The organism is Streptomyces prunicolor NBRC 13075 (genome assembly GCF_000367365.1).
Taxonomy (GTDB): Bacteria; Actinomycetota; Actinomycetes; order Streptomycetales; family Streptomycetaceae; genus Streptomyces; species Streptomyces prunicolor.
The window spans coordinates 115,344-173,014 of record NZ_BARF01000074.1 but is presented as its reverse complement, the minus strand read 5'-3'; the positions used below and the strand labels follow the sequence as shown (position 1 = coordinate 173,014).

Sequence of the window (57,671 nt, the reverse complement as noted above, 5' to 3'; positions counted from 1 at the left end):
CCGTGTACCGGGGCACCCCGCAGCTGCACACCGCGTACTCCCTGGAGTCCGTGGTGGACGAGGTGTGCTTCATCTTCGGGCCGATCATCTCCATCGGGCTGTCCACGGCGTGGTTCCCGGAGGCCGGTCCCCTGCTCGCCGCCTGCTTCCTGGCGGTGGGTGTCTTCTGGCTGACCGCCCAGCGCGCCACCGAGCCCGCGCCGCACCCACGCGCGCGTGGGGACGAGGGCGGTGGTTCGGCGCTGCGGGCGGCCGGTCTCCAGGTGCTGGTGGCCACCTTCGTGGCGACCGGGGCGATCTTCGGGGCGGTCGACGTGGTCACCGTCGCGTTCGCCGACGAGCAAGGTCACAAGGGCGGCGCCAGCGTGGTGCTCGCCCTGTACGCGGCGGGCTCCTGCGCGGCGGGAGTCGTGTTCGGGCTGCTGCACTTCCGGGGAGCCCCAGAACGTCGATGGCTGCTGGGCATATGCGCCATGGCCGTGAGTATGATCCCCCTCCTACTGGTCGGAAACTTGCCGCTTCTGGCCGTGGCGCTGTTCCTTGCGGGCCTGTCCATCGCACCCACGATGATCACGACGATGTCCCTCATAGAAGAGCACGTACCTCGCGCGAAACTCACCGAGGGCATGACCTGGGTGAGCACCGGCCTGGCGGTCGGGGTCGCGCTCGGCTCCTCCGTCGCCGGCTGGGTGATCGACGCAGCCGGCGCGCGTGCCGGGTACGGGGTTCCGGTCGTCGCCGGTGCCGTCGCGGTCGCGGTGGGTTTCCTCGGGTACCGCCGGCTCAGCAGACCGGCGCCGGGTCGGGGAGGCACCGTTGAGCACCACAACGAGCGCGAAGAACGGCACGTGGCGTAACTGGGGCGGCACGGTCGCGTCCCGTCCCGCGCGGGAGGTCACGCCCGCCTCCGTCGAGGAACTGGCCGCGGCCGTACGGAGGGCCGGTGAGGACGGTCTGACGGTGAAGGCCGTCGGCAGCGGGCACTCCTTCACGTCGATCGCCGCCACCGACGGTGTGCTGATCCGCCCTCAACTATTGACCGGCATCCGCAATATTGATCGCGATGCCTTGACGGTCACGGTCGAGGCGGGCACCCCGCTCAAGAGACTCAACATGGCTCTCGCGCGCGAGGGTCTGTCGCTGACGAACATGGGCGACATCATGGAGCAGACGGTGTCGGGCGCGACCAGTACCGGCACCCATGGCAGCGGCCGCGAGTCGGCCTCGATCTCGGCCCAGATCAGGGGACTTGAGCTGGTCCTGGCGGACGGTTCGGTGCTGACCTGCTCCGCGAAGGAGAATCCGGACGTCTTCGCGGCGGCCCGCATAGGCCTCGGCGCCCTGGGCGTCGTCACCGCGATCACCTTCGCCGTGGAGCCCGTCTTCCTGCTCACGGCCCGCGAGGAGCCGATGCCCTTCGACGAGGTCACCAGCCGCTTCGACGAACTCTGGACCGAGAACGAGCACTTCGAGTTCTACTGGTTCCCGCACACGGCGTCCACCAACACCAAACGCAACAACCGCAGCATGGGCCCGGAGCAGCCCGTGAAGCCGCTGGCGGGCTGGTTCGACGACGAGTTCGTGGCCAACGGCCTCTGGCAGGTGGTCAACATGGTCGGCCGCGCGACGCCCGCGACCATTCCGACCATCGCCCGGATCTCCACCAAGGCTTGGTCCGCGCGGACGTACACGGACATCCCCTACAAGGTCTTCACCTCGCCCCGCCGGGTGCGCTTCGTCGAGATGGAGTACGCCGTCCCGCGCACGGCCCTGGTGGACACACTGCGGGAACTCAAGGGGATGGTCGACCGTTCGGACTTCAGGATCAGCTACCCGGTCGAGGTCCGCACCGCCCCGGCCGACGACATCACCCTGTCCACCGCCTCCGGCCGGGACAGCGCCTACATCGCCGTGCACATGTTCCGGGGCACGCCCTACCAGGCGTACTTCACCGAGGCCGAGCGCATCTTCACCGCGCACGAGGGCCGCCCGCACTGGGGCAAGGTGAACACCCGGGACGCCGAGTACTTCGCCGGGGTCTACCCGCGCTTCGGCGAGTTCACGGCGCTGCGGGATCGGCTGGATCCTGAGCGTCGGTTCCAGAACGACTACTTGCGGAGGGTGCTGGGTCAGTAGCCGACGCGCTGGGCGTGGGGGTCGGCGTACCGCCGCCGTCCGAAGCGCTGGGTGCCGGCGTCGAACTGGGCGTCGTACCACCGCTGTTGGACTCTGTGCCGCCGTCGGTCGCACCGGATGACGTCTCCGGGGCGGCCGACGAGCCGTTCGAGGACGGGGACGGGGAATCGGCCGGACTCGGCTCGTGGTCACCGGACTTCGGGGACGAGGACGTGTCGTGGCCGGTGACGGCGGCGCTGACCGTGGTCCCCTTGCCGCCGCTGAAGCTGTCGCCGGACACCAGCTCGTAGACGGTGATGCCGGTCATGGTGACCCCGAAGACGAGGGCGGCGGCGAGGAGCGGACGCCTCCAACTGCCCACCCGCGCGCGGTAGACCGTGCCCTCCGTGAACTCCCCTGGACGAGCGGGGGTTTGCTCCGCCTCCTTGGACGTGACCGTCGCCTCCCGGAGCTGTGCGCCGGTCCGGCTGAAGAAGTGCTGGAAGACGGAGCCTCCGGAGGTGGCTATCGCGCTCACGACGCCGGCGCCGAGGATCGTGCCGTAGACCCCGAAGTAGGAGGCGAGTTTGGCGGCCACCACCGCCGCCACCGCACTGCCCGCGACTTGAGGGACGCTCAGATCGATCCGTTTCCTGCTGACATCGGGCCTTACACGCATTCCGGGACCTTGCCTCGCTTTCTCGCACTTTCTCGTACCTGATCAACCATCTGTACGACAAAGGGACGTACGGTCGAAACCAATAGTTCCGTTTCCGGCCATTGCGTGAAGTACGCCACTTTCAAGATCGCCCGAACCCCACTCCAGGCCACCAAGTCCCACCCCCCACAAGAAGTTGGGCGGCGTGCCAATCCACGCACGTGGTCCAAATGGAGTACTGTTGCGAGCCCTGGGTGCGGTCTCCTGCCAGGACGTCCGCGGCCTCAATGGACCGCCCAGAGGAGGCCAGTTGCACAGGGTGACGTAGTTGGTCACTTAGCGTTGCGAATAGGTAACCGTGCCATAACGGCGAGTTCGGGCCCGTGCCCGACACGCCGGGCAACTCGGCAAGGTTGTGGCAGGCTGCACCCGGGCAGGCCACACTCGACTAGCGGAAGCAGCGACGCACGTGACGTCGGCAGGCACCACCCGGGAGGTCCCCATGCCCGAACTGCGTGTCGTGGCCGTCTCTAACGACGGCACACGGCTGGTGCTGAAGGCTGCGGACAGCACGGAGTACACGCTTCCGATTGACGAGCGTCTGCGCGCCGCTGTACGCGGCGACCGTCCCCGCCTCGGCCAGATCGAGATCGAGGTGGAGAGCCATCTCCGCCCCCGAGACATTCAGGCACGTATACGTGCCGGCGCCTCCGCGGAGGAAGTCGCCCAACTAGCCGGTATCCCCGTCGACCGGGTGCGCCGCTTCGAGGGCCCTGTCCTCGCGGAGCGCGCCTTCATGGCCGAGCGGGCCCGGAAGACTCCGGTCCGCCGCCCCGGCGAGAACGCCGGACCCCAGCTCGGCGAGGCCGTCCAGGAACGTCTGACGCTGCGCGGCGCCGACAAGGAGACCGTCCAGTGGGACTCCTGGCGCCGCGACGACGGCACCTGGGAGGTCCTGCTGGTCTACCGGGTCGCGAGCGAACCGCACTCGGCGAGCTGGACGTACGACCCGCCCCGGCGGCTCGTCCAGGCCGTCGACGACGAGGCGCGCTCACTGATCGGTGAGTCCGACGACCTCTCCGTCACACCCGAGCCCAGCTTCCCGTTCGTGCCGCGGATCGCCCGGCTGCCCCGGGACCGGCCGCTGGACCGTGCCCTGGAGCGCCCGGAGCGTCCCGCGCTGCCGTCGCCCGAGCCGGCCGAGGAGAGCGAGCGCGACTCGCTGACGAGCCTCCTGGAGGCGGTACCGAGCTTCCGCGGCGACATGGTGGTCCCCGAGCGCCCCTCGGATCCCCCGGAGGAGCCCGCCGTGGAGCCGGAAGAGGAGGAGCCCCCGGCTCCTGCGGCCTCGGCCGGTTCGGCTTACGCGGATGTCCTGATGCCCCGCTCCGTAGGGGCCCATCGCGACCGGCTCATCGGCTCCACCGACCGCCAGGCCGAGGCGGACGGGGTCCGTCCGGGTCGTAGAGCGGCCGTTCCGAGCTGGGACGAGATCGTCTTCGGGACGCGAAGGAAGAAGCAGGAGTAGCAGGGCAGTTGCTCGTACGAGAGGGCCCGCGGCCGGTTCGGCCGCGGGCCCTCTCGTCATGCGGGCCTACTGGGGATCGGGACCCACGGCCACCGGCCGCTCCGGGTCCGAGGACCACTCCGACCAGGAGCCCACGTAGAGCGCGGCCGGAATCCCTGCCACCGCCAGGGCCAGCACCTCGTGGGCGCCCGAGACGCCGGAGCCGCAGTACACGCCGACGCCCGAACCCTCCGTAGCGCCAAGGGACTTGAAGCGGGCGGCCAATTCGCCCGCCGGGCGGAAGCGGCCGTCCGGGCCCACGTTCTCCGTGGTCGGTGCGGACAGGGCGCCCGGGATGTGGCCGCCCACGCGGTCGATCGGCTCCACCTCGCCCCGGTAACGCTCCCCCGCGCGGGCGTCGAACAGGACGCCGGTGCGGGCGAGGGCGGCGGCTCCGTCGGCGTCCAGGAGTTCCACGGCGCCCGATTTCGGGGTGAAGTCGCCCCCGGCCGGTGTCGGTGCGGTCGTCTCCAGAGACCCCTCCCAGGAGGGAAGGCCGCCGTCGAGGACGCGCACGTCCGGGTGACCCGTCCAGCGCAGCAGCCACCACGCGCGGGCCGCTGCCCAGCCCTGGCCGCCGTCGTACACGACGACCGGCCGGCCGGCCGACACTCCCGCGTGGCGCATCGCGGCGCCGAAGCGCTCGGTGTCGGGGAGGGGGTGACGGCCATGGGCACCCGGGGCCGAGGCCAGTTCCTGATCGAGGTCTACGTAGACGGCACTTGGGATGTGCCCGGCCGCGTACTCGGCGCGTCCGTCGAAGGGCGGCTCACCTGCGGCCTTCGCGACGCTGAGCTGCCAGCGGACGTCGAGCAGGACCGGCGGGTTCGTCCCGGCGATATCGCTCGCCAGTTCGGATGCGGAGATGATGGCGTTCATGGCCACCATCCTCGCGCAAGGGGTGGCCGTCACGTCCAGGTCCGACTACTCTGCTCGGCCGGACAGCCTCGATCACGAGGCGTACGGGAACGAGCACATGCTGTACAGCTGATGGACACCCCTCGGCAATCATCCGGAAACGGACGAGTGGCCGCAGATCGGTCATCCTCTCCACGTGAGCCGCCCGCCGACGGCGCGGCCGGGGCGCGGTGCGTCACGGGGGGTGCGAGCATCGGCACGGGGCGTGCACGCGGCTGCTGCGGCACGCGGATCCGCACTGCGGAAGCGATACGGCCACCGCGAGGGGCCTAGGAGAAGGTGACGATGACCGAGGCACGGGGGTCGGCCGGCCTGAACGGCGACACGCACACTCGGCGTACGCAGGGCGCGCCCTGCTGGGTGAGTCTGATGGTGCACGGGATGGCCACGACTCAGGAGTTCTACGGGGAGCTGTTCGGCTGGGAATTCCAACCCGGTCCCCAGCAGCTCGGCCCCTACGCGCGGGCCCTGCTCGACGGGCAGGAGGTGGCCGGCATCGGCCAGTTGCCGCCGGACCGGCATCTGCCCATCGCCTGGACGCCCTATCTCGCCTCGGACGACGTGGACCAGACGGCCGAGACGGTACGGATGTGCGGCGGCACGGTCGGGGTGGGCCCCCTGGACGCGGCCGAGGCCGGCCGGCTGGCGATCGGCTCCGATCCGTCGGGGGCGGTCTTCGGCATCTGGCAGGCCTCCGACCACCTCGGCACGATCCTCACCGGAGTCCCCGGCACACCCGCCTGGAACGAACTGGTGACCTCCGAGACCGCGAGCGTCGCCAAGTTCTACGAGGCCGTGTTCGGCTACGAGGAAGTGCCGGTGGCCGCCGCCGACTTCGACTACGTCACCCTGCACCTGGACGGCCATCCGGTCGCCGGCATCCACGGCGTCGGCACGGCCCTGCCCCGCGACCGGGGCCCGCACTGGATGACGTACTTCGAGGTCGCCGACGCGGACGAGGCCCTGCGCCGCGTCACGGACCTCGGCGGCCACACCCTCGAACCGCCCCACGACAGCCCCCACGGCCGCGTGGCCACGGTCACCGACCCCGAGGGCGCGATGTTCTCGGTGATCCAGGGACCGCGGTAGCCCCTCGGGTCGCCTCCGGTGTGGTGCGGGCGGATCAGCACCGGGAAGGCGGCCCTCGGGGGCATGACGTTCGAGGTGCCGACCACGTCGGCGAGTGGCAGATCCGCTAGGCCCACGTCATTTCGTCAGGACCGCCCGCTCTACTCCATCCGGACTATCGTTGTCCGGCATGTGGTCAGGAGAACCGCCGGGAGACGAACGGAACCTTCACAGTCAGGACCCTTATCAGCAGCCGATGCGGCCGCAGCCGTCCGGTGGTGGAAACAGGGCGAAGGCAGTCGCGGTCGTCGCGGCCACGGCCGTGGTCGCGGGTGTCGGTCTGAGCGGGTTTCTGCTCCTGGGCGCCAAGGACGACCGCGCGGACGGCGGCGGCGGAAACACCGCAGCACCGACAGTCGCATCGAAGAGCGCGACGGCCTCGGCGCCGGCCTCCCCCGAGCCGCACAGCAGCGGGACCGAGCGGCCGACCATCCCGGGCTGGAAGGTCGTCGTCAATCCCAAGTGGGGCACGGCCTTCGACGTACCGCCGGACTGGAAGATCGAGTCACCGAGTGCGCTGATCGGCTACGAGGACAGCTCGGTCGACTACGACGATCCGGCCAATTGGGGCAAGAGCATCGTCGTCATGAGCGCCCCGGCGATCTTCCGGGAGAACTGGTGCCTGTCCGACGGCGACAAGGACGGGCGTATGGACAACACCGGTCTGGCGATGGCGGGCACCAAGGGCTCCCAGGGCTCCAAGAGCACCGCGGAGGTCGCCGTGGGCCTGGCGGATCTGTGGGTGTACGGCGGTTACACGCAGCCGGACCGGAAGAACATCGTCCACGACAGGACGGCGCGGTCGTACACGACCAGGTCCGGCGTCAAGGGCAGCATCGCGTGGGCCCGGTCCAGGGACACGCCCCGGGAAGACAAGTGCGACAGCGACGGCAAGGCCATCACGTTCGGTTTCAAGAACTCCGCGGGCGGCTTCGTCGCGTGGAGCCTCGTCGGCGCCACCGGCGTCAAGGGCGAACTGCCGGACTCGACGATCATGAAGATCCTGAGCACGGTCCGCCTCCACGGGAAGCCGACGCAGTCCTGAACTGCCGCCGGACACCGATGAGTAGAGTGAAAAAGGCGACGACGGGGGCGGGCGTACATGGCGGGACAGGCGGACTCCGGCGGCGGGCCGCACATCACCAACACGGCCGTCGACTGCACGGCCGAGTACCTGATCCAGATCGGGGTCCTCGAAGGTGACCTCAATCTGATCCTCCGCGCACCGCCCGCGCCGCCCGACGACGACGCTCCGCTGGCCGCGGCCGAGCGGAGGCTCGCCCGCAGTCTGCTGCGCCGGTGGCGGGCCGAGGCCGATGCCTGGCACATGACCGATCCCGAACCGCTGCGCGTGCGCTGGACACCCAGCCGACAGGTGGCGTCCGCCGGGGAGTTCGTGCCCGCGGGCTCCGGGGCCGACACCATCGCCGGGACCTTCCTCCGGCTCCGGCCCCGGCGGCGGCTGGTCGTGCTCGGCACCGCCGGGTCCGGCAAGACCACGCTGTCTGTCCTGCTCACCCTGGAACTCCTCGCCCGCCGGCTGACCCAGGGCGAGGACGACGTGCCGATCCCGCTCGTGCTGTCGCTGGAGTCCTGGAACACCCGGCGGCAGTCGCTGGCCGAGTGGCTGGTGGACCGGCTGCGGCAGGACCACCCGGGTCTGCCGACCGTCGACGGCGTCCACCCCGCACTCCGGCTCGTGCAGGAGAGACGGGTACTGCCCGTCCTCGACGGCCTCGACGAACTGCCCGAGCACCGCCGCGCCGAGGTCCTCGACGCCCTCCACACCGGCCTCGGCGGTGCGGGGGACGTCGTGCTGGTCTCCCGTACGACGGAATACACCGACCTCGACCGGAAGGGCCAGGGGCTGCGGCACGCCACGGTGATCGAGTCGCTGCCGCTGCGCCCCGACGAGGTGGCGGAGTACCTGCAACGGGCCCGGCCCCGGTCCCGTGCCGCCGACTGGGCCCGTCTGCTGAAGACCCTCCGGACCGACCCCTCCGCCCCGGTCGCGCGGGCCCTGACCAATCCGCTGATGGTGTGGCTGGTGCGTCGCGCGTACGAGCGGCATCCCACCGATCCCGGTGAGTTGACGGACCGGCAGCGGTTTCCCGACCGGGGCGCCGTCGAGGCGCAGCTGCTCGACCGGATCGTGCCCGCCGCGTTTCCGGCGCTGCCGCCCGACCCCGGCCGACTGCACCCGCCCCGCACCTGGGACGCCGACCGGGCCGGTGCCTGGCTGTCGTACCTGGCGCTGCTGCTGAACCGTCGTGAGGAGTCGGAGCTCGCCTGGTGGCGGCTGTACACCGCACCGCTGCCCCGGCTGCTCGCGGTGCCGGCGCTGCTCGCGACCGGCATTCTGCTCTCCCTCGTCATCAAGGCGGGCCTGTCCGGCTACACGGAGAGCAACCCGCTGGGCGGCATGGCGCTGTCGGCCGACGTGACCGGCGGGGTCGTCTTCGCCGCCGTCGCGCGATCGGTGACCGCCTCCTGGTTCGGCCAGCGGCTCACCGAACCGCGCCGCAGCGCGAACCCACTGCTGTTCATCCAGGCGCTGCGCTCACTCGACCGGAACTCGCGCGTGGGCCCGCTGGTCCGCTCGGCGACTCTCGTGGGCGGTCCCGCCCTCGTCGTCCTCCTGCTCGCGCTGTACGCCTTCGTGACACCGGAGCCCGCCCTGGTCTGGTTCGCGATCGGCGGCGTACTGCCCGTCCTGCTGATGATCGTGTACACGGCCCCCGCCGACACCGTGGACGCCGCCACCCCCGACGAACTGCTGCGCGGCGAGCAGAGCGCGCTCGTCACGACGCTGACGCTGGTGGCCCCGCTCATCGGCGCCGGTGTGGGCGCGTTCTTCTGGCTCAATGACTCAACTCTGGCGCGGGGCACGGCGATCGCGGCCTGGGCGGGCGCCTCGGCGATGCTGGTGCTGCTCAGTCCGTGGAGCCGCTGGATGCTCGCCAAGTGCTCCCTCGCGGCGACCGGCCGGGTGCCCTGGTCGCTGATGACGTTCCTCAGGGACGCCCGTACGGCGGGCCTGCTGCAGTTCTCGGGCGGGACCTACCGCTTCCGCAACCGCCGGCTCCAGGACCATCTGGCGAACCGGCTGGCCGAGGAACGGGGTACGGCTCCGCCCGGCCGCGAGCCGGTCCCCGTCCCCGCGCTCTCGGACGCCGGCCACTTCACGGTGGAGCACACCAAGGACCACTTCTGCCTCCGCGGCCGGTCACGGCGCCTGCCGCTGGCCCACTGGGCCGCGCTGGGTCCGCTCATGGGCGTCTACGCCGTCCGGATGAGCGTGTCCGGACAGTGGCAGGACGGAATCGCCTGGCTGGGGCTGCTCGTCTGGCCCTTCCTCGGCGCCGTGGTCACCGTGGTGGGGCTGTTCCTGCCGCGGCGACGGCTGGAACTGGAGCTGACCCGGGGCGGCGTCACCTCCGTGATCGGGCGCAGGCGACGCTCCTACGAGTGGCGGCACGTCGAGGAGATCACCGTGCGCCGTGCGGTCTTCCGGGGCCGGGACGCGCGCTTCCACGCGCTCCAGGTCCGGCTGCTCGCCGGCGCCCCGCGCCCGCCGCGCCGCTCCCGGATGGGCGAGGGCTGGTACTTCGTCCTGCCCCTCGGCCGCTCGCCGCAGGTGGATCCCCAACTCGGCGCGGCCCTGGCCGACTTCGCGGGCTCCCGCTGGACACCGCCGTCCGGTGGTCGCTGAAGCCCTCAGCAGAGCGGCTCGGCGTCCAGGGAGGCGGTGAGGAGGGCCAGGCAGCGCGCCGTCACGGTCTGACCGCTCTCGGAGGCGTCGACGGCGTAGGCGATGGGGGAACGCCCTGTGGTCCCCCGGGGTGCCGTGATCCGCCAGCGTGCCTGGTAGGTGGCGTGCGCCGCGAGTGTCCGGGGCGGCCGTCCGACCAGGGTCGCCCGCCAGCCCGCGGGCAGCAGGGGCGGCCGTACGGTGATGGCGAGGGTACGTGTGGTGGCGTTCTCCACGGCGAGCCTGCCGTCGGCCGCCGGGTGCAGGCGCAGGGCGTCGGAGCTGCGCCAGCGGACGTTGAACTCGCGCAGGCGGAGCCGCTGTTCGTCGCCGGTCTTGCCGTCGAGGTCGGAGTTCAGGCCGATACGAATGGAGTCGACGGCCCGGGTGACGGGAGCGTCGTAGCCGTACGTCTTCGTGCTGAAGGCGCCCTGCTTTTCTTTGCGGGGGTGCGTGGTCCGGAGCCAGAGCGTCTTGGCTCCGATCTGGCCCTCCACGTCGACTCCCGGGGCCCACGAGGCGACGCTGTCCGGGTCGAAGTCCACCGAGATCTCGCTCAGCGGCAGCGGCATCCCGAAGTCGAGCCTCAGCCAGTTGTCCTTCTCCGGTGACCCCTTGACCGACCAGTAGCCCGCGCGTCCCGGCAGAGCGGCGGTCGCCGGGTGGCCCGGCGCCGAGTAACTCTCGCTGAGCCTGGGCCAGTCCCGGGTGGCGACCGCGGTGAGGTCGACCTGGTGGACCGAGTCGGCCAATGGATGCCGCCACTTGTCGTACTTCGCGGGTACTCCGAAGAGAGCGCCCGAGGGCAGTACGCCCGCCGCCAGGAGGACCAGGGCGACCGGCAGGACCAGGTACCCGGCGAACTGGGTGAGGAGGAGGGTGCCGCGAGCGGCGCGGTGCCGGGCCGGGCGGAGCGCGGTGTGCTCCGGTCGGCGCACGGGCGGCGGCACCATGGCCTCCCCCGGGCCCACGACGTCGGCCGTACCGGCGAGCCACCGCAGCGTCCCCGCGAGTTGCCCGGCCGGAACGCGGCGCACCGGGATGCCGGTGGCGTCGAGGGCGCGCAGCAGGTGGCCGCCGCCGGCCGCGTCCAGCCGCTCGCGCACCTCGGTGTCGTCGCCCTGCGGAACCCGGGTGTACAGCAGGGCCAGCCGGCGCGGACGGCTGCGCGCAGGCAGCCCCGCGACGATGTGCAGGACCCGGGTCACGGCCTGTACGTCGGCGCTGTTCGCGGCGGGGTCGTCCACCATCAGCAGCAGTCCGCGGGCCCGGCGCAACACGTCCAGTCCGGCCGCCGACTCCTGGCTGCCGTACGCGTCGCCTGGCGGGTCGAACCACAGCAGGGGTGTGCCTGCCGTGCGCACGAGCGGTGGCTCGGCCCCGGAGGGGGCGCCCAGCTCGGCCAGTCCCTGCCGGTGCACCGCGGCACGCCCGGTGCCGGAGCCCCCGACGAGGACGACGACCCGGGCCCGCTCGTATCCGGCGGGCAACGCTTTGCCGCAGTGCGGACAGCACGCGTCCAGGCGGCGCACGCCGAGGACTGCGGGCAGTCGGGTGCCGCACCGGCAGCGGTGGCGGAAGGCGCCGTAGCGGTTGGGCAGCAGTTGTCGGTGTCCGGCGCGGCAGGTCGCGCACTGTCTGACCGGGCGGTGGATGACGCGTCCGCAGTCCGGGTACGGGCAGGGCGCCGGCCCGCCGCGCAGCGCGCGCCCCACCCGTGCGACCGTCGCGCACACCGCCCACCACAGGGCCCACAGCGCGTAGCACAGCGCCCACACGAGCAGCGTGAGCAGAAGGGGGAGGAGGCTGAACGTCGTCGCGGTCAGCACGACGCCGACCGTCGTGAGCAGGAAGGGCGGGCGCAGGAGGAGCATCACGCAGCCCTGTCCGCCGCTCCCCCGCGACCGGCGGAACGCGTCGCCGACCAGGTCGGCCATGAGCCGGTCGGCCCCGCTCACCAGCCCTTCGTGCCGTTCGAGTCCGTCCCACCAGGTCTCACGCAGGTCGCGGGCGGCGAGGACGCGGACGTAGGCGGGTGTGGCCGGTTCGCCGTGCGGGTCGGGTTCGCCGTGCGGGTCGGGTGCGGTGTGCGGTGCCCGGCCGAAGATCCGCCAGACGGCGTGCAGTTGGGCCCACAGCAGTTTGGGCAGGGTGACCAGGAAGCCGTGGCCGACGATCAGGGCGACCAGCAGGGTGACCGCCAGCAGCAGAATCACGGGGTTGGACACGGTTCACTCCTTGGGCCGGGCCGCACCGCGTCGCCACGACAGCAGCGGCGCGCGCTCCGGCCCGGGCTCGGGCTGCTCGGCCCGCACCAGATCGCGCAGGGCCGCGTAGGTCTCCTCGTCCTCCCAGAGCCCCTGGCGGAACAGCCGCAGGATCCGCAGCGCGGCCCATGACGGTTCACCGGGGGCCCGGCGCAGCACGTGCAGGGCGGCGTCGGGGGCGGCGGCGAGCAGGTCCGGCGCTTCGTCCGCGAGGGAGGCGAGGAAGGCGCATGCCTGCGCGTCCAGGGCCGTGGTCCGTAGCTCGGCGGAGGCTTCGAGTGCGGCGAGCAGCCCGGCGAGGACGGCCGGCCGGAAGGCGTCGGGCAACGGAGCGAGCACGGCCCGTACATCGCCGAGCGGTGCCGTCCCGTGGGCGAGATGACGCGCGGCGCTGTCCCTGAGCCGCTCGGGCGAAAGGCCTGCCTCCCTGAGCCGCTCGGGCGACAGACCCGCATACCCGAGCCGCTCGGACGACAAGTCCGCATCCCCGAGCCGCTCGGACGACAAGTCCGCCTCCCCGAGCCGCAGTTCCACGACGGCGCGGACGAAACCCGCGAGCCGGGAGCCCTCTTCGCCGGAGTCGAAGGCCCCCGCGTCGCCGTCCGGCGCGAGCAGCGCGCACCCGGTCCGTAACCGCCGTACGTCCGCCTCGACGCCACCCGCGGGGCCCGCGTCCCACACGTCCGCCACGGAGTCCAGGATGTCGAGGCGCCCGCTCCCCCACGCGTCCGCGAGGAACCGTGCCATCGGGCTCGGCTCCGGACAGCCGTCCGTGGTGAGTCGGTCGAGGTGGAACACCGGTCCTGGCGCCCGCTCTCCGGTCTCCGGACGGGTGCCGACCAGGTGCCGGTGGTCGTCCTGTGGGCGCCCGGTGTACGTCGTGAAGGTCAGCTGGGCCGCGAGGCCTGCGGGCAGGGTGTAGGAGACGGCGGCGATCCAGTCGACGACACGGTCCGCGTCCCTGGAGACCAGGGTGGCGCCGGGGCCCTCGCCGGTCAGCGCCCGCAGAGCCGCCGTGAGCAGTCGCTCCAGGAGGCGGACGCCGTGCTCGCCGGTGCCGGCCAGCAGACGGCCCACCCGGTCGGGTCCGACGGTGCTGCCGGGGACGAGTTCGGTGAGGTCGGGCAGGGCGGGTCCGTCGCCGGGCGCGGGCGACACGGCCCACTGCGGGCTGTCCCACAGTTCGACGGGTCGCAGGCCCGCGAGTTCACCGGGGTCGGCCCACAGGACGTGGCAGAAGTGGTTGCCCCAGCGGCCGGTGTAGTCCTCGCCGGTGAAACTGGTCCGGGTCAGCACGGCCACATCGCCGGCCGGCCGGTCGTAGGCGAACGCCACCGGGAAGTGGTGCTCCCGGTCCGCGCCCGGCGGTCGCGCGTACCCGGTCAGCGGGCGCAGGACGTCGAGTACGGGGCGGGCGCTCGGGGAGGCCGCGGTGAAGCGGAATCCGCCGTGGGGTGCGTCGGCGGCGGGCGGGGCGGACGTGTAGTGCGCCTGTCCGGCCATGCGGGTCACCTCCGTCCCCGGTCGAGGGCGCCGAAGCGGTGCAGCAGCCACATCAGGGGGTCCTCCACACGGTGTGGGCGTACGACGCCGCCGAGTCCGAGGTCCCCGTCCTGCCGGGGAGCGGTACCCAGCGTGGACAGCGCGAACAGCTGGTAGTCGGCGCAGAACTGCTGGAGCCGCGCGTCGAGTTGGTGTTCCTGCCAGCGCCTGAGCAGGGCCTGCAACTCGGCGTGTACGGCGGCCCGGTCGTCGGCGTCGAAGACGGGGCCGGGGCGGCGGGTGCGGTGCAGCGGGGAGTTGTCCGGCAGATGCGGCCACAGGAGGTCGGCCTTGGTGAGGGCGACGGCGACCGGCACGGTCACCTTGCCGCCGCCCAGGTGGCCCAGCACCCGGGCCAGTACGTCGCCCGACCGGCCCGGCACCGCGTCGCCGCCGCCCCGCACCGGTGCGCCGGCCAGGTCCTGCGGGTCGACGAGGACGACGACGGCGTCGGCCGCGGCGAAGTAGCGCAGCTGGCTCTCCATGCGGTCGCGCGAGGCGAAGTGCTCGCCCGCCGTGTCGAGGAAGACGAGGGTCAGCACCTGTCGGCGGGTGCGTCCGAAACGGCCCCGCCGGGTGCGGCTGAGCCGGTGCACGAGGGGGCGGCCGGCATCGTGCTCGGCGGTCTTGGGGACGGTGTGCCGCCCCTCGTAGAGGTGCCGTTCGTAGCGTTCGTGGTAGTCGGCCATGGTGTCGTCGTCACAGGGCAGCAGCGCGGCGTCGAGTTCGGCGCCCAGGCGGTGGAGCAGTTCGTGCACGAGAACGCCGATGTAGGTGCTCTTGCCGGAGCTGACCGGTCCGGCGAGCGCCACCAGCTTTCCGGGGACGCGCAGATAGCCCTCCGGCAGCCGGCCCGCGCAGACGGAGCAGCACAGCCGGGTGGTGGTACGGCCGCAGGTGCCGCACACCGCCGAACCGCTCAGGGGGTCGGCGGACTTCAGGGCCCGGTCCTCGGCGCAGTCGGCGCCGCTCGCACAGACATACGTGATCTGTGCCCGGGAGATGCTCCGGAAGCAGTGCGGGCACACCCACCTGCGACGCCACGGCATGCGCACGTCCACTCCCCCTAACCGACCTTGAGCGTGTGCGGCGGCGGGTCGCGCAGGACGAGCGACTCGCCCTCGGCGAAGCAGCGCAGCCCGCCGCTCGGGCCGCGGGCCAGCCGCGCCGACAGCCTGACGTCCTGTCCCGGGCCGAGTGTCACGTCGGTGGCCGCCGCCAGGACGTCCCCGTCGCCGGGTTCCAGCGGCCGGACCGGGCCGTCGGAGCGGACCAGGAGCAGTCGCTCGGCCCGTACGGTGGCGGGCGCCGTGAACACGGCGGTGACCGTGCGGCGTCCGGGCAGGCCGTGCCGCTCCAGCCGGTAGTCGACGTCGATACGGGCCGGTAGCGTCGCCGTGCTCGGCTCGCCGTGGGCGGGCACCCCGCCGAGCAGGGCGACCGTCCGCACCTCGACGTCCACCCCGGCGCCGTCCGCGACCGGCAGCCGTACGCCCGCCTCGTGCAGGTAGGCGGCGCGGGTGACCCTGCGTCGCTGCCCGTCCGTGGTGTCGGTGCTGCGCCAGGTGACCTCGACCTCGTCGCCGCTGTCCGGCGGCCAGTCGAAGACGACGGTCACGCCCGTGCCGCCGTACCGGGTGAGCGTGAGCGTGCCGAGCGCGCACGCGGCGGCCGCGGCGCGCGCGCCGATGACGGCGTGTTCCCCGGCGACCGTGACCGCGACCACCAGGGTGAGCCGGCTGGGCGGCGCGAACCACAGTCCTTCCGGGGCGAGTTGCGCGAGGATCGGTCGCTCCGGCAGTTCCGTCGTGCGCAGCCGGGTGCCGGCCGGCCACAGGGGCGCGTCGTGGAAGCCGTACAGGCGCACCTCGCCGTCCGGCAGCGGGTCGGGGCGAGCCAGGAGGCGGCCGTCGACGGAGCGGATGTCCAGGTCGGCGACGGGCTCCGGCGGCGCGAGCGGCGTGGCGGTGCGCCGAACTCCCTCCGTGCGCACGGGCGTTCCGTCATCGGTGCCGTAGACGACACGAATGCGGTACGTGTACGTCGTCGCGTTCGCGACCCCGTCGTCGGTGAAGCCGTCACGGCGGGCGGGGACCGTCACGGTCTCACCGCCCGGCGCGGTGCGGACGACCTCGACGGAGTGCGCGCGGTCCGGGCAGGTCCACTCGGCGACGATCCGACGGTCCCCGGGGCGCAGGCGGGCGTCGGTGACCTCGGGCCGGTGCACGACGGGCCCGGTCACCGTGAGCGGTGAAGGGGCGCTGCCGGGTTCGGCGGCCCGGCGCACGGCGACCGCGTAGTACAGCGGGACGCAGGCAGGGGGGCTGTCGTCGAGGTAGGAAATGGCACGCGCCTGCGTCAGCGGGAGCACGGTGCCGTCGGCCGTGTCGCGCGGCGGGCGCCGCTCGTCGCGCAGCAGTACGTACTCGGGCTCGCCGCGCGTGGACGGCGAGGGCCGCCAGCGGACGGTGATGCCCGCGCCGTCCGGGACGGCGGTGAGGCCGGACACCGGACGGACCGTCAGGCCGTGGCGCACGGCGTCGATCTCGGGCAGGTCGCGGACCGCGGCCTCCGCCTGTTCCAGCAGGTCCCAGGCCCGGTCCGCGTCGGCCGGCGGCAGTCGGCGGGCCGTCTCCACGACGGCACGTGCCTCGGCGAGTTTCGCGCGCACATGCGCGACCAGTGCCCGCACGTCCTCGGCGAGTGCGTCCGGCGGCAACCGGTCCGCCATGGCCACCGCCTCGGCGAGCCGCCCGTCCGCCGCCATACGGCGCAGCCGCTCCGCCACCGGATCCCCGGCCGCCTCGTGCAGCACCGCGAACACCAGTCGCCGCGCGTCCTCCTCGGCGACGGACAGCTCGTCCACCGCGTACCCGAGGAGGGTGGCCGGGGTCGCGCGGGCGGTGTGCCGGGTCCGCAGCGGTGTCGCGAGTTCGTGGAGCAGGACGCGGGTGAGCCCTTCCGGTCCCTGGTCCGCGAGTACGCCGCGGACGGCGGCGATCACGGCCTGGGCCGCGGTGTGCGCGGCACCGTGCGGCAGCCGACCCCAGCGGCGCGAGGCCGCCTCGACGTCCGGCGCGCCGACCGGCGGCATGTCGAACACGCGCACGGGCCGCGCGATGCGCCCGCCGGGCGTGCCGGTCGCGAGGAAGTCGCCCAGGTGTCTGAGTCCGAGCACCTCCAGCTGGCGGGCGCAGCGCGCGTACGAGGGATGCGGCACGGTCCGCGGCAACGGGTCGGGCTCGGCGATCCGCAGGCCGAGGGCGGGCAGCAGGCTTCTCACCAGGTCCTCGGGGACCTGGTGAGCGGCGGCGAGCTCCGCGACCGTGCTTTCGGCGAGCATGCCGAGCCCGCTCGCCGCCTCCTTCAGGGCGGTGCGCAGACGGGCCCGCTCGGCGTCCGCGCGTCGGCCGTGCGCTTCGAGGGCGGCGCGCAGCCGTCCCGGAGCCCCGGCCGCGGCCGCGTCGAGCAGCGGCCGGTGGACGAGGTATCCGGCCTCCAACTGCTCGATGACCGGGCGGTACTTGAGCCGGGCCCGGCTGCGGCGCCAGCAGGCGCGGACCGCGACGACCGCCTCGGCGACCGCGGGCCCGTCGAGGTGCCGCGGCAACTGGTAGCGCGTGCGCAGATCCTCGGTCACGGGCAAGCCGGCGTCCAACACCTCGCGCCGGTAGCGCGGTTCGTCGAAGACCACGGTCCTTCTTCCCCCGTCCTGCCCTGTTCTCCCGTCCCGCCCTGTTCTCCTGTCCTGCCCGCGCTCAGCCGATCCGCTGGCGGCTCATCGCGACCCGCGCCTCGTCCACCGCCTCCTGGGACAGCCCGCCGATCTGGATGGAGATCTCGATCCCCTCGCCTGACTCCCGCTCGGTGGCGACGACGGTGAGGAGCCCTGAGGTGTCGAGCGTGAAGACGCACTGGAAGGGCCAGCGCGCGGGTTTGCCGGGCGGGATCTTCAACGTCCCTTCCGCGACCGGGGCGTTGTGCTCCAGCTCCTCCGACTCCACCGCGCCCGCCTGTTCCATGACCTGGATCCGGACCCGCCGCTGGCCCTCGCGCAGGGTGTAGAAATCGTCGGTCACCGACGCCGGCAGGGTGTCGTTGGCGTGCACGAGGTGGGTGACGTACTCCCGGCCGCTGTCGATGTCCGTGACCTGGATGCCGTAGCCGCGCGAGGCGACGGTGGAGATCTCGTACGGGCGGCGGGCGAGGCCGGTCTCCGGGACGTCCGGTGCCTGTCCGGCGGGGAGTTCGCCGCTCGCGAGGATGTACGTGGCCCGGTCGAGGGCGTAGAGCGCGGCGCCGCGGGCCACCGCGAGGTCCGGGTTGTGCAGCCTGGGCTCGAAGCCGAACTGGGTGCGCAGGGCGGCGGCGACCGCGGGCATCTTGGTGGCGCCGCCGACGAGCAGCACCTCGTCGAAGGACGACACGCCCCGCTCCGCGGCCAGTTCGACGGTACGGCGGGTGATGCCGACGGTGCGGTCGACCAGGTCGCGGGTCAGCTCCTCGACCAGTCCCCGGGTCAGCTCCACCGGTTCGACCCGGCCCTGGTGCATGACGCGGACGGTGTAGCGCTCGCGGAAGGACAGCGCCTTCTTGGCCTCCTCGGCGTCCTTGCGCAGTTGCGTCTCGGACTGGGAGTCGGACAGCGGGTCGTCGACGTCCGGGAAGCGCTCGCGGAACCGCTCCACCAGGTGCACGACGATACGGTCGTCGAAGTCGCTGCCGCCCAGCTCCTTCGCGCCGTCCGTGCACAGCACGGTCAACTCCCGCCCGCGCAGCGTCAGTACGGTGGTGTCGAAGGTACCGCCGCCCAGGTCGTAGACGAGGACGGTCCGGTCCCCACGCTCCTCGTCCCCTTCCAGGGCCCCGTAGTCGAGCGCGGCCGCGATGGGCTCGGCGACCACGTCGAGGACGCGCAGTCCGGCGATCTCACCGGCCTTGCGGGTGGCGTCCCGTTCGGCGAGCCCGAAGTAGGCGGGCACGCTGATCACCACGTCACGGGCCTCCTCGCCGCCGGCGGCCTTGGCGTCGTCGACGAGTTTGCGCAGGATGCGGGCGGAGATCTCCTCGGGCGTGTAGGTACGGCCGTGGAACTCGCGCGGCACCACATCGCCCATGTCCCGCTTGATCAGCTGGACGACGTGCTCGGGGTCGAGGACGGCGGCGTCCTTCGCGCTCTGCCCCACGACGACGCTGTCGGCGCTCTCGAAGTAGACGACGGACGGCGTGGTGTCCGTCCCTTCGAGGTTGCGCAGCACGGTCGGTCTGCCGATGTCGTCGATCCGTGCGACGCAGGAATAGGTGGTTCCCAGGTCGATGCCGTACACGGCCATACGGTCTCCCGCCACCGGGGCGATCGCGCGTCGCGTCCGCCCCGTCTGTTGTCTCGCAGCTTGTCCTTGCCCGGCATACCCTTCATGCCCCGCTGTTCATGCCCTGCCGTTCATGCCCTGCCGTCAATGTCCCGTTGTCCATGTCTCGCTGTTCATCTCCCGTTGAAAGAGAAGGAGTTCACGGGGCGTCCGGTTCCCAACGGGAAACCACGACGTCCGCCTTGCGCACGACCCGCTCCCCCTGAACGAACCCGGCCGCCACGACCCGCGCCACCGTCCGGTCCGCCTCGGGTGCTTCGGCGGCGGCGCGGCCCACGGGACGCTGCAACGCCAGGTCGAACGCCTCGCCGGTCCCCGGGACATACCGCTCGACGCCGGTCCTGGCCACGGTGTCCGCCACCTCGTCGGCCAACGCGGTCAGCAGGGACCGGAGTTCGTCGGCATCGAGCGGGCCGGTGACGTTCTCCGCCTGGCGCAGGATCTGGTCGTGCAGCCGGATCAGGGAGTGCCGCACGAGGTCGAGCACCGCTTCCGTCTCGCCCCGGCGCAGCCGCTCGACCTCGTCGTGCAGCCTGGTGACGATCTCCTCACGGCGCTCCGCGAGCTGCTGCTGACGAGCGAGCGCGGCGGTGAACTCGCTTGCGATCGCACAGGGTTCGGCACGTTCCGGCACGTCGGTCACAGTAGACCAAGGTGGCACGGCGCGTCAGCGGAGAGCATCACCATCGCCTGCCGGACCCGCACGGCCTCGTCAGCCACCGAAGTGGATGGAGCCGTGGATGTCCCGCGCCTGGACGACGGTGTTCTGGGTGCCCCCGGAGATCACATTGCGTACGTCGCCCGCGCCGGTCCGCGTGCCCTCCAACGCCTCGGCCTCCCGCCGCCAGGCCGCGAGCGCCTCGGCGAAGGCGGGGTCCTGCCGGGCGCGGAGAGCCAGTACCCGCGCAAGCTCCGTGGCCCGCTCCGTGCTGCCGGCCGACTGGGCGAGGGCGGTCAACTCGCTCCCGCCGTACGGCTCTCCGCCCGAGGGCCGTCGGGCGACCAGGTGGTGCAGCGACGTCCAGATCTGCTGCCCTGCCGCACCGGCGGTACCTCCGGCAAGGGCCATGAGCAGTTCAGGTGCGATCGGATCCACGACGTTCTCCCCCTTCTCCCCCGCACAGGTCCTTCTCCCCCGCGCAGGTCCCAGAGTGAGGGTAGGGCACGGTGAGCGCCCGGCGGCCCGGGACCGGAGAAGGAAGAACGAAGGAGGGACGAAGGAGGAGGTTCTCGCCGTGGAGGGACTAAGGAGGGGGTTCTCGCCGTCAGGCGGAGTTGACCGGCAGGACGTCGGGCGACAGCGCGCCCGCGTGGGCCGACGCCCTGGTCACCCGGCGGAGGTGGTGCCGACGGCACAGGACCTCGTAACCGATCTCCTCCACCGGGCGGTTGACGTCGCCGACGACCACCTGGGCGCCCGCGACCACCATCTCGGCGCCCACGGTGCGGGCATTGTGCGTCGCCCGGGCGCCGCACCAGCACAGGGCCTCCACCTGGAGGGTCTCGATCCGGTCGGCCAGCTCGATCAGCCGCTGGGAACCGGGGAAGAGTTTGGTGCGGAAGTCGGTGGTGATCCCGAAGGCGAAGACATCGAGACCCAGGTCGTCGACGACCCGCGCCAGCTGGTCGATCTGCTCCGGCGCGAGGAACTGCGCCTCGTCGACGATCACGTAGTCGATCTTGCCGCCCTGGGACAGCTGATCGACCAGGTACCCGTACAGGTCCATGCCCTCGGTGGCCTCGACCGCGTCCGTGACCAGACCCAGCCGCGAGGACAGCTTTCCCTCCCCCGCTCGGTCGTCCCGGGTGAAGATCACGCCCTGAAGCCCTCGGGCCGCACGGTTGTGCCCGATCTGAAGCGCCAGGGTCGACTTCCCGCAGTCCATCGTTCCGGAGAAGAACACCAGCTCGGGCATGGGGAGTTGAGCACCTTTCGGCGAAGAGGAGGAGCGTGCGGAGGACGGGACGGGGACAGGAGGGACTTCAGGAGCGTACTTCGAGCAGGGGGACCAGCTGCTCGGCAGGGGTCATCGAACCGTGGTTGCCGACCATCGCCGACTCCTTCGGCTCCCGCTCGGACGCGATGATCAGGACGTCGTCCCGGGCCGCCGCGATCACGTCGCCGAGGCGGTCGTAGACGCGCTCGTCGATCTTCGGCCCGAACCAGCCCGCCGCGATCGCCTCGTCCCGCGAGGCGACCCAGAACTGCTCGCCGAGCACCTCGCGCCAGCAGGTCAGTACGTCGTTCTCGGCGCCCCGCACGGCGTAGACGTGGCGGGCGCGGCCCTCGCCGCCGAGCAGGGCGACGCCGGCGCGCAGTTCCCAGTCCGCGTCGAAGTCGATGCGGTGGTCCTCGTCGAAGGGCACATCGATCATGCCGTGGTCGGCGGTGACGTACAGGGCGCTGCGCGGCGGCAGTTGCTCGGCGAGGCGCTGGACGAGCCGGTCGACGTACATGAGTTGACCGCGCCAGGTGTCGGAGGCGATGCCGTAGCGATGGCCGGCGCCGTCGAGTTCGGCGTAGTACGTGTACACCAACGAGCGGTCCCCGGCGGCCAGTTGCTCGGCCGCGAGGTCCATGCGCTCCTCGCCGGTCAGCCGCCCGTGGAACGTTCCGCCGCTGAGCGCGATCTTCGTCAGCGGGGTGTTCTGGAAGGTGGGGGACGACACCTGCGCCGCGTGCACACCGGCGTCATGGGCCAGCTGGAAGATCGTGGGGTACGGCTGCCAGGCCTTCGGTTCGCTCCACGGCTGCCAGCGCAGTTGGTTCATCAGCGCGCCGGTGGCCGGGTTGCGCACGGTGTAGCCGGGCAGGCCGTGGGCGCCGGGCGGCAGGCCGGTGCCGACGGAGGCGAGGGAGGTCGCGGTGGTCGCCGGGTAACCGGCGGTGAGCGGGCGTCCCGTACCACCGCGCGAGCTGCCCAGGAGCGCGTGCAGATAGGGCGCCTCGTCGGCGTGGTCCTTGATCTGCTCCCAGCCGAGACCGTCGATCAGGAAGACGCAGTTGCGGTCGGCCGGGGTCAGCTCCGGGATCGCCGCGGTCGTACCGGGTACGCCCATGCCCGCGGCCAGCGTGGGCAGCAGGTCGGCGAGGGAGCCGGAGCCGTACTCGGGGACGGGCGCGGACTCGACGGCGAGGGGCTCCGGGTGGTCCCAGGTGGCGGAATCAGGAGGGGTGGGCGCGGAGCGCCCTCGATCATGGGCGGCGGGGGGAGACGGGTGGGACATTATCGCGGTACGTCCGCGGTCGCCTCGGAGAGCGACTGCGCGAAGGCGAGGGTCTCCCGCACCGTCTCGGGGCCGTCCCCGGCCTCGCTGACGCGCAGGCTCAGGTCGTCCGCCGTCGAATTGCCCGTGTAGCCGTGGTCGGCCTCGCAGTTGGGGTCGCCGCAGGCGGCCGGCTCCAGGTCGATCCGGGCGACGGCACCCCAGCCGATGGTCAACACGACCTCACGGGGCAGCGTGCCCGGCGCGTACGACTCCGGGTTGGCGACCACGCGGCTGAGCACCACCGACGAGATCCGGCCGAGCTTCACGGACTCCGTGGACGTCGTGGCGTACGGCGTCGGGGAGGTGCTGTCGGCGGACTGCTCGTCGGTGTGGCTGACGATGAAGCGGTTGCCGGTGAGGACGAGCACGGTCACGTGCCGGCGCACCTCGTTCTGGTCGAACGTGGTCTCCTGGTGGACCAGGAACGACCGGATCGGCTCGCCGCCCACGGCGGCCTCCACCGCCTCGGCCACGAGGGCCGGGTAGTAGCCGCTGCGCTCGATCGCCGCACGCAGCCCCTGGGTCGTCGTACTGGTCTTGGCCATGACGTCCATCCTACGGTGGCGCACTGACTGCGAGGCACCGTCGAGCACGGTCTCGTCACAGCTGTCTCAGTACACGGGACCGGTCACCGGAGACACGGGATCAGTACACGGGAAGCGTCCGCGGGCCGAGGTCGTCGCGGACCGGCGGCGGGGCCAGGCGGACGGACGCGCCGAGCACGCTCAGGCCGTGCGCGGCCACGACGACCGGCTCCAGGGTCACCGCGACGACCTCGGGATGATCGTCGACCAGCCGCGACACCCGCAGCATCAGCTCCTCCAGGGCAGGCGTGTCGACCGGCGTGGAGCCGCGCCAGCCGAACAGGAGCGGCGCCGTGCGGATCGACCGGATCAGCGAACCGGCCTCCCGGTCCGTGACCGGAATCAGCCGGTGCGCCGTGTCCCCGAGCAGCTGCGAGGCGGCTCCGGCGAGCCCGAACGACAGCACGGCCCCGGCCGCCGGATCGATGACGGCCCGTACGACGGTGTCGACCCCGCGCGGCGCCATCCGCTGTACGACCGGCCGCAGCTCCTGCGGCGTCCCGAACAGCTCGCCCAACTCGGCGTACGCCCGCCGCAGTTGCTCCTCGTCCGCGAGATCCAGGCGTACGCCGCCCAGGTCGGCCCGGTGTCGCAGGTGCGGGGCGGTGGCCTTGAGGGCGACCGGGTAGCCGAGGGTGCGGGCGGCCTCGGCGGCGGCGTCGGGGGTGGGTGCGGGCAGCGCGCGGTGGACGTCGACGCCGTATTTCCCGAGCAGCTCGCACGTCTCCTCGACGCCGAGCGTGAGCCCCTGCCCGCGCGCGAGCAGCCCGCCGATCAGCTCTGCGGACCCCTTCTCGTCGATGTCCTCGAACTCGGGTACCCGTCCGGGGTCGACGGCCTCACGCCGCCACTGCGCGTACTTCACGGCTTCGGCGAGCGCCCGGACGGCACGCTCGGCGGCGGGGTAGGCGGGGATGAGGCCGCCGCCCTCGGATGCCGGCACCGCGGTGGGCGGGCGTTCGATACGGCCGGCAGGTTGGACACCGCCTTCAACACCGGGCGTCTTGGCACCGGCCTGTGGGGCCGTGCTCATCGCGGCCGACAGCGCCGCCGCAAGCCCCCCGAGCTCCACGTGCACCACCAGTACCGGCTTCCCGGGAACCTCCTGGGCAGCCGACCGCAACGCCTCGGCCAACGCCGCGTCCTCCTCGGGGCCCTCCCCCACCGCGGGTATCGCGGTCACGACCACCGCGTCGCAGGAGTCGTCGGCCAGCGCCCCGGACAGCGCCCGATGAAAGTCCTCCGCCGTCGCCGCCGTGGTCAGATCCAGCGGAGCGAGCGGCCGCAACCCCTCGGAGAGGCACGCGTCGTAGGTCAGCAGCCCCAGCGATTCCGAGTTGCCCACGATCGCCACCCGCGCCCCGCCGGGCAACGGCTGCCGCGCGAGCAGCAACCCCGTGTCGACCAACTCGGTGATCGTCTCGACGCGGATCACCCCGGCCTGCCGCAGCAGCGCGGACACGGTCGCGTGCGGCAACCGCGTCGCCCGTACTGCATGCCCCTGGGGGGCGGATCCGGCGCCCTGGACCACGACCAGCGGCTTCGCCGCCGCGGTGCGCCGGGCGAGGCGGGTGAACTTGCGGGGGTTGCCGATGGACTCCAGGTACATGAGGGCGACGTCGGTGTCGGGATCGTCGTACCAGTACTGAAGGACGTCGTTGCCGGACACGTCCGCGCGGTTGCCGGACGACACGAACGTGGAGACGCCGGTGACTCCGGTGACCCCGCCCCCGCGCCGGTGCAGCCGGGACAGCAGCGCGATACCGATGGCGCCGGACTGGGCGAACAGGCCGATGCGTCCGGGGCGGGGCATCTCGGGCGCGAGGGACGCGTTCAGCCGTACGTCGGCGGCGGTGTTGATGACCCCGAAGGCGTTCGGCCCGATGATGCGCATGCCGTACGTGCGCGCGTGGCGCACGAGTTCGCGCTGGCGCTCGCGTCCCTCGGGGCCGCTCTCGGCGTACCCGGCGGTGACCACGACGAGCCCCTGCACCCCGTGTTCGCCGCACTCGGTGACGACTTCGGGGACGTGCTCGACCGGAACGGCGACCACTACCAGGTCCACAGGGCCTTCGATGTCACGCACCGAGCGGTACGCCGGCACCCCGTCGAGGTCCTTCTGCTCCTCGGGGAAGGCCTTGTTCACGGCGTACAGGCCACCGGTGAAACCGGCGTCCCTGATGTTGTCGAGAACGCTGCGGCCCACCCCTCCGGGGGAACGGCCGACACCGACGACGGCGACCGAGCCGGGCCCCAACAGCCGTCGTACGGACCGGGCTTCGGCGCGCTGCTCCCGCGCGCGCTGCACGGCGAGGGACCTGTCAGTGGGTTCGAGGTCAAACTCCAGGCGTACGACGCCGTCCTCGAAGCTGCGCTTCTGGGTGTAGCCGGCGTCCGTGAACACCTTGATCATCTTGTTGTTGGCCGGCAGCACCTCGGCGGCGAAACGGCGGATGCCGCGCTCGCGGGCGACGGCCGCGATGTGCTCCAGGAGGGCGGAGGCGACACCCCTCCCCTGGTGGGCGTCCTGCACCAGGAAGGCGACCTCGGCCTCGTCGGCCGGGGCGGTGGCGGCACGCCCGTCGGCACTAATGCGGTCATAGCGTACGGTGGCGATGAACTCGCCGCCTACGGTGGCCGCGAGTCCCACCCGGTCCACAAAGTCGTGGTGCGTGAAGCGGTGGACATCCTTGGCGGACAGGCGAGGATACGGCGCGAAGAAGCGGTAGTACTTCGACTCGTCGGAGACCTGCTCGTAGAAGCTGACCAGGCGATCGGCGTCGTCGACGGTGATGGGCCTGACGCGCGCGGTACCCCCGTCGCGCAGCACCACGTCGGCTTCCCAGTGGGCGGGGTACTCGTGCCGGTCCGACGAGGTCTGCATGGGCCCCAGCGTACGGCTCGCGTCCGACAACGGCGCGAGGCAGTCTGGGGGAGAAAGCAGCATGGGGAAGTCGGGCCGAGGCCGCGGTCCGACGACTCGCTCCGGACGGTCCACAGGGCCGCTCCGGGCTCGCTTCACGTGTGGGAAACTGGTCTAGACAACCCTGAGACTCTGAAGGGCAGCATCACATGGCTGAGCGCCGCGTCAACGTCGGCTGGGCGGAGGGCCTTCACGCCCGCCCCGCCTCCATCTTCGTCCGGGCCACCACGGCCTCGGGTATCCCCGTGACGATCGCCAAGGCCGACGGCAACCCCGTCAACGCGGCCTCCATGCTCGCGGTTCTGGGCCTGGGCGCCCAGGGCGGCGAGGAGATCGTCCTCGCCTCCGAGGCCGAGGGCGCGGACGCGGCCCTCGACCGCCTGGCGAAGCTGGTCGCGGAGGGCCTTGAGGAACTCCCCGAAACGGTCTGAGCGCGCCCCCCCTTTGCGCCTGAACCGGCGCCGCTCTCGCGGAGGCGGTTGCGCGCCACGGGGGTTCCTCAATTGATGGTTGCGGTGCTTTTCACCGCAAAACACTGCACGCAACCTCGAAGGGCTCGTCCGAATTACCGGGCGAGCCCTTCGCAATTCCACTTACGGGCAGCAGAAATAATCCCCCGCGAATTATCTCCTCTTTGTATACGGTGCCCGTGTTAATGCCGCAGGCCGGACATGTTTACGGGAGGTTGCGAAGTCCTCACACGGTCCGTGCCGTTCGCCCCGCCGGGAAAGCGCAGCCGGTGCGCGGTGCCCGCGCGCTCGGTGTGCAGGGCGGTGATCGCGCGGGCGCGCTCGCTGTCGCCGCGTGCCACCGCGTCCACGATGGCGCCGTGCTCGGCCCAGGACTCGACGGGGTTGGCCGGTGCGTCCACCGCGTACATCCAGGCGATCTTGTGCCGCAGCTGGGTCAGCATCGAGGTCAGCGCGGGGCTCCCGGAGGCCTGGGCCAGCGTCTCGTGGAACCAGCTGCCCAGGGAGCGCAGATCCTCGCTGTTGCCCCTCCTGGCGCGCTCCTGACCCAGCCTGACGAGGCCGCGCAGCACCTTGAGGTGGGCCTCGGTGCGCCGCTGGGCGGCCCGTGAGGCGCCGAGCGGCTCCAGCAGCATCCGCATCTCCAAGAGGTCGGCGGCCTCCTGCTCGGTCGGTTCCGCGACGCACGCGCCCGCGTGCCGCCGGGTCACCACGAACCCCTCGGCCTCCAGCGTGCGCAGGGCCTCCCGGACGGGGACGCGCGAGACGCCGTACCGGCGCGCGAGGAGTTCCTCCGTGAGCCGGCTGCCGCGCTCGTAGACACCGGCGACGATGTCGTCCCGGATCGCCGTGCATACCGAGTGCGCCGGAATACGCATGTCCGACCTCCGCCTTAATCCCCGTGAAACGTCGACGATTGACGTGTGTTCCGTGACTCTATTGCAATCAGCGGGAATTTCCGATGGCGGACCGGAATCCATGCATATTTTTTGGACAGATGGGCCCTGGAAAGGCCGAAAGCCCCGGCCGGGCGGGCCAGGGCTTCGGGAAGTGCGGCGGTGAGTCGTCAGACGTTCACACCGTGCTTGCGGAGGTAGGCGACGGGGTCGACGTCCGAGCCGTACTCGGCGGTCGTCCGGGCCTCGAAGTGGAGGTGCGGCCCGGTGACGTTGCCGGTCGCCCCGGAGAGGCCTATCTGCTGGCCCGGAGTGACCGTCTGGCCGACGGAGACACCGATGGAGGACAGGTGGCCGTACATGGTGTACATGCCGTCGGCCATCTTGATCACGACCTCATTGCCGTACGAGCCGCCCCAGCCCGCCTCGACGACGGTGCCGGAGCCGACCGCGTGGACGCTCGTGCCGGTCGAGGCGTGGAAGTCGATGCCGGTGTGGGCGCCGGAGGACCAGAGGGAACCGCCGGTCTTGTAGCCGGTGGAGACGTACGAGCCGGTGACCGGAGCGACGAAGGTGTTGAGCCTCTTGCGCTCGGCGGCGCGGGCGGCGCGCACCTCGGCCTCGCGCTCCGCCTTGGCCTGGGCTGCGGCCTTGGCCCGGGCGGTCTCCTTGGCCAGGGTTTCGGCGGCGGCCTGCTCCTGGGCGACGGCCTGGGCGTCGATCTTCTCGGCCACGGAGTCGCCGATGGCGACGACGGGGGTGAGGCCGGTCTGTTCGGGGGCGGGCTCTGCGGCGAACGCGGGGGCGCCGGCGAGGGTGCCGACGACGCCGGTGGTGGTGAGGGCCGCGACGCTCGCGACACGAACGGTGGTGCGGTGGGTCCGGCTCGGGCGACGGTGCTTCCCGGTGGCGCGGGTGAACGCCATGGAGTGGCTGGTCCTTTCCTTCCTTCTCGCCTACCGGGTTAGCTGACGGGTTCGGAGCAGGAAGGTCTCCTACGGACCCCCTCGCTGTGCGCGCGGGCGTCCGATTCACCCCAGGGACGTGGGTCCCCGGCTCCCCTGGCTCGCGCCGTACGGGGACTCGGCGATGACTGTCCGGTGCCGCGAGTGCGGCGCGGTGCCTGACGGACAGCCGGACCGACGCTAAGGGGGGCCACTTTCAATCCCCAAACGGATCACGGAATTTGTTGCACATGCCACAGGGCAGACAGGCAACCTCTCCCCCAATTCGGACATTAAGGGGCCCTGATGACTCTTCAGTCACCAGGGCCCCCACGCGCGCGTGCCGCTCTTCGGTTCGCTACGGGTCGTCTACTCGGCCGCGACGACGGTCACTTCGCCGATACCGAGAGCCTCCACTGGCTCCTTGATCTGCTCCGCGTCGCCGACGAGGATCGTCACCAGACGGTCCACCGGGAAGGCGTTCACGACCGCCGCGGTGGCCTCCACGGTGCCGGTCGCGGCGAGCTGCTGGTACAGCGTCGCCTGGTAGTCGTCGGGCAGGTGCTGCTCGACCTGGTCGGCCAGCGTGCTCGCGACGGCCGCGGCGGTCTCGTACTTGAGCGGCGCCACCCCGACGAGGTTCTGTACGGCGATGTCCCGCTCGGCGTCGGTGAGTCCGCCCTCGGCGAGCTTGCGCAGCACCGTCCACAGGTCGTCCAGCGCGGGACCGGTGTTCGGGGTGTCCACGGAGCCGCTGATGGCGAGCATCGAGGCGCCCGTGCCGTCGGGTGCCGAGCGCAGCACCTGGCCGAACGCCCGCACGCCGTAGGTGTAGCCCTTCTCCTCGCGCAGGACGCGGTCCAGGCGGGAGGTGAGGGTGCCGCCGAGGCAGTACGTGCCGAGCACCTGGGCGGGCCACACGCGGTCGTGCCGGTCGGATCCGACCCGGCCGATGAGCAGCTGGGTCTGGACGGCGCCGGGACGGTGCACGATCACGACCCGCCCGGTGTCGTCGGCGGTGACCGGCGGCACGGGGCGCGGCTGCGCGGTGGAGCCCGTCCACGAGCCCAGGGTGTCGGCGAGGAGGGCGTCCAGGTCGATGCCGGTGAGATCGCCGACGACCACGACGGTGGCCGTGGCGGGGCGGACGTGCCGCTCGTAGAAGGCGCGTACGGCCCCGGAGTCGATCTTCTGGACGGTCTCCTCGGTGCCCTGGCGCGGACGCGACATGCGCGAGGTCGCCGGGAACAGCTCCTTGGAGAGCTCCTTGGCCGCGCGGCGGGACGGGTTGGCCGTCTCGTGCGGGATCTCGTCGAGGCGGTTGCGGACCAGCCGCTCGACCTCGCTGTCGGCGAAGGCGGGCGCCCGCAGCGCGTCGGACAGCAGGCCGAGGCCCTTGGCCAGACGCGAGGCCGGTACCTCCAGGCTGAGGCGCAGCCCGGGGTGGTCGGCGTGCGCGTCGAGGGTGGCGCCGGAGCGCTCCAGCTCGGCGGCGAACTCCTCGGCGGAGTGCTTGTCGGTGCCCTCGGAGAAGGCCCGCGCGGTGATCGTGGCGACACCGTCCAGACCGGCCGGTTCGGCCTCCAGGGGCGCGTCCAGGAGCACCTCGACGGCGACTACCTGCTGGCCGGGGCGGTGGCAGCGCAGCACGGTCAGGCCGTTGCCGAGCGTCCCGCGCTCCGGGGCCGGGAAGGCCCACGGCCTGGCCTCGCCGGCCTGGGGCTGCGGGTGGAATTCCATCGTGGCGAGCTCGGTCACTTGGCCGCCTCCTCGTTCTCGTCGCCGGCCGCTGCCGCCGCTTCGTCCTCGTCGTCCTCGTCCGCGATGGGCTCGTAGACGAGCACCGCGCGGTTGTCGGGGCGCAGGCGGGCCTTGGCGACCTCCTGCACCTCCTCCGCCGTCACGTCCAGGACGCGCTGTACGGCGGTCAGGGCGAGCTGCGCGTCGCCGAACAGGACGGCGTACCGGCACAGTTCGTCCGCGCGGCCCGCGACCGTGCCGAGCCGGTCCAGCCACTCGCGCTCCAACTGGGCCTGGGCGCGCTCCATTTCCTCGGCGGTGGGGCCCTCCTCGGCGAACCGGGCGAGTTCCTCGTCGATGGCGGCCTCGATGACCGGCACCTCGACGTCACCGGACGTCTTGACGTCCAGCCACCCCAGGGAGGGCGCCCCGGCCAGCCGCAGCAGACCGAAGCCGGCCGCGACGGCCGTACGGTCGCGCCGTACAAGGCGGTTGTAGAGGAGCGAGGACTCGCCGCCGCCCAGGATGGTGAGGGCGAGGTCGGCCGCGTCGGACGCGCGCGTGCCGTCCTCCGGGAGCCGGTAGGCGCACATCAGGGCGCGCGCCGGGACCTCCTCGACGACGACCTCGCGCAGCTCGCCGCCCATCGTGTCGGGCAGCGCGCCGTCACGAGGCGTCGGCTTGCCGTCGTGCGCGGCGATGGACCCGAAGTACCTCTCGACCCAGGCGAGCGTCTGCTCGGGGTCGATGTCGCCGACCACGGACAGGACCGCGTTGTTGGGCGCGTAGTAGGTGCGGAAGAACGCGCGCGCGTCCTCCAGGGTGGCCGCGTCCAGGTCAGCCATCGAGCCGATGGGCGTGTGGTGGTAGGGGTGGCCCTCTGGGTAGGCGAGGGCGGTCAGCTTCTCGAACGCCGTCCCGTAGGGCACGTTGTCGTAGCGCTGGCGGCGCTCGTTCTTGACGACGTCCCGCTGGTTCTCCATGGACTCCTCGTCCAGGGCGGCCAGCAGGGAGCCCATCCGGTCGGCCTCCAGCCAGAGGGCGAGCTCCAACTGGTGGGTGGGCATGGTCTCGAAGTAGTTCGTGCGCTCGAAGCTGGTGGTGCCGTTGAGCGAACCGCCCGCGCCCTGCACCAGTTCGAAGTGGCCGTTGCCCTTCACCTGTCCGGAGCCCTGGAACATCAGGTGCTCGAAGAGGTGAGCCAGGCCGGTACGCCCCTTGACCTCGTGGCGGGAACCGACGTCGTACCAGAGGCACACCGCCGCGACCGGGGTCAGGTGGTCCTCGGAGAGGACCACGCGCAGACCGTTGGCCAAGCGGTGTTCGGTCGCTGTCAGACCGCCGGATCCTGCCTCGGCGGTGGCCGTGTGACCCATGGGCATGTACGTCCCTTCGATCGCGGATTATCTGGCTGGAACCGCAGAAATCCTGCTCGTCCCGCCACTGTATGCAAGCGTGCGGACCGTCGGCGAAGTTCCCGGCGGACGTACGCCCAGAGCGAGATCGCGTAGCCTGCGGGCAGTCGCACACGTGGACTCACGCGGCAGCCGTCGGTGACGGAGCCGAGCGGCCAACGCCGGGTCCTGGTCCGCGTTGTCAGTGCCGCGGTCCACAATGGTTCACGTCAAGACCCCGTTCACGCTTCAGCAAGAGTGAGCCGAAGGGGAGCGACCCCCAGGCGAGCGACCAGAAAAGAGGAGCCGGCAGCGATGGCCCGCCGCAGCACGAAGACCCCGCCGCCCGACGACTCGTTCGAGGAGCGGATCCTCGACATCGACGTCGTCGACGAGATGCAGGGCTCCTACCTTGAGTACGCGTACTCGGTCATCTACTCCCGAGCCCTGCCGGACGCCCGGGACGGCCTGAAGCCGGTCCACCGACGGATCGTCTACCAGATGGACGAGATGGGCCTGCGCCCCGACCGCGGCTATGTGAAGTGCGCGCGTGTCGTCGGCGAGGTCATGGGCAAGCTGCACCCGCACGGCGACGCGTCGATCTACGACGCCCTGGTGCGCATGGCCCAGCCCTTCTCCATGCGCGTCCCGCTGGCCGACGGCCACGGCAACTTCGGCTCGCTGGGCAACGACGACCCGCCGGCCGCGATGCGGTACACCGAGTGCCGGCCGTCCGAAGCGGCCAACCTGATGACCGAGTCGATCGACGAGGACACGGTCGACTTCACCCCGAACTACGACGGCCAGGAGCAGGAGCCGGTGGCCCTGCCCGCCGCCTTCCCGAACCTCCTGGTGAACGGCTCGTCGGGCATCGCCGTTGGCATGGCCACCAACATGCCGCCGCACAACCTGGGCGAAGTCATCGCCGCCGCCCGCCACTTGATCCGCTACCCGAACGCGGACCTGGACACCCTGATGCGGCACGTCCCCGGCCCCGACCTGCCCACGGGCGGCCGGATCGTCGGTCTCACCGGCATCCGGGACGCGTACGAGACCGGCCGCGGGACCTTCAAGATCCGCGCCACGGTCGCCGTGGACAACGTGACGGCACGCCGCAAGGGCATCATCGTCACCGAACTGCCCTTCTCCGTAGGCCCCGAGAAGGTGATCGCCAAGATCAAGGACCTGGTCGGCGCGAAGAAGCTCCAGGGCATCGCCGACGTCAAGGACCTCACCGACCGCGCGCACGGCCTGCGCCTGGTCATCGAGATCAAGAACGGCTTCGTACCGGAAGCGGTCCTGGAGCAGCTCTACAAACTGACGCCGATGGAGGAGTCCTTCGGCATCAACAACGTCGCCCTGGTCGACGGCCAGCCCCTCACGCTCGGCCTCAAGGAACTCCTGGAGGTCTATCTCGACCACCGCTTCAATGTCGTACGGCGCCGCAGCGAGTTCCGCCGTACCAAGCGGCGCGACCGTCTCCACCTGGTGGAGGGCCTGCTCACCGCGCTCATCGACATCGATGAGGTCATCCGGATCATCCGCTCCAGCGACAACTCGGGGCAGGCGAAGCAGAGCCTGATGGAGCGCTTCTCCCTGTCGGACATCCAGACGCAGTACATCCTGGACACCCCGCTCCGCCGCCTCACCCGGTTCGACCGGATCGAGCTGGAGTCGGAGATGGAGCGACTCCGCGCGGAGATCGCTGAGTTGACCCGCATCCTGGAGTCGGACACCGAGCTGCGCAAGCTGGTCTCGACCGAACTGGCCGCGGTGGCAAAGAAGTTCGGCACCGACCGGCGTACGGTCCTGCTGGAGTCGGCGGGCGCCCCCGCCGCCACCGTGCCGCTCCAGGTCGCCGACGACCCGTGCCGGGTACTGCTCTCCTCTACGGGCCTGCTGGCCCGTACGGCGAACGGCGAGCCCTTCCCGGAGGACTCCGAGGCCCGGCGCACCAAGCACGACGTGATCGTCTCGGCGGTCCCGGCAACGGCCCGCGGCGAGTTGGGCGCGGTCACCTCGGCCGGCCGCCTCCTGCGGATCAACGTCGTGGACCTCCCCCAGCTCCCGGAGACGGCCGCCGCGCCGAACCTCTCCGGTGGCGCGCAGGTCTCGGAGTTCGTCTCCCTGGACGAGGGCGAGACGGTCATCTGCCTCACCACCCTCGACGAGTCGTCCCCGGGGCTGGCCATCGGCACGGAGCAGGGCGTCGTCAAGCGCGTGGTCCCCGACTACCCCACGAACAAGGAGGAGTTGGAGGTCATCACGCTCAAGGACGGCGACCGGATCGTCGGCGCGGTCGAGCTGCGCACCGGCGAGGAGGACCTGGTCTTCATCGCGGACGACGCCCAACTGCTGCGCTACCAGGCCTCCCAGGTACGCCCCCAGGGCCGCGCGGCCGGCGGCATGGCGGGCATCAAACTCACCGAGGGCGCGAAGGTCATCTCCTTCACGGCGGTCGACCCGGCTGTGGACGCGGTCGTCTTCACGGTCGCGGGCTCGCGCGGCACCCTGGACGACTCCGTCCAGACGACGGCCAAGCTGACCCCGTTCGACCAGTACCCCCGCAAGGGCCGCGCCACCGGCGGCGTCCGCTGCCAGCGCTTCCTGAAGGGCGAGGACTGCCTGTCCCTGGCCTGGGCGGGCCCCGTACCGGCGAAGGCCGCGCAACGGGACGGCACCCCGGCGGAACTCCCGGAGATGGACCCGCGACGGGACGGCTCGGGCGTGTCGTTGGCGAAGACGGTGTCGGTGGTGGCGGGGCCGGTGTAGCGCCGCCCGTCAGTCGTCCAGTTCCGGATCGGGATCCGGGTCCAACTCGGGCTCGGACCCGGGTTGTTGGTCCAGCTCCTGGTTCAACTCCTGACCCGACTCCGATTCCTGTACGTAACGAAGGACGCCCCACATGCCGCGCTCGTCGGCGTGCGGGGCGTCGCCGTCTCTGCACGCCTCCAACTCCTTGCCGAGGGCGGGCATGTCGAGACCGGTACCGATGAGCACGAGCTGGGTCAGCCGGGTGTCACCACTGCCCCAGGCCTCTGGATAGAACCGCAGGAATCGCCCCACGGCGTGCACGGCATACCGATTACGCGAATCGTGGGCGCCGAAATCGACGTACCCCTTGATGCGGTAGAGCCCTTCGGGCCGACTGTCCAGGAACGCCATGAGCCTGCGCGGGTCCAGGGGCGAGTCGGACTCGAAGGAGAGACTGTCGTAGGCGGCGTGGAGATGGTCGGCATGCGCGTCGCCGCTGTGCTCCCCGCCCGTGTGCTCGTGCAGGTCGTCGAAGGTCAGCTGCCCGACGCGCTCCTCGTTCGGCCGACAGTCGAAGAGGAACTCCGGGTCGATGCGGCCGTAGGTGGCGGGCACGACGGCGGCACGGTCGGTGAGCGAGCGGACGAGACCGAGGACGCGCGGGGCATCGGCTGCCGCCCGGTCGAGCTTGTTGACGACGACGAGATCGGCGAGGGAGAGATGCCGGTCGATCTCGGGGTGCTTCGCTCGCGTGTCGTCGAACTCGACAGCGTCGACGACCTCGACGAGCCCGCCGTAGACGATCCCCGGATGCTCGCTGGCGAGCAGCATCCGCACCAGTTCCTCCGGTTCGGCGAGCCCGCTGGCCTCGATGACGATGACGTCGATACCGGCGGAGGGCCGGGCGAGCCGCTCCAGATAGACGTCGAGTTCACTGGCGTCGACGGCACAGCACAGGCACCCGTTGCCGAGCGACACGGTCGAGTCACCGAGCGCCCCGGCCACGGCCAGCGCATCGATCTCGATCGCCCCGAAATCATTGACGATCGCCCCGATACGGCTGCCGCCACTGCGGTGCAGGAGGTGGTTGAGCAGGGTCGTCTTACCGGAGCCGAGGAATCCGGCGAGGACGAGGACGGGGATCTGCGGGGGGTTCGGCGGCGGGGTTGGATTTGGGGCGGGGGTCGGGGCAGGGGTTGGGGTGGGCGCAGGGGCTGGGATCGGGTCCTGGATCGGGTCCGAGGTTGGAGACGGGACCGGGGTCGGGGTCGGGGTCGGGTCGGAGGCCGAAAACGGGGCCGGGATCGAGGCCGAAGCCGAGGTCGGAGCCGGAGCCGGAGCCGGAGCCGAGGTCGGAGCCGAGGCCGGGATCGGAGCCGAGGTCGGAGCCGGAGCCGAGGTCAGGTCCGAGGCAGGAACCGCGGTCGGATTCCGGCTCGGAACCAAGGTCGCGGCCAGGCTCAGAACGGAGGTTGCGGGTCGGCTCGGAACCGGGGTCGTGGCCAGGCCTGGAACCGGGGTCGTGGCCAGGCCCGGAACCGCGGTTGCGGGCAGGCCCGGATCAGGACTCGGAACCGACGCCGGATCGGTGCTCGGGCTCGGGCTTGCGCTCGGGCTCTGCTGGCTCAACGTGCGACCTCTTTCACGCCGACGCGTGCACCGGCTCTCGGTCCGGCACACGTACGGAGGTTGAATGCCGCCCCAGGATACGAGCCGGAAGAATCGCCGCGAAGTGAACGATTGTTAGCAGCACTTGCGGGGCAGACGTTGGGGAAGGCGCCGGTTCGTGCGACCCTCGCTTCCCTCCGTGCGCCTCCTCTCCGCCTCCCTGCCGATCAGAGCCGCTCGGCACTCTGGGAGACGGCAAGCGCCGCCCATCGCTCGCCGGTCCCCATCAGTCGACCCGCACCCCGACGACCGGCGGACGGCCGCCTGATTCGGGGGTTGACATGGCCACACAGAAACGTGGAATGCGGGGATTGGGGGCAATCGCCGTAGCGGGGACGGTCCTCGCGTCGGGAGCCCTCACGGCCCTGGCCGCACAGCGACACGTCATCGACTCGCTACGCGTGCGCGTGGAGCGCCTGGAGCAGACCACGCAAGCTCAGCGCGACGCCAACATCGCCCAGCAGCAGCGCCTTCACTGGGAATTGCTGAGCAAAGCCATGGACGACGCCGAACTCGCCGAGGTGCTGGACACCTACGAGCAGGGAGTCTCGACCAAGAAGCAGCGGCAGTTCCTGTTCGCCAATGCCCTGTACACCAATGCCCTCTGCTACTACCGCATCGGCAACATCAGCCGCGAGGAATTCTTCGGATTTGCCCGGGGTATCCTGCAGAATCCCATCTTCAGAGAATACTGGTATGCGACTCGGCCGCATCGGGCCACACTGATCGACGCCTCCGAGGAAGCGGAACTCGGACGGATGGTCGACGACCTCCTGCGCCAACTCGAAGACGCGGACGGTGACGAATGGTGGGTCGTGGGCGAACCACCCGCCGACTAGAACATCCCCCACTCCGCGGTACGCTGCCGGACGTCAAGTAGCGTCCCCCCGACGCACGTTCCGGGACCTTCACACTGTCGGGCCATAACGAACTGGCAAATCACGCGTTTCCCCTCATGCCAACAGGGTTGACTGCTCCGCGATCGCGCTGAGGGTCGACCCCCGTTGCGCGCAGGCACCAACGCCTTGAGACCAAGGGGAACTTGAACAGTGAGTCAGATCATCCGTCGGCTAGGCCTTCCTCCAAGAGATCGAGGAAGCGTGTCCGGACAGAATTGCCCGGATATCTTCGAGTTGGCCGATGGTAACTTCGCCGTCATCGGAACCGATGACACAAAGGGGCTGGATGCTCAACTTCCGGCCGATGCACCCCTGTCCGAGGACTACCGAATCGTTGTGGTCACTCGCGAAACTCTGATGCACGCCAAAGTCGACATTCCCCTCGGCATCGACAGCTCGCGAATGTCATCAGCGGCGCCCCGCACCGCGCGGGTAGAGGCCGACAGTTCAAGGCCTGTACTCACACCCGAAATCAAGGGAGGCCAACAGCAGGTGGAAATCGTACGACGGCTCGGCAAACCGCCCAAGGAACGCAAGACCCAAAGCCTTGACGGAACAACCTGCCCGGAAATCTTCGAACTCAGCAACGGCGACTTCGCCATCATGGGCACCGAAGCCACCGAGGCACTCGATCCGAAACTGCCGACCGACGCGTCCCGCGCCACATACGAACGCATCGTCATCATCCCGCGCGAGATCATGATCGACGCCAAGGCGGACATTCCCGACGCCTGACCCCGAGTGCGTACGCGTCCGGCGCCCGGACCCGCCCCGCGCATCCTCCCCGGCCACGCGAACCCTGTTGAGCAGGTCGGGCACCGATCAACCGAGCGGCACGGCACCCCGTCCCCGTTCGATCACCCACCGATGAGGCCTGGCGTCAGAACGGCACCAGGCCACACTCGTTCCCGGAGCCGCCGTCAGCTCATCAACGGCACCGCCACCGGCGCCTCCACCCCCACATACCGCGCCACCGGCCGAATGATCTTCGAGTCCTCCGCCTGCTCCACCACGTTCGCACTCCACCCCACCACCCGCGCAGCCGCGAACGTAGGAGTGAACATCTCCCGCGGCAACCCGCACAGCTCCATGACCAACCCCGCATAGAACTCGACGTTGGTGTGGAGCTCACGCCCCGGCTTCAGCTCCGCCAGGATCACTTCGACCTGGCGCTCGACCTCTACGGCGAAGTCGACCCGTGCCCCGCCGAACTGCTGGGCGACCTCGCGCAGCATCCGCGAACGGGGGTCCTCCGTGCGGTAGATCGCGTGGCCGAAGCCCATGATGCGGTCGCCGGCGAGGACACGTTCCCGGATCCAGGGGTCGATACGGTCCGGTGTGCCGATCGCGTCCAGGGTGTCCAGGGCACGACTGGGCGCACCCCCGTGCAGCGGACCCGAGAGCGCCCCTACGGCCCCGACCAGACAGGCCGCCACATCCGCCCCCGTCGACGCGATGACCCGCGCAGTGAAGGTTGACGCATTGAATCCGTGGTCAATGGTTGAGATCAAGTATTGCTCGATCGCCCTGGCCTGCTGCTTGTCCGGCTCCGAACCCGTCAGCATGTACAGGTAGTTGGCTGCGTAGGAGAGATCCTCGCGCGGCTCGACAGGGTCGAGTCCCCGCCCCAGCCGGTAGAGCGCGGTCAGCAGTGTCGGTACGGCCGCGGACGCCACGAGGGTGTCCTGGCGGCGCGCGTCCGCGCCGATGTCGTACACCGGCAGGAAGCCCTTCGCCGCGCCGAGCAGCGACAGCGCCGTACGCATCCCGGACAGCGGTCCGGACGTGCCGCTCGCCGCCGCCACGGCGGGCAGCGCGGCCCGCACCTCGTCGGGCAGTCGGCGCAGCGCGGCCGTCTCGGCGGCGAAGGCGACGCTCCGGTCGGCGTCCGGCAGTTCGCCGTACGCGAGGAGATGCCAGACGTCCTCGAAGCCGCGGGTCTGCGCGAGCTCGACGGCGGAGTACTGGCGGTAGTGGTAGAAGCCCTCGATCCCTCGGACGTCACCGATTCGGGTGTCGGTGACGACGACGCCCGCGAGTCCCCGCGGAACCTCGATACGAGTGGCTGCGGCCCTGTTGACGGACATGTTTCCTCCCTGGACTTGATTCAAATGTCCATGGTTGACTCAATCCCTGTCAATATTGATTGAATCAATATGAGTAAGGGATGGATACCGTGGCCTCCATGCGCGATCAAGAACCCGCTCCCGGTCACCCCGAGCGACGGCTGACCACCAAGGAGACCGCCGAGTCGCTCGGCGTGAAGCCCGACACCGTGTACGCGTACGTGAGTCGCGGACAGCTGAGCAGCAGGCGCGAGCCCGGCGGGCGTGGCAGCACCTTCGACGCCAAGGAGGTGGAGGCGCTCGCCCGGCGCAACAGGCGGGAGATCAGCGGGAGTTCGGGTTCCGGGGGCGAACTGTCCGTACGGACCCGCATCACGCTCATCGACAAGGACCGGTACTACTTCCGGGGCGTCGACGCGACCGAGCTGGCCGCGCGCCACTCCTACGAGGAGATCGCCGAGTGGCTGTGGACCGGGGAGTTGCGCCCCGGGATCACGTTCACCGCACCCAAGGCGGCCGTCGCCGTCGCCCGTCGCGCCGTCGACGCGCTGCCCGAACACACCGGCCCCACCGACCGGTTGCGGGTCGCGGCCATCGCGGCGGCGACCGCCGACCCGCTGCGCTTCGACCTGTCCGAGGACGCCGTGCTCGGCACCGCACGCATCCTCATCCCCACCCTCGTCGCGGCACTGCCGCCGGCACGGCGTGCGCATCGCGACGAGGGTCCGCTGGCCCACCGCCTGTGGGCGCGGCTGAGCGGACGGCCGGCTGACGAGCCGTCACTGCGCGTCCTGGACACGGCACTTGGGCTGCTGGTCGACCACGATCTGGCCGCGTCCACGCTCGCGGTGCGCGTCGCCGCCTCGGCCCGCGCCCACCCCTACGCGGCCGTCTCCTCCGGCCTGGGGGTCCTCGAAGGCCCCCTGCACGGCGCCGCCAGCGGCCTGGCGCACCGGCTGCTGCTCGACGTGCTCGACCTGGGCGACGCGGCCCCGGTGATCGCGGACGAACTGCGCGCGGGCCGCCGTATCCCCGGACTCGGCCACCGGCTCTACCCGGGCGAAGACCCACGCGCGCGTGCCCTGTTCGCTCTCCTGAAGGAGCTCCCGGGCGCCGGGCCCGCCCTCGCCGCGGCCCGCGACATCGTCGCCACCACCGCCCGCCACACCCCGCTGCACGCCAACGTCGACCTGGCACTCGCCGTACTGACCGTCTCCTCCGGGATGCCCTCCACAGCGGGCGAGACGGTCTTCGCCGTCGCCCGTACGGCGGGCTGGATCGCGCATGCTCTGGAGGAGTACGGCGAGCGCCCGCTGCGCATGCGGCCCAGCGGTCACTACGTAGGCCCCAGGCCGCCTCAACCGCTACCGGAGTAGGACACGAGCGCGGCCGGAAGTCACCCTGGGTCAAGTCAGGTTAGGCTCACCTCTGTGAGTACGTGCGCGACCGTCTCTCGGGACCTCGACGAGCCCATTTCCGGAACCGCGGCCACGGCGACGACGTGGCTGCTGCTGGAACAGCCCGGTCCTTGGGGTGCCAAAGCGCTCACTTCGAGCCACCTGGACCCCGCGCTGGGGCGTGCCCTGGAAGCGGCCGCCGTGAACACCGGCGTACGGATCGCGCTCATCCGCCGCCCCGGTCGGCATGCCGACCTCGCGCCGTCACGGGTACGCCAGGTGTATGCGGCCCACACAGTTCCCGGAAACGTATGGCTGTACAGCGCCACGACCACCGACCCGGAGCAGCTGCTCGCCCTCGACTTCGCCGCCCTCGGCGCGGGTGACCCGCACTCGTTCGGCTCGGCGCTCGGCGGGCGGGCCCACACCGGCGACCCACTCGCCCTCGTCTGCACCAACGGCAAGCGCGACCGCTGCTGCGCGCTCCTCGGTCGCCCCCTCGCGGCCGAACTGGCAGCCTCCGGGGTCGAGGGCGCCTGGGAGGTCACCCACCTGGGCGGTCACCGCTTCTCGCCGACGGTGCTCGTCCTGCCGTACGGCTACGCGTACGGGCGGGTCCAGGCGCACGGCATCAAGGAGATCCTCCAGGGCGTCCAGGAGGGCCGTGTGGTCGTCGAGGGCTGCCGGGGTGCTTCGGCCTGGGAGCGGCCCGGACAGGCGGCGGAGCTGGCCGTGCGGAGGGCGGCGGGCGAGTACGCGATGGACGCCCTGCGTGTCGTACGGACGGACGGCGGCGCACCGCGCTGGGAGGTGACCGTCGCGCACGTCGACGGACGCCACTGGCGCGTGATCGTCGCCCAGGGGGCGTCGCTTCCGCCCCGCCCGGAGAGCTGCGGGGCGTCGGTCCTCGGCGCACCCGCGCGGATGGACGTGGTGGCGGTGCGCGAACTGACGACGGCACTGGCGGGCTGACCCGCCCGACACCGCGTCTCCTGGGGGCCTTCTACAGAAAACCGCCCTCTCCTGGAAGCCGGTTTCCCCAAGAATTGGTCAAGAGATCCACGCCACACCCCTGGGGCCGCCCCCGCCCCGCCACGTACCGTCAGGGGTATGAGCCCCACTCCCCCCGCACGCCGCCGTCGCCTCGGGCTGCCGCGGCGGGTGTTCTCGCAGGTGCTGCTGATGCAGCTGGCGATCGCCGCGGGAGTCGCGGTCCTGGCGACCGGGCTGTTCCTCGCGCCGCTGAGCAAACAGCTGGACCAGGAGGCGATGAACCGCGCTCTGGCCATCGCCCAGACCACCGCGCAGCAGCCGCGGATCGTCAAGGACATCCAGAACACCCCGCCGACCGTGGACGGACCCGTGCAGAAGGAGGCCGAGCGGATCCGGAAGGCCACCAAGGCCGAGTACGTGGTGGTGATGGACTGGCGGGGCATGCGGTGGTCGCACACGACCCCGAGCGAGATCGGCCGGTTCGTCTCGACCTCTCCCGGCCAGCCCCTGGCCGGTCAGGAGGTCAAGGAGATCGACAAGGGCACCCTGGGCCGCTCGGCCCGCGGCAAGGTGCCCCTGCGCGACGCCGACGGCACGGTCGTGGGGGCCGTCTCCGTGGGCATCAAGTACGACAGCGTCCGTGCGCAGCTGATCAGCGCGATCCCGGGGCTGCTGGCGTACGCCGGGGGCGCTCTCGCCGTCGGTGCGCTGGCCGCCTGGCTGATCTCCCGGCGGGTCCAGCGACAGACCCGGGACCTGGCCTTCTCGGACATCTCGGCGCTGCTCTCGGAGCGTGAGGCGATGCTGCACGGCATCCGGGAGGGCGTCGTCGCCCTGGACCGCACCGGCCGCATACGCCTCCTGAACGACGAGGCGCGGCGGCTCCTGGGCATCGGTGACGAGGCGGTCGGCCACTCCCTGGACGAGGCGCTGGGTGAGGGCCGTACGACCGACGTCCTGGCCGGCCGGGTCACCGGCACCGATCTGCTCGCCGTCCGCGGCCAGCGGGTCCTGGTCACCAACCGGATGCCCACCGACGACGGCGGCGCCGTGGCAACCCTGCGCGACCGCACCGAACTGGAGCAGCTCGGCCGGGAGTTGGACTCGACGCACGGCCTGATCGACGCCCTGCGCGCCCAGGACCACGAGCACGCCAACCGCATGCACACCCTGCTGGGGCTGCTCGAACTGGAGATGTACGACGATGCCGTGGACTTCGTCGGGGAGGTGGTCGGTGATCACCGGGCCACCGCCGAGCAGGTCACCGAGAAGATCCAGGACCCGCTGATCGCCGCCCTGTTGGTGGGCAAGGCGACCGTCGCGGCCGAGCGGGGTGTCGCCCTGTGGATCTCCGACCGGACCTGGCTGCCCGACCGGTTGATCGATCCGCGCGGGCTGGTCACGGTCGTCGGCAACCTGGTGGACAACGCGCTCGACGCCGTCGCGGGCACACCGCACGCACGCGTGGAGGTCGAATTGCGGACGGAGGGGCGTACGGCCGTGCTCCGGGTGCGCGACACGGGCCCCGGAATCCCGGAGGAACAACGGGAGTTGGTCTTCACCGAGGGCTGGTCCACGAAGAAGCCCCCGGCCCACGGCAAGCGCGGTATCGGGCTCTCCCTGGTGCGTCGGCTCGCCGAACGGCAGGGCGGCAGCGCGGTGGTGACGGAGGCGTTCGGCGGAGGCGCGGAGTTCGTGGTCATCCTGCCGGAGGCCCTGACCGAGCCGGACCTGGAACCCGCTCTCACCGCCCCCGGGGAGACCGCCACCGAGGAGGAGTCGCGATGATCGAGGTCCTGGTCGTGGACGACGACACCCGGGTCGCACAGGTCAACGCGGCCTACGTGGAGAAGGTGCCGGGCTTCCACGTGGCCGGCGAGGCCCACAACGCAGCCGAGGCGCTGCGCCAGTTGGAGACACTGCCCCACCTGGACCTGGTCCTGCTGGACCACTACCTGCCCGACGAGACGGGTCTGTCGGTCGTCCAGGAGATGCGCCGACGTGGTCACCAGACGGACGTGATCATGGTGACGGCGGCCCGGGACGTGACGACCGTACAGGCGGCGATGCGGCAGGGCGCGCTGCAGTACCTGGTCAAGCCGTTCGCCTTCGCGGGCCTGCGGGCCAAGTTGGAGGCGTACGCCGAACTGCGCCGCACGCTCGACGGCGGCGGCGAGGCCGAACAGGCCGAGGTGGACCGCATCTTCGGCGCCCTGTCCACGCCCTCGGAGCCCGGGCTGCCCAAAGGGCACTCCCCCACCACGGCGGAACTCGTGCGCCGGTCCCTGATGAACGCCGAAGGTCCCCTGTCCGCCCAGGAGATCGCCGACCGCACGGGCGTGAGCCGGCAGACCGCCCAGCGCTATCTGAAGCTCCTGGAGCGCACCGGACGGGCCAGGCTGACCCTCAAATACGGCGACGCGGGCCGCCCGGAACACCGTTACGTGTGGGCGACCCGCGCCTGAGGGCACGGCCGTTGGGGGCGGGGGAAGGGGCCGTACCCCTTGCCTTCTTTACGGATGCCGACCGCGCGGCCGTCAGCCTGTGGCGTTCTTCACGAACTCGGTCGTGTACGTCTTGTCGAGGTCCACATCGGCGTTCTTGATGGTCGGGTTGAACGCCTTGAGCACCTTCTCGACGGTCTCCGGTCCGTTCGCCGGCATCACGCCGTCCTTGGTGAACATCGGCAGCGTGCTCTTGATCGCGGTGGCGTAGAGAGCCTTGTCGCCCTGGGAGTAGTCGGCCGGCATCTTGTCGGCGATCTCGGTCGCGCTGTGGGTGGACATCCACTTGAGCGTCTTGACGAATGCATTGACCATCTTCTGCACAGTTGACTTGTGGCTGTTCACCCAGTCCGTCTGCATGTACAGACTTGACGAGGGGTACGGCCCACCGAGCGCCGCCTGCGAGCCCTCGGGCGTGCGCATGTCGACGAGGATGTTGCCGGCCTTCTTGTCGAGGATCGTGGCGACGGTCGGGTCGGTCGTCATACCGGCGTCTATGGAGCCCTGCTGGAGCGCCGCGACGAAGGTCGGTCCCGCGCCCACGGCGACCGGGGTGAACTCGCTGACGCTGACGCCGTTCTTGACGGCGAGGTACTTGGTGAGGAAGTCGGTGGAGGAGCCGAGGCCGGTCACGCCGAGCTTCTTGCCCTTGAAGTCCTTGGCCGACTTGACCTTCCCCGCCGCCTTGGTGGAGACGACCTCCACCTCGCCGGGCGCCTGCGAGAACTGCACCACGGACTCGACCGACTTGCCCTTGACCTGCAGATCGAGCGTGTGGTCGTAGAAGCCGACGGCTCCCTGGACCTGCCCGGAGACGAGCGCGGTCTCGGCCTGGACGCCGGCCGGTTCGCTCAGCAGCTCCACGTCGAGGCCCTCGGCGTCGAAGTAGCCGAGCCGCTGGGTGAGCATCGCGGGCAGGTAGATGACCTTGTCCAGGCCACCGACCATGATCTTGACCTTCACTCCCTTGCCGTCGCCCTTGGCGCCGGAGCCGGTGGAGGCAGTGCTGGCCGCGTCGTTGGCACAGGCGGTGAGCGAGGAGAGGGCGAGCAGGCCCGAGGCGGCCAGGGCGGCGTATCTGGCGGTCTTACGCATGGCGGTTCACGTCCTTGTGAGGGTGCGGTGCGGGAGGAAGGGGGCTTTCAACAGGGGTGCGGCGAGGGGCCGTTCAGCTGTCGGAGCCCGACGGCTTCCAGCGGAAGATGCGGTTCTCGGCGAAGGTGAGCAGCCCTTCGGCGACGAGGGCGACGACCGCGAGGATCACCATCGCGGCGTACACACCGGCCGCGTTGAAGGTGCCCTGGGACTGCGCGACGAGCAGGCCGATGCCCTTGGTCGCGCCGATGTACTCGCCGACGATCGCGCCGATGAGGGCGAAGCCGAAGCTGACATGAAGGCTGGTGAAGATCCAGGAGGTGGCGGACGGGATGACCACCTGGAGGGTCACCCTGCGGTCGCTGGCCCCGAGGATGCGGGCGTTGGCGACCAGGTTGCGGTCGACCTCACGGGCGCCCTGGAAGGCGTTGAAGAACACCGGGAAGAAGACGAGCACCACGGCCGAGGCGACCTTGGAGGACGGTCCGAGTCCGAACCAGATGACGAAGATCGGCGCGAGGACGATCCTCGGTATGGAGTTGAGCACCTTGATGTATGGACCAAGTATGTCGGCGAGCAAGGTGATCCGCCCCAAAGCAATACCGAACACGACACCGGCGATCACACCGATCACCCAGCCGAGCAGCGCTTCCTGCAGCGTGGCCCAGATCTGCTCCCCCAGGGACCCGAGCGCGGTCCCGTGCATCACCCAGGTGTAGATCTGGTCCCAGATCTTCGAGGGCATCGAGAAGTTGAACGGATCGATGACCTTGGCCCGGGAGAGCCACTCCCACAGGCCGAGAACGGCGACCAGGAGCAGCACCCGGGCCGCCCCGACGCCGACTCTGCGTTTACGGGCGGCACGCGCGCGTGAATACGCGCGGTCCGGCTTGGTGCCGGGCTCGGTCACGGCCGGCACGATCTTGTCCTCGGGTATGACGTCAGGCGACATTGGCCGCGCTCCTCTCGCGCGTGATGCGGACCTCTTCGCCGAGCGACTCCCAGATCTCGCGGTAGATCTCGATGAACCGCGGCTCCAGGCGCACCGATTCGACCTTGCGGGGCCGCGGCAGGTCGATGTCGAAGATCTGCTTCACGGTGGCCGGCCCGGCGGTCATCACGACGACCTTGTCGGCCAGCGCGATGGACTCCTCCAGGTCGTGGGTGACGAAGACGACCGAGGCGCCGGTGCCCTCCCACAGCTCCAGGAGCTCGTCCGACATCAGGGCTCTGGTCTGCACGTCGAGCGCCGAGAACGGCTCGTCCATGAGCAGGATCTCAGGGTCGTTGACGAAGGTTGCGGCGAGCGCGACGCGCTTGCGCATACCGCCGGAGAGCTGGTGCGGATAGCGGTCCTCGAAGGCGGACAGCCCGACCCGGGCCAGCCACTCACGCGCCTTCGCCTTGGCCTCCGCCTTGGGTACGCCGCGGAAGCGCGGGCCCGCCATGACGTTGGACAGGACCGTGCGCCAGGGGAAGGTGGCGTCCTGCTGGAAGACGAAGCCGACCTTGTCGCCGACGCCGGAGACCGGCTCCCCGGCCACCAGCACATCGCCCTCGGAGGGCTCTTCCAGCCCGCTGACGAGGGTCAGCGTCGTCGACTTACCGCAGCCCGTGGGCCCGACGACCGCCACGAACTCGCCACGCCCGACGGTGAGATCAAGCCCCCGTACGGCCGTGTGCAGACCCCCCGACGGGGTCCTGAAGGTCTTGCTCGCGCCCCGCAGCTCGATGGCGGGGCTGGTGTCTGCGCTCATGGCCGGGACCGTAGATGTGGCGCGGACCACAACAGCAGTCTTCTGGGCGCAAGCCGTTCTTTTGCTCGCAAGAGCCTGTTGTGCTCGTTTTGCTCGCGCTACAACTGCGGAGCCGAAACACGGGCTTAACGCTCGCCTGGCCTTGAGGAAAGAGGCCCAATGATTGACGTCATGGTCGTGGACGACGACTTCCGCGTCGCCGAGATCAACGCCAAGTACGTGGGAAAGGTTCCCGGTTTCCGGGTCGCCGCCCGCGCGCACAGCGCCGCCCAGGCGCTGGCCACCGTGGAACGCGGGACCATCGACCTGGTGCTGCTCGACCACTATCTGCCCGATCAGACGGGTCTCGAACTCGTCCACCGCATGCGGGAACAGGGCCACACGACCGACGTCATCATGATCACGGCGGCCAGCGATGTGACGACCGTGCAGCGGGCGATGCGCCTCGGCGCCCTGCACTACCTGGTCAAGCCGTTCACCTTCGCCGCGCTGCGCACCCGCCTCGACTCGTACGCCGCGCTGCGCCGCACCGTCGACCGCGTCGGCGGCCGCGGCATCGCCGGCCAGGAGCAGGTCGACCGCATCTTCGGCGCCCTGCGCACGACGCCCGCGCCGGCCTCCCCCGGCCTGCCCAGCGGCCACTCGGAACCGACCACCGACCTGATCTGCGGCGTCCTGCACAGCGCCGGTCACCCGCTCTCGGCCCACGAGGTAGCCGCCGAGACCGGCCTGAGCCGCTCCACGGCCCAGCGCTACCTCCGCCACCTGGAACAGGCCGGCCGCCTCCGCCTCTCCCTCAAGTACGGCGACACGGGCCGCCCGGAACACCGCTACGCCTGGGTGGCGCCGTAGCCACGCGACAACCCCACAATCGGGCGGGGCTACGGCACACGGACCCCCGTTAGACGGCCCCCGCCCCCGTCAGCGCCCGTACCTCGGTCTCCGCGTGCTTGGCCTCGTCCGGGACCTCCGTGGAGGTGACCGTGCCGAGCCAGCCGGCCAGGAAGCCGAGCGGGATCGAGACGAGGCCGGGGTTCTGCAGCGGGAAGAACTGGAAGTCGACGCCCGGGAACAGCGATTCGGGACTGCCCGACACGACCGGTGACAGCAGCACGAGCGCCAGCGCGGGGATCAGTCCGCCGTATACGGCCCACACGGCGCCGCGGGTCGTGAAGCCGCGCCAGAACAGGGAGTAGAGCAGCACCGGGAGGTTCGCGGAGGCGGCGACGGCGAAGGCGAGGCCGACCAGGAAGGCGACGTTGAGGTTCCGGGCGACGAGGCCGAGCCCGATCGCCGCGACACCGATGCCGACCGCGGCGACCCGTGCCACGGCCACCTCGCTGCGCGGCTTTGCGTTCGGGCGCCGCAACGACGCGTACAGGTCGTGCGCCACGGATGCCGAGGAGGCCAGGGTGATCCCGGCCACCACCGCCAGGATCGTGGCGAAGGCCACGGCCGCGACGATCGCGAACAGGACGGTGCCTCCGGTGGAATCGGCTCCTCCGCCGAGGTCGAGGGCGAGCAGCGGGACCGCCGTGTTCCCTGCTTCGTTCGACTTCCGAAGGGTGTCCGGTCCCACGACCGCCGCGGCGGCGAAGCCGAGGATGATCGTCATCAGGTAGAACGCACCGATGAGGCCGATCGACCACACCACCGATCGGCGCGCGGCCCGTGCGGTCGGCACGGTGTAGAAGCGGGACAGGATGTGCGGCAGCCCGGCCGTGCCCAGCACCAGCGCGAGGCCCAGGCTGATGAAGTCGAACCGCGCGGTCCAGTCCCCGCCGTACTTGAGCCCCGGCGCCAGGAAGGCGGCACCGCGACCGCTGCGCGCGGCGGCCGTGAGCAGCAGGTGGTTCAGGTTCCCGTGGAAGCGCACCAGGGTCAGCACCGTCAGCGCGATGGTGCCGCTCATCATCAGGACCGCCTTGACGATCTGGATCCAGGTGGTGGCCCGCATCCCTCCCATCGACACATAGATCACCATGAGCGCCCCGACGCCGATGACGGTCCAGGCCCGCGCGGCCGGACTCGTCCCGCCCAGCAGCAGCGAGACCAGGCTGCCCGCGCCCACCATCTGCGCCACCAGGTAGAGAACGGACACGGTGACCGAGGAAGTTCCCGCCGCGATCCGCACCGGCCGCTCGCTCATCCGGGCGGCGACCACGTCGGCGAGCGTGAACCGCCCGCAGTTGCGCACCAGTTCGGCGACGAGGAACAACACCATGAGCCAGGCGACGAAGAAACCCACCACGTACAGCAGGCCGTCGTAGCCGAACAGCGCGATGAGCCCGGTGACCCCGAGGAACGAGGCCGCGGACAGATAATCACCCGAGATGGCAAAACCATTCTCCATCGGGGAGAAGAGCCGCCCGCCCGCGTAGAACTCCTCCTCCGAACCATGCCGGTTGCGGCTCACCCAGGTGGTGATCCCGAGGGTGACCGCGATGAACGCGCTGAACAGCAGCAGCGCCAGCGTCTGATGGTTCCCGGTCACGACGTACCGCCTCGAATGCCTCGTGTCAGTTCCTGTGTGTCCCAGCGCAGTTCGAGCGCGGCCCGGTCCCTGCGCAGCCGCGCGTGCCGGGCGTAGGCCCAGGTGAGCAGGAAGGTGGTGAGGAACTGCCCCAGTCCCGCGACCATCCCCACGTTCACCGCGCCGGCCACCGGCCGGGCCATGAATCCGGGTGCCGTCGTCGCCGTCACCACATAGGCCACGTACCAGGTGAAGAAGACGACGGTGGCCGGCACCACGAACCGCAGATACCGGCCGCGCACCTCCTGGAAGGCCGCGCTGCGCTGCACCTCCAGATAGACATCGCCCGCGCGGACGGCGTGGTCCGCGTCCTCCCGGCGCGCGGCGGGCACCTCGGGCGCGGGCCCGCCCGTGCCGTCCGTGCCGTCCGTCTCGCCCCAGCCGGACGCGAGCGCGTCGTACCAAGGGTCGTGGTACCTCACCTTTCCGGTTGCCTCGGCAGGGGTCAGGTCATGACCTTCGTGGTTCTCGGCCGGACTCTCGTGACCACTCCCGCCACCGCGGGAACGACCGTTGCTTGACTGCATGCCCAAGGATGGACAGAACGGGAAGATCCCCGACTCTTCTTCTCCGCTGTCTTCACCCCATCAGGTGACTCAACCCGCTGGTGGCCGCACCAGTCCCTTGCCGTAGGCGTAACGCACCGCCTGCGCACGGTCCTTGAGCCCCGTCTTGGCGAACAGGTTGTTGATGTGGGTCTTCACGGTCGCCGTGGAGACATGCAGCGCGCGGGCGATCTCCTGGTTGGTCAGGCCCTCGGCGATCAGCAGCAGCACCTCGGTCTCCCGCGCGGTGAGCCCGTCCGGCGGCTCGGCGGGCCCCGACTGCGGCTGCGGCTCGGGCTCCGACAGGCGCTCCAGCAAACGCCGTTGGATGCTCGGCGACAACCCCGCGTCCCCCGACAGCACACTCTCCACGGCCCGTACGATCTCGTCGCCGCCCGCGTCCTTGGTGAGATAGCCGCGCGCCCCCGCACGCAGCGCCGGGAACAGCGAGGCGTCGTCCGCGAACGTCGTGAGCACCACGACCTGTGTCCCTGGATGCTCCGCGCGGATCCGCCGGGTGGCCTCGACACCGTCGCAGCGCGGCATGCGCAGGTCCATCAGGACGACGTCCGGGGCGAGTTCGGCGACGAGCTGCACCGCCTCGTTCCCGTCGGCGGCGGCACCGACGACCTCGATCCCGGACAGCAGCCCCAACAGCATCACGATGCCTTCCCTTACAACGGTCTGGTCGTCCGCGACCACGACCCGCGCGGGTCTCCTCACGGCCTCCTCCGTCATGCCGGCACCTTCAGCGTCACCACGAATCCCTCCTCGTCCGGCCCGGCTCGCAAGGAACCGCCCAGCAGCTCGGCGCGTTCCCGCATGCCCAGCAGACCGTATCCACCTCCCGCGCCGGTCAGTTCGCCCGGCGAGCCGCCCGAGTCCCGTACGTCCAGGGTCACTTCGTGCTCGCCGTAGTCCAGCGTGAGCAGCACTTTGGCGCCCGGGGCGTGCTTGCGGACGTTCGTCAGGGCCTCCTGGGCGACCCGGCGCACGGCCTGCGAGGCCTCGGCGGGCAGTTGCCTGCGGTCACCCGTAACGGTGACCTCGGCACGGCCCGTCGTACCGACGATCTCGGTCAGGAAGTCCTCCAGCGGGCTCATCTCGCCCCGCAGCGCGGACAGTGCCTGCCGGGTCTCCACCAGGCCGTCGCGGGCCATCCCCCGTGCCGCCACGACCCGTTCCAGGATCGTCTCCCGGTCGGCGCCCCGCTCGATCAGCAGCCTGGCCGCCTCCAGGTGCACAAGCTGCGCCGAGAGGCTGTGGGCCAGCACGTCGTGGATCTCCCGGGCGATACGGGCCCGTTCGGCGAGCGCGGCGGACTCCGCCTCGGCAGTACGTGCCATGCGCTCCTGGGTGAGCAGCCGTTGGGCGTTGCCCCGGGCCTCGGCGTCGAGGCGGAGCGTGTATCCGGCGAGGGCCAGCCCGGCCGTGGTGACCGCGGTGGTCAGCCATACGTCGTTGTTGACCGCGGCGAAGATCGCGAGGGACACCGCGGTCACGGGCACGGCGACCGCGATGGGCAGCCGCTCCAGAGAGCTGACGGCACAACCGCACCAGATGACGAGGGCCGGGACCGTGAAACCGGCTGCCTGTCCCCCGACCGCCATCCCGAGGAGCACGGCCATGAGTGCCACCGACGGCCAGAGCCTGTGGGCGAGAGTCGTGCGCCAGAACGCCCAGCCGACGACCGCCGCCAGCACGATGCCGACCGCACCTCCGGCCAGCGCCCAGCCGTGGACGTGATTGCCGGTGAGCGCGCCCCCCAGGAGCACGCCGATCACCAGCAGTCGGACGGCCCAGGCGAGCACACGCCGGGGCCGTGAGACTCCCTCTCGGCCCAGCGCTTCCCGCGAGGGCCAGCGCGTCCAGGCGTTCTCCGTCACACGCGCTCCTTCCCGGTGGGCCGCGTCACGCCGAAACCGTACGCCGGGGCCGACCCTGCCGACCCGGTGAACGACTGGGCCCGCCAGGCCAGGACACCGGAGCGGACCAGCAGCGTTGCCGCGAGGCCGAGCATCAGGGCCGAGCTGTCCTGGTGCACACCTACGACCGCGCCCAGGGCGACGAGGCCGACGCGCAGGGCTATGCCGACGATCCAGACGCCCCCGCTCGCCTTGGTGCTCTTGCTCCATACGGAACCGTCCGTCTCGACCCACAGGCGCGTGGTCCAGGCCCAGCCGGCTCCGGTGGCCAGCCCGACGACCAGTTCGACGGCGAGCAGGAGGGCCGACTCGGTGTGGTGGTAGGCGTCGAGTATGCCGGGCTCGCGCAGCGCCACGACGGCGAGGATCGCGGGGAGGAGCCACCAGCGCCGGTCGGTGTCGATCCGACGGGCGCGGAACTGCCGCACGATCACCACCGCGACGACGGCCACGATCACCAACGCGTTGACCAGCCCGGACATCAGAGCCTCCGTGAGCGGAAGAGGATGCCGGCGGCGAGCGCTGCCGACGCCTTCGACGCTACGGAAATTCGCAGGTGGGCAGATCGGCGCCAGGGTGGATCGTGGGTGGATCTCCGGCCCGCCCGGATCTCCACCCACGGGTGGAGCCGACCGGTGGCAGCGCTCCGAGGCCAGGCGGGGCGACAACGGTCCGTGTCAGGAGCGGGGCGATCGCGCCAGGCCCTCGCCGAACCTTCCGAGCACAGGGGCCCGGCCCGGGTCCAAGCCTCCGAGTCGAGGGTCGAGCCCGGGTCCAAACCTCCGAGCCGCGGCCCGGGCCCAGTTCGGACCTGGGCCCGGCTCAACGGTCAGGTCAGGTCGGACCCGGACCCGGACCCGGGCCCGGGCCCGGCTCGGCGGTCAGGCGTCGATCCGCGACCGGTCCAGCGTCGCGGCCGAGCTGGAGATGAACTCCTTGCGCGGTGCCACGTCATTGCCCATCAGCAGATCGAAGACCTGCTCGGCCGCGTCCAGATCGGAAAGGTTGATCCGGCGCAGGGTGCGGTGACGGGGGTCCATCGTCGTCTCGGCCAGCTGGTCGGCGTCCATCTCACCGAGACCCTTGTAGCGCTGGATGGAGTCCTTGTACCGGACACCCTTGCTCTGGAACTCCATCATCTTCTCGCGCAGCTCACGGTCCGAGTACGTGTAGACGTACTTGTCCTGTCCCTTCTTGGGCTGGACGAGTTCGATGCGGTGCAGCGGCGGCACCGCGGCGAACACCCGGCCGGCCTCGACCATGGGCCGCATGTAGCGCTGGAACAGGGTCAGGAGCAGACACCGGATGTGGGAGCCGTCCACATCGGCGTCGGTCATCATGATGATCTTGCCGTAGCGGGCCGCGTCGATGTCGAAGGTACGGCCCGATCCCGCTCCTATGACCTGGATGATCGCCCCGCACTCGACGTTCTTCAGCATGTCGGTGACGGACGACTTCTGAACGTTGAGGATCTTGCCCCGGATCGGCAGCAGCGCCTGGAACTCGGAGTTCCGGGCGAGCTTGGCCGTACCGAGCGCGGAGTCTCCCTCGACGATGAACAGCTCGCTGCGCTCCACGTCGTCGCTGCGGCAGTCGGCGAGCTTGGCCGGCAGCGAGGAGGACTCCAGGGCCGTCTTGCGGCGCTGCGCGTCCTTGTGCTGCCGGGCCGCGATACGCGTGCGTGCGGCGGCGACGGCCTTCTCCATGACCACACGGGCCTGGGCCGCCGCGTCACGCTTCGTCGAGGTCAGGAAGTCCTTGAGCTCCTTGGCGACCACGTTGGCGACGATCCGGCGGGCCGCCGACGTACCGAGCACCTCCTTGGTCTGACCCTCGAACTGCGGTTCGGCGAGCCGGACGGTGACGACCGCGGTGAGGCCCTCCAGGGCGTCGTCCTTGACGACGTCGTCCTCGGCGACGCGCAGCAGCTTCTTGGCGCGCGCCACCTCGTTCATCGTCTTGACGACGGCCTGCTCGAAGCCGGCGACGTGGGTACCGCCCTTGGGAGTGGCGATGATGTTCACGTACGACCTGAGCGTCGTGTCGTAACCGGTCCCCCAGCGCATGGCGATGTCGACGCCGAGCTCGCGCGTGACCTCGGTGGGCGTCATCTGGCCGTGGTCGTCCAGGACGGGCACCGTCTCCTTGAAGATCCCCTGGCCCGACAGGCGCAGTACGTCGCAGACCGGCTTGTCGTTCGCCAGGTACTCGCAGAACTCGCTGATGCCGCCGTCGAAGCGGAAGGACTCCTCCCCCTTGCTGCCACCCTCGCCGAGGCCGTACTCGTCGCGGACGACGATGGTCAGTCCGGGCACCAGGAACGCGGTCTGCCGGGCCCGCTGGTGCAGGCCCTCCAGGGAGAGCTTGGCGTCCTTGAGGAAGATCTGGCGGTCGGCCCAGTAGCGCACGCGCGTGCCGGTGCGGGTCTTGGGAATCCGCTTGGTCTTGCGCAGGCCTCCGGGCTCGAACGTGGCGTCCGGACCGGCGGTCGAGAAGGAGCCCGGCACACCGCGCCGGAAGCTGATGGCGTGGGTGTTGCCGCTGCGGTCCACCTCGACGTCCAGCCGCGCGGACAGGGCGTTCACCACGGAGGCGCCCACGCCGTGCAGACCACCGGAGGCGGCGTACGAGCCGCCGCCGAACTTGCCGCCGGCGTGCAGCTTGGTCATGACGACCTCGACACCGGAGAGGCCGGTCTTGGGCTCGACGTCGACCGGGATGCCCCGGCCGTTGTCCCGGACCTCCACCGAGGCGTCGTCGTGCAGGATCACCTCGATGTGGTCGCAGTAGCCCCCGAGGGCCTCGTCCACGGAGTTGTCGATGATCTCCCACAGACAGTGCATCAGGCCACGACTGTCGGTCGACCCGATGTACATGCCCGGGCGCTTGCGTACGGCCTCTAGCCCCTCAAGGACGAGCAGGTGCCGCGCGGTGTAGTTGGAACCGTCCCGGTCTGCTCCTGCCAGCAGCGCTGTCGACGGCACGGACGTTTCGGCGGTCACGCGGTTCGCTCCTCGCTGAATTTCAGATGAGGCCCTTTTGGGTAAGGGCCCGGCTTCGGTTGCCGCTCAGAGGGTACCGAGGCCTGGTAGAGCCGTTGTAACGCCACCCTCGTCTCCTCCTCACACTAGTCCAGGGTCGTATACCTGTTCGATCCCTCGATGGAGTGAAGTACATATCACGTTCCCTTCGGGGCATGAACCATTTAGGCTCCGGGCACGTCCTCATCAACAACCGGCAATCCAGCCGGGTGGACCCGACCCTGACCCCACAGCGCGAACCCGTACAGACACATAGACACGCAATACGGCACATTCGCCGCCAACCGGCAGCAGACAGCCGCCCCGGAAGAATTTTTCGAGAAAAGGCCACGAGCGGGAACGTTTTCGGCCTGGTTGGATGTTGACCCTGGTACGACAGCTCGTCGAGCTAGAGAAGAGGCGACGTGACTACTGTTCTGACCCCCGCGAGCCCACTGACGGCCGCCGATCGCTGCGACCGCTGCGGCGCCCAGGCATACCTGCGCGTCGTCCTGCTGAGCGGCGGAGAACTGCTCTTCTGCGCCCACCACGGCCGCAAGTTCGAGCCGGAACTCAAGAAGATCGCCGCTGAGATACAGGACGAGTCGGAGCGGCTGACCTCCGCTCCTGCTGCAAGCGTTCCTGAAGAAGACCGCTGACACTTCGCGTCCACGACGAGCCAGCACCGGCCCAGGCCGGCGACGGGCGGCCCCGCTCCTGAACCACAGGAGCGGGGCCGCCCGTCTTTCATGCCCGCAAACGCCTCCCAGACGCCGTCAGACGCCCTTGTGCGGCCCTGGCGAGCCGCGGTGGCGGCCGAGTGTCCGCAGGACGTCCGAGACCCGGGTGTAGACGCCAGGACTCCCGGCCCGCCCGCACCCGCTGCCCCACGACACCAGCCCGATCAGCCGCCCCTGGGCGACCAGCGGCCCCCCGCTGTCCCCCTGACAGGCGTCACGGCCCCCCTGAGCCTCTCCGGCGCACAGCATGGACTCGGGGAGGTAGGCGCCGTCGGCGCCGCCCGGATACGCCTCCTCGCAGCGCGCGTCGGACAGCACGTGCAGGCGTGCCGCGTGCAGGCTGCCCGCGTAGTCGCCGCTGCCGGTGAGATCGCCCCAGCCGTAGACCGTCGCGGCCGTGCCCGGTTCGTAGGCCGGGTCGCCCGCGGCCGCCATCCCGATGACCGAGCTCTGGGGCAGCGGCTCGGCGAGGGTGAGCACGGCGAAGTCGCCGGCGTTGCTGACGGCGTCGTAACCCGGATTGACCCACACATCGCGTACGGCGATCTCCCGGCCCCGGGCCGAGAGCAGGTCCGTACGGCCCGTGACGGCCTTGAGATCGCGCGCCCGGTGCGGCGGCGCCCCCAGGACGTCGTCGCCCATGCAGTGGGCCGCGGTCAGCACGGCGGTCCGGCTCACGGCCACACCGCCGCAGAACTGGCCCGCCCGGGTACCCCCGAACCGGTCACGACTGGACAGCGCCACCGTCCAGGGGCTCACGGAGACATCGACCGGGAACCCGCCGACGACGATGCTGTCGGCGGCCACGGGGGCCGCGGAGACCAGCGGTATGGCGGACGCGGCGGCCGCCAGGACCAGCGGCCGGGTCAGCGCCCGGGCAAGGGGACGACGCATGCACGTTCCTCACTCTGGGATGGTCATTGAAGACCCAGAGTGATCCAGTGCACCGCGCCCCGCACCCGCGCCAACACGAAGGCCCGGCTCCCCGAGGGGAGACCGGGCCTTCCGTGTCGTACGACTACGACCTAGTCGAGGTAGTCGCGCAGCACCTGCGAACGCGACGGGTGGCGCAGCTTCGACATGGTCTTGGACTCGATCTGGCGGATGCGCTCACGGGTGACCCCGTACACCTTGCCGATCTCGTCGAGGGTCTTCGGCTGACCGTCGGTGAGACCGAAGCGCATCGAGACCACACCGGCCTCACGCTCGGACAGGGTGTCCAGGACGGAGTGCAACTGCTCCTGGAGAAGGGTGAAGCTGACCGCGTCGGCCGGGACGACGGCTTCGGAGTCCTCGATGAGGTCACCGAACTCGCTGTCGCCGTCCTCACCCAGGGGGGTGTGCAGCGAGATGGGCTCGCGGCCGTATTTCTGGACCTCGATGACCTTCTCCGGGGTCATGTCGAGTTCCTTGGCCAGCTCCTCCGGGGTGGGCTCGCGGCCCAGGTCCTGGAGCATCTGGCGCTGCACGCGCGCGAGCTTGTTGATGACCTCGACCATGTGCACCGGGATACGGATGGTGCGGGCCTGGTCGGCCATCGCGCGGGTGATCGCCTGACGGATCCACCAGGTGGCGTACGTGGAGAACTTGTAGCCCTTGGTGTAGTCGAACTTCTCGACCGCGCGGATCAGACCGAGGTTGCCCTCCTGGATGAGGTCCAGGAAGAGCATGCCGCGGCCGGTGTAACGCTTGGCCAGGGAGACCACCAGACGGAGGTTGGCCTCCAGGAGGTGGTTCTTGGCGCGGCGGCCGTCCTCAGCGATGATCTCCAGCTCGCGCTTGAGCTTGGGGGCGAGCTTGTCGGCGTTGGCCAGCTTGTCCTCGGCGAACAGGCCGGCCTCGATGCGCTTGGCGAGCTCGACCTCCTGCTCGGCGTTGAGGAGGGGGACCTTGCCGATCTGCTTGAGGTAGTCCTTGACGGGGTCGGCGGTGGCGCCGGCCGCGGCGACCTGCTGGGCGGGCGCGTCGTCCTCGTCCTCGTCGGAGAGCACGAACCCGGCGCTCTCGGCACCCTCGGGCTCGTCCCCGGTCTTACCGGGGGTCTCCTCGGTCGCCTCTTCGTCGACTACCTCGGCGTCGTCCTTCTTGGCACTGGTCTTCTTGGCCGCCGCCGTCGTCTTCTTGGCGGCGACCTTCTTGGCGACCGCCTTCTTGGCGGGCGCGGTCTTCTTGGCAGCGACCTTCTGGGCGGCGTCGTCCTCGACGGAAGCGTCGGCGACGGGTGCCGCCGGAGTGG

Annotated in this window: 46 protein-coding genes, 1 pseudogene and 1 riboswitch (2 of these 48 cut by a window edge); of the genes and pseudogenes, 17 read left to right on the top strand and 30 right to left on the bottom strand. The window is 70.9% G+C overall.

The features are described 5' to 3' along the window. Together SPR02S_RS31730 and SPR02S_RS31725 are read left to right on the top strand one after the other, a co-directional pair. A protein-coding gene (locus SPR02S_RS31730; protein ID WP_019061058.1) for an MFS transporter crosses the window boundary here: on the top strand, positions 1-857 show its 3' portion. The gene continues 388 nt to the left of window position 1, outside the view; 857 of the gene's 1,245 nt are visible here — the last part of the coding sequence; its start codon lies beyond the left edge, outside the window; its stop codon occupies positions 855-857. After that, positions 817-2,136, top strand: coding sequence for a D-arabinono-1,4-lactone oxidase (locus tag SPR02S_RS31725; protein ID WP_019061057.1), 1,320 nt, complete (start codon positions 817-819; stop codon positions 2,134-2,136). Before SPR02S_RS31730 ends, SPR02S_RS31725 begins: the two co-directional genes overlap by 41 nt. Here the strand turns inward: SPR02S_RS31725 and SPR02S_RS60670 are convergent. Then, entirely contained in the window at positions 2,060-2,794 is a 735-nt protein-coding gene (locus SPR02S_RS60670) for a hypothetical protein (protein ID WP_078623065.1), read from the bottom strand. The two genes, SPR02S_RS31725 and SPR02S_RS60670, sit on opposite strands and share 77 nt — an antisense overlap. Positions 2,795-3,275: 481 nt before the next feature. Between SPR02S_RS60670 and sepH the strand changes: the two genes are divergently transcribed. Then, positions 3,276-4,301 carry a septation protein SepH gene (gene sepH / locus SPR02S_RS31715; protein WP_019061055.1) on the top strand — a complete coding sequence of 342 codons (1,026 nt, stop codon included), beginning with the start codon at positions 3,276-3,278 and terminating at the stop codon, positions 4,299-4,301. A 66-nt stretch (positions 4,302-4,367) separates the two neighbouring features. On the opposite strand, the gene SPR02S_RS31710 is transcribed toward sepH, so the two are convergent. After that, the gene (locus tag SPR02S_RS31710; RefSeq protein WP_019061054.1) at positions 4,368-5,219 is read right to left on the bottom strand and encodes a sulfurtransferase; all 852 of its coding nucleotides are present in this window, start codon (positions 5,217-5,219) and stop codon (positions 4,368-4,370) included. A 324-nt stretch (positions 5,220-5,543) separates the two neighbouring features. Between SPR02S_RS31710 and SPR02S_RS31700 the strand changes: the two genes are divergently transcribed. The 3 genes from SPR02S_RS31700 (at position 5,544) to SPR02S_RS31690 (ending at position 10,098) form a co-directional block, all read left to right on the top strand. Next, on the top strand, positions 5,544-6,347 hold the full coding sequence (locus SPR02S_RS31700) for a VOC family protein (RefSeq protein WP_019061052.1): 804 nt from the start codon (positions 5,544-5,546) through the stop codon (positions 6,345-6,347). Positions 6,348-6,582: 235 nt separating this feature from the next. After that, positions 6,583-7,431, top strand: a complete 849-nt coding sequence (locus SPR02S_RS31695; RefSeq protein WP_019061051.1) for a DUF8017 domain-containing protein — start codon at positions 6,583-6,585, stop codon at positions 7,429-7,431. A gap of 57 nt (positions 7,432-7,488) precedes the next feature. Then, on the top strand, positions 7,489-10,098 hold the full coding sequence (locus SPR02S_RS31690; protein WP_019061050.1) for an NACHT domain-containing protein: 2,610 nt from the start codon (positions 7,489-7,491) through the stop codon (positions 10,096-10,098). Positions 10,099-10,103: 5 nt separating this feature from the next. Here the strand turns inward: SPR02S_RS31690 and SPR02S_RS31685 are convergent, their stop codons facing one another. The 11 genes from SPR02S_RS31685 to SPR02S_RS31630 all read right to left on the bottom strand — a co-directional run bounded on the left by SPR02S_RS31685 (position 10,104) and on the right by SPR02S_RS31630 (position 26,056). Beyond that, entirely contained in the window at positions 10,104-12,365 is a 2,262-nt protein-coding gene (locus SPR02S_RS31685; protein WP_019061049.1) for a hypothetical protein, read from the bottom strand. A 3-nt stretch (positions 12,366-12,368) separates the two neighbouring features. After that, positions 12,369-13,907: a GAP1-N2 domain-containing protein gene (locus SPR02S_RS59095; RefSeq protein ID WP_019061048.1), complete on the bottom strand. Its 1,539-nt coding sequence runs from the start codon at positions 13,905-13,907 to the stop codon at positions 12,369-12,371. Positions 13,908-13,912: 5 nt separating this feature from the next. After that, positions 13,913-14,995: a TRAFAC clade GTPase domain-containing protein gene (locus SPR02S_RS31675; protein WP_043258610.1), complete on the bottom strand. Its 1,083-nt coding sequence runs from the start codon at positions 14,993-14,995 to the stop codon at positions 13,913-13,915. Positions 14,996-15,012: 17 nt separating this feature from the next. Further along, positions 15,013-17,640: a hypothetical protein gene (locus SPR02S_RS31670; RefSeq protein ID WP_026151036.1), complete on the bottom strand. Its 2,628-nt coding sequence runs from the start codon at positions 17,638-17,640 to the stop codon at positions 15,013-15,015. Positions 17,641-17,704: 64 nt separating this feature from the next. Then, positions 17,705-19,279 (bottom strand): Hsp70 family protein, encoded by a 1,575-nt coding sequence (locus SPR02S_RS31665; protein WP_019061046.1) that lies wholly within the window; start codon positions 19,277-19,279, stop codon positions 17,705-17,707. A 178-nt stretch (positions 19,280-19,457) separates the two neighbouring features. Continuing rightward, entirely contained in the window at positions 19,458-19,952 is a 495-nt protein-coding gene (locus SPR02S_RS31660; protein WP_245607646.1) for a nucleotide exchange factor GrpE, read from the bottom strand. Between the two features lie 78 nt (positions 19,953-20,030). Then, a complete protein-coding gene (locus SPR02S_RS31650) occupies positions 20,031-20,414 on the bottom strand; it encodes a hypothetical protein (RefSeq protein WP_019061044.1) in 384 nt (127 codons plus the stop codon). A gap of 169 nt (positions 20,415-20,583) precedes the next feature. Continuing rightward, positions 20,584-21,234 (bottom strand): thymidine kinase, encoded by a 651-nt coding sequence (locus tag SPR02S_RS31645; RefSeq protein ID WP_019061043.1) that lies wholly within the window; start codon positions 21,232-21,234, stop codon positions 20,584-20,586. 67 nt (positions 21,235-21,301) lie between these two features. Beyond that, positions 21,302-22,546 (bottom strand): alkaline phosphatase family protein, encoded by a 1,245-nt coding sequence (locus SPR02S_RS31640; protein ID WP_019061042.1) that lies wholly within the window; start codon positions 22,544-22,546, stop codon positions 21,302-21,304. Beyond that, on the bottom strand, positions 22,546-23,142 hold the full coding sequence (locus tag SPR02S_RS31635; protein WP_174447577.1) for a DUF5998 family protein: 597 nt from the start codon (positions 23,140-23,142) through the stop codon (positions 22,546-22,548). Before SPR02S_RS31635 ends, SPR02S_RS31640 begins: the two co-directional genes overlap by 1 nt. 91 nt (positions 23,143-23,233) lie before the next feature. Beyond that, on the bottom strand, positions 23,234-26,056 hold the full coding sequence (locus tag SPR02S_RS31630) for a bifunctional acetate--CoA ligase family protein/GNAT family N-acetyltransferase (protein ID WP_019061040.1): 2,823 nt from the start codon (positions 26,054-26,056) through the stop codon (positions 23,234-23,236). A gap of 188 nt (positions 26,057-26,244) precedes the next feature. On the opposite strand from SPR02S_RS31630, the gene SPR02S_RS31625 reads away from it, so the two are divergent. After that, on the top strand, positions 26,245-26,526 hold the full coding sequence (locus tag SPR02S_RS31625; protein ID WP_019061039.1) for an HPr family phosphocarrier protein: 282 nt from the start codon (positions 26,245-26,247) through the stop codon (positions 26,524-26,526). 221 nt (positions 26,527-26,747) lie between these two features. Here the strand turns inward: SPR02S_RS31625 and SPR02S_RS31620 are convergent, their stop codons facing one another. The 4 genes from SPR02S_RS31620 to SPR02S_RS31605 form a co-directional block, all read right to left on the bottom strand. Beyond that, positions 26,748-27,443, bottom strand: a complete 696-nt coding sequence (locus SPR02S_RS31620; RefSeq protein ID WP_019061038.1) for a GntR family transcriptional regulator — start codon at positions 27,441-27,443, stop codon at positions 26,748-26,750. A 188-nt stretch (positions 27,444-27,631) separates the two neighbouring features. After that, entirely contained in the window at positions 27,632-28,387 is a 756-nt protein-coding gene (locus tag SPR02S_RS31615; RefSeq protein ID WP_019061037.1) for a M23 family metallopeptidase, read from the bottom strand. A 13-nt stretch (positions 28,388-28,400) separates the two neighbouring features. Next, a riboswitch (cyclic di-AMP (ydaO/yuaA leader) is annotated at positions 28,401-28,560 on the bottom strand. 214 nt (positions 28,561-28,774) lie between these two features. After that, a complete protein-coding gene (locus SPR02S_RS31610; RefSeq protein ID WP_019061036.1) occupies positions 28,775-30,163 on the bottom strand; it encodes a M16 family metallopeptidase in 1,389 nt (462 codons plus the stop codon). Then, the gene (locus SPR02S_RS31605) at positions 30,160-31,527 is read right to left on the bottom strand and encodes a M16 family metallopeptidase (protein ID WP_043258609.1); all 1,368 of its coding nucleotides are present in this window, start codon (positions 31,525-31,527) and stop codon (positions 30,160-30,162) included. The genes SPR02S_RS31610 and SPR02S_RS31605 overlap by 4 nt, the downstream gene beginning before the upstream one ends. Before the next feature lie 327 nt (positions 31,528-31,854). Between SPR02S_RS31605 and SPR02S_RS31600 the strand changes: the two genes are divergently transcribed. Further along, positions 31,855-34,311 (top strand): DNA gyrase/topoisomerase IV subunit A, encoded by a 2,457-nt coding sequence (locus SPR02S_RS31600; protein ID WP_019061034.1) that lies wholly within the window; start codon positions 31,855-31,857, stop codon positions 34,309-34,311. Positions 34,312-34,320: 9 nt separating this feature from the next. On the opposite strand, the gene SPR02S_RS31595 is transcribed toward SPR02S_RS31600, so the two are convergent. Beyond that, the gene (locus SPR02S_RS31595; protein WP_078623071.1) at positions 34,321-35,436 is read right to left on the bottom strand and encodes a CobW family GTP-binding protein; all 1,116 of its coding nucleotides are present in this window, start codon (positions 35,434-35,436) and stop codon (positions 34,321-34,323) included. 806 nt (positions 35,437-36,242) lie between these two features. On the opposite strand from SPR02S_RS31595, the gene SPR02S_RS31590 reads away from it, so the two are divergent. The 3 genes and pseudogenes from SPR02S_RS31590 to SPR02S_RS31580 all read left to right on the top strand — a co-directional run bounded on the left by SPR02S_RS31590 (position 36,243) and on the right by SPR02S_RS31580 (position 37,595). Then, positions 36,243-36,800: a DUF6082 family protein gene (locus SPR02S_RS31590; protein WP_026151034.1), complete on the top strand. Its 558-nt coding sequence runs from the start codon at positions 36,243-36,245 to the stop codon at positions 36,798-36,800. Between the two features lie 210 nt (positions 36,801-37,010). Next, positions 37,011-37,241: pseudogene (locus SPR02S_RS60660) on the top strand (hypothetical protein); the annotation flags it as partial. A 111-nt stretch (positions 37,242-37,352) separates the two neighbouring features. After that, positions 37,353-37,595 carry a hypothetical protein gene (locus tag SPR02S_RS31580; protein ID WP_019061031.1) on the top strand — a complete coding sequence of 81 codons (243 nt, stop codon included), beginning with the start codon at positions 37,353-37,355 and terminating at the stop codon, positions 37,593-37,595. A 185-nt stretch (positions 37,596-37,780) separates the two neighbouring features. Here the strand turns inward: SPR02S_RS31580 and SPR02S_RS31575 are convergent, their stop codons facing one another. Beyond that, positions 37,781-38,947: a citrate synthase/methylcitrate synthase gene (locus tag SPR02S_RS31575; RefSeq protein WP_019061030.1), complete on the bottom strand. Its 1,167-nt coding sequence runs from the start codon at positions 38,945-38,947 to the stop codon at positions 37,781-37,783. A gap of 98 nt (positions 38,948-39,045) precedes the next feature. Here SPR02S_RS31575 and SPR02S_RS31570 point away from each other — a divergent pair, with 98 nt between their 5' ends. The 4 genes from SPR02S_RS31570 to SPR02S_RS31555 all read left to right on the top strand — a co-directional run bounded on the left by SPR02S_RS31570 (position 39,046) and on the right by SPR02S_RS31555 (position 43,781). Continuing rightward, positions 39,046-40,302 carry a citrate synthase gene (locus SPR02S_RS31570; RefSeq protein ID WP_026151033.1) on the top strand — a complete coding sequence of 419 codons (1,257 nt, stop codon included), beginning with the start codon at positions 39,046-39,048 and terminating at the stop codon, positions 40,300-40,302. Positions 40,303-40,356: 54 nt separating this feature from the next. Beyond that, on the top strand, positions 40,357-41,295 hold the full coding sequence (locus tag SPR02S_RS31565; RefSeq protein ID WP_019061028.1) for a ferredoxin family protein: 939 nt from the start codon (positions 40,357-40,359) through the stop codon (positions 41,293-41,295). A gap of 138 nt (positions 41,296-41,433) precedes the next feature. Then, positions 41,434-43,104 (top strand): sensor histidine kinase, encoded by a 1,671-nt coding sequence (locus tag SPR02S_RS31560; RefSeq protein ID WP_078623064.1) that lies wholly within the window; start codon positions 41,434-41,436, stop codon positions 43,102-43,104. Beyond that, positions 43,101-43,781 (top strand): response regulator, encoded by a 681-nt coding sequence (locus tag SPR02S_RS31555; RefSeq protein ID WP_019061026.1) that lies wholly within the window; start codon positions 43,101-43,103, stop codon positions 43,779-43,781. Before SPR02S_RS31560 ends, SPR02S_RS31555 begins: the two co-directional genes overlap by 4 nt. Positions 43,782-43,853: 72 nt before the next feature. On the opposite strand, the gene SPR02S_RS31550 is transcribed toward SPR02S_RS31555, so the two are convergent. From SPR02S_RS31550 to SPR02S_RS31540, 3 genes are all read right to left on the bottom strand, one after another. Continuing rightward, a complete protein-coding gene (locus SPR02S_RS31550) occupies positions 43,854-44,915 on the bottom strand; it encodes an ABC transporter substrate-binding protein (protein WP_019061025.1) in 1,062 nt (353 codons plus the stop codon). Positions 44,916-44,988: 73 nt separating this feature from the next. Next, a complete protein-coding gene (locus tag SPR02S_RS31545; RefSeq protein WP_019061024.1) occupies positions 44,989-45,867 on the bottom strand; it encodes an ABC transporter permease in 879 nt (292 codons plus the stop codon). Then, complete coding sequence (locus SPR02S_RS31540; RefSeq protein ID WP_019061023.1) at positions 45,857-46,672, bottom strand: ABC transporter ATP-binding protein; 816 nt, start codon at positions 46,670-46,672, stop codon at positions 45,857-45,859. The genes SPR02S_RS31545 and SPR02S_RS31540 overlap by 11 nt, the downstream gene beginning before the upstream one ends. Positions 46,673-46,831: 159 nt before the next feature. On the opposite strand from SPR02S_RS31540, the gene SPR02S_RS31535 reads away from it, so the two are divergent. Continuing rightward, positions 46,832-47,524, top strand: coding sequence for a response regulator (locus tag SPR02S_RS31535; RefSeq protein WP_019061022.1), 693 nt, complete (start codon positions 46,832-46,834; stop codon positions 47,522-47,524). Between the two features lie 49 nt (positions 47,525-47,573). Here SPR02S_RS31535 and SPR02S_RS31530 read toward each other — a convergent pair whose 3' ends face one another. The 6 genes from SPR02S_RS31530 to SPR02S_RS31505 all read right to left on the bottom strand — a co-directional run bounded on the left by SPR02S_RS31530 (position 47,574) and on the right by SPR02S_RS31505 (position 54,677). After that, positions 47,574-49,166, bottom strand: a complete 1,593-nt coding sequence (locus SPR02S_RS31530) for a monocarboxylic acid transporter (RefSeq protein ID WP_019061021.1) — start codon at positions 49,164-49,166, stop codon at positions 47,574-47,576. Further along, positions 49,163-49,732, bottom strand: coding sequence for a DUF485 domain-containing protein (locus SPR02S_RS31525; protein ID WP_078623063.1), 570 nt, complete (start codon positions 49,730-49,732; stop codon positions 49,163-49,165). The genes SPR02S_RS31530 and SPR02S_RS31525 overlap by 4 nt, the downstream gene beginning before the upstream one ends. Positions 49,733-49,801: 69 nt before the next feature. Continuing rightward, positions 49,802-50,488 carry a response regulator transcription factor gene (locus tag SPR02S_RS31520; protein WP_019061019.1) on the bottom strand — a complete coding sequence of 229 codons (687 nt, stop codon included), beginning with the start codon at positions 50,486-50,488 and terminating at the stop codon, positions 49,802-49,804. Then, positions 50,485-51,636 (bottom strand): sensor histidine kinase, encoded by a 1,152-nt coding sequence (locus SPR02S_RS31515; protein WP_019061018.1) that lies wholly within the window; start codon positions 51,634-51,636, stop codon positions 50,485-50,487. Before SPR02S_RS31515 ends, SPR02S_RS31520 begins: the two co-directional genes overlap by 4 nt. Next, positions 51,633-52,157, bottom strand: a complete 525-nt coding sequence (locus tag SPR02S_RS31510) for a CcdC protein domain-containing protein (RefSeq protein ID WP_019061017.1) — start codon at positions 52,155-52,157, stop codon at positions 51,633-51,635. Before SPR02S_RS31510 ends, SPR02S_RS31515 begins: the two co-directional genes overlap by 4 nt. A gap of 399 nt (positions 52,158-52,556) precedes the next feature. After that, positions 52,557-54,677, bottom strand: a complete 2,121-nt coding sequence (locus SPR02S_RS31505) for a DNA gyrase/topoisomerase IV subunit B (protein ID WP_019061016.1) — start codon at positions 54,675-54,677, stop codon at positions 52,557-52,559. Between the two features lie 443 nt (positions 54,678-55,120). On the opposite strand from SPR02S_RS31505, the gene SPR02S_RS31500 reads away from it, so the two are divergent. Further along, entirely contained in the window at positions 55,121-55,354 is a 234-nt protein-coding gene (locus SPR02S_RS31500; RefSeq protein ID WP_019061015.1) for a DUF7455 domain-containing protein, read from the top strand. Between the two features lie 117 nt (positions 55,355-55,471). Here SPR02S_RS31500 and SPR02S_RS31495 read toward each other — a convergent pair whose 3' ends face one another. Then, positions 55,472-56,329: a S1 family peptidase gene (locus tag SPR02S_RS31495; RefSeq protein WP_019061014.1), complete on the bottom strand. Its 858-nt coding sequence runs from the start codon at positions 56,327-56,329 to the stop codon at positions 55,472-55,474. 131 nt (positions 56,330-56,460) lie between these two features. After that, positions 56,461-57,671, bottom strand: partial view of an RNA polymerase sigma factor gene (locus tag SPR02S_RS31490; protein ID WP_026151031.1) — the 3' portion only. The gene runs 331 nt beyond the window's last position; 1,211 of the gene's 1,542 nt are visible here — the last part of the coding sequence; the start codon falls outside the window, past its right edge; the stop codon is at positions 56,461-56,463.

Coding starts and splice junctions, on each gene's coding strand:
- SPR02S_RS31550 (WP_019061025.1), bottom strand. CDS start 44,915: ATGCGTAAGACCGCCAGATACGCCGCCCTGGCCGCCTCGGGCCTGCTC.
- SPR02S_RS31590 (WP_026151034.1), top strand. CDS start 36,243: ATGGCCACACAGAAACGTGGAATGCGGGGATTGGGGGCAATCGCCGTA.
- SPR02S_RS31600 (WP_019061034.1), top strand. CDS start 31,855: ATGGCCCGCCGCAGCACGAAGACCCCGCCGCCCGACGACTCGTTCGAG.
- SPR02S_RS31695 (WP_019061051.1), top strand. CDS start 6,583: ATGCGGCCGCAGCCGTCCGGTGGTGGAAACAGGGCGAAGGCAGTCGCG.
- SPR02S_RS60670 (WP_078623065.1), bottom strand. CDS start 2,794: ATGCGTGTAAGGCCCGATGTCAGCAGGAAACGGATCGATCTGAGCGTC.
- SPR02S_RS31640 (WP_019061042.1), bottom strand. CDS start 22,546: ATGTCCCACCCGTCTCCCCCCGCCGCCCATGATCGAGGGCGCTCCGCG.
- SPR02S_RS31605 (WP_043258609.1), bottom strand. CDS start 31,527: ATGCCCATGGGTCACACGGCCACCGCCGAGGCAGGATCCGGCGGTCTG.
- SPR02S_RS31495 (WP_019061014.1), bottom strand. CDS start 56,329: ATGCGTCGTCCCCTTGCCCGGGCGCTGACCCGGCCGCTGGTCCTGGCG.
- SPR02S_RS59095 (WP_019061048.1), bottom strand. CDS start 13,907: ATGGCCGGACAGGCGCACTACACGTCCGCCCCGCCCGCCGCCGACGCA.
- SPR02S_RS31525 (WP_078623063.1), bottom strand. CDS start 49,732: ATGCAGTCAAGCAACGGTCGTTCCCGCGGTGGCGGGAGTGGTCACGAG.
- SPR02S_RS31535 (WP_019061022.1), top strand. CDS start 46,832: ATGATTGACGTCATGGTCGTGGACGACGACTTCCGCGTCGCCGAGATC.
- SPR02S_RS31690 (WP_019061050.1), top strand. CDS start 7,489: ATGGCGGGACAGGCGGACTCCGGCGGCGGGCCGCACATCACCAACACG.
- SPR02S_RS31615 (WP_019061037.1), bottom strand. CDS start 28,387: ATGGCGTTCACCCGCGCCACCGGGAAGCACCGTCGCCCGAGCCGGACC.
- SPR02S_RS31675 (WP_043258610.1), bottom strand. CDS start 14,995: ATGCCGTGGCGTCGCAGGTGGGTGTGCCCGCACTGCTTCCGGAGCATC.
- SPR02S_RS31570 (WP_026151033.1), top strand. CDS start 39,046: ATGCGCGATCAAGAACCCGCTCCCGGTCACCCCGAGCGACGGCTGACC.
- SPR02S_RS31560 (WP_078623064.1), top strand. CDS start 41,434: ATGAGCCCCACTCCCCCCGCACGCCGCCGTCGCCTCGGGCTGCCGCGG.
- sepH (WP_019061055.1), top strand. CDS start 3,276: ATGCCCGAACTGCGTGTCGTGGCCGTCTCTAACGACGGCACACGGCTG.
- SPR02S_RS31555 (WP_019061026.1), top strand. CDS start 43,101: ATGATCGAGGTCCTGGTCGTGGACGACGACACCCGGGTCGCACAGGTC.
- SPR02S_RS31635 (WP_174447577.1), bottom strand. CDS start 23,142: ATGGACGTCATGGCCAAGACCAGTACGACGACCCAGGGGCTGCGTGCG.
- SPR02S_RS31540 (WP_019061023.1), bottom strand. CDS start 46,672: ATGAGCGCAGACACCAGCCCCGCCATCGAGCTGCGGGGCGCGAGCAAG.
- SPR02S_RS31510 (WP_019061017.1), bottom strand. CDS start 52,157: ATGTCCGGGCTGGTCAACGCGTTGGTGATCGTGGCCGTCGTCGCGGTG.
- SPR02S_RS31630 (WP_019061040.1), bottom strand. CDS start 26,056: ATGCAGACCTCGTCGGACCGGCACGAGTACCCCGCCCACTGGGAAGCC.
- SPR02S_RS31645 (WP_019061043.1), bottom strand. CDS start 21,234: ATGCCCGAGCTGGTGTTCTTCTCCGGAACGATGGACTGCGGGAAGTCG.
- SPR02S_RS31710 (WP_019061054.1), bottom strand. CDS start 5,219: ATGAACGCCATCATCTCCGCATCCGAACTGGCGAGCGATATCGCCGGG.
- SPR02S_RS31575 (WP_019061030.1), bottom strand. CDS start 38,947: ATGTCCGTCAACAGGGCCGCAGCCACTCGTATCGAGGTTCCGCGGGGA.
- SPR02S_RS31665 (WP_019061046.1), bottom strand. CDS start 19,279: ATGGCCGTGTACGGCATCGACCTGGGAACCACCTATTCCTGCGTCGCA.
- SPR02S_RS31620 (WP_019061038.1), bottom strand. CDS start 27,443: ATGCGTATTCCGGCGCACTCGGTATGCACGGCGATCCGGGACGACATC.
- SPR02S_RS31545 (WP_019061024.1), bottom strand. CDS start 45,867: ATGTCGCCTGACGTCATACCCGAGGACAAGATCGTGCCGGCCGTGACC.
- SPR02S_RS31625 (WP_019061039.1), top strand. CDS start 26,245: ATGGCTGAGCGCCGCGTCAACGTCGGCTGGGCGGAGGGCCTTCACGCC.
- SPR02S_RS31520 (WP_019061019.1), bottom strand. CDS start 50,488: ATGACGGAGGAGGCCGTGAGGAGACCCGCGCGGGTCGTGGTCGCGGAC.
- SPR02S_RS31700 (WP_019061052.1), top strand. CDS start 5,544: ATGACCGAGGCACGGGGGTCGGCCGGCCTGAACGGCGACACGCACACT.